The organism is Paenibacillus contaminans, assembly GCF_003285015.1.
Classification (GTDB): Bacteria; Bacillota; Bacilli; order Paenibacillales; family NBRC-103111; genus Paenibacillus_V; species Paenibacillus_V contaminans.
Map to the genome: position 1 here is coordinate 173,015 of NZ_QMFB01000011.1, position 57,671 is coordinate 230,685.

Annotated in this window: 35 protein-coding genes (2 of these 35 running past the window's edge); 7 read left to right on the forward strand and 28 right to left on the reverse strand. The window is 52.5% G+C overall.

Features of this window, described 5'->3' with window-relative positions; genetic code table 11:
* The 13 genes from DQG23_RS19585 to brxF all read right to left on the reverse strand — a co-directional run.
* A protein-coding gene (locus tag DQG23_RS19585) for an S-layer homology domain-containing protein (RefSeq protein ID WP_113032569.1) crosses the window boundary here: on the reverse strand, positions 1–1,102 show its beginning. Its footprint begins 4,451 nt before the window's first position; only the first 1,102 of its 5,553 coding nucleotides appear in the window; its start codon is at positions 1,100–1,102; its stop codon lies beyond the left edge, outside the window.
* A gap of 93 nt (positions 1,103–1,195) precedes the next feature.
* On the reverse strand, positions 1,196–2,686 hold the full coding sequence (locus tag DQG23_RS19590) for an ABC transporter substrate-binding protein (protein ID WP_113032570.1): 1,491 nt from the start codon (positions 2,684–2,686) through the stop codon (positions 1,196–1,198).
* 131 nt (positions 2,687–2,817) lie between these two features.
* Positions 2,818–3,717 (reverse strand): amidohydrolase family protein, encoded by a 900-nt coding sequence (locus DQG23_RS19595; RefSeq protein WP_113032571.1) that lies wholly within the window; start codon positions 3,715–3,717, stop codon positions 2,818–2,820.
* A 28-nt stretch (positions 3,718–3,745) separates the two neighbouring features.
* Positions 3,746–4,567 carry an AAC(3) family N-acetyltransferase gene (locus DQG23_RS19600; RefSeq protein WP_113032572.1) on the reverse strand — a complete coding sequence of 274 codons (822 nt, stop codon included), beginning with the start codon at positions 4,565–4,567 and terminating at the stop codon, positions 3,746–3,748.
* A 42-nt stretch (positions 4,568–4,609) separates the two neighbouring features.
* Positions 4,610–5,437 (reverse strand): carbohydrate ABC transporter permease, encoded by an 828-nt coding sequence (locus DQG23_RS19605; protein WP_113032573.1) that lies wholly within the window; start codon positions 5,435–5,437, stop codon positions 4,610–4,612.
* Between the two features lie 21 nt (positions 5,438–5,458).
* Positions 5,459–6,415, reverse strand: coding sequence for a carbohydrate ABC transporter permease (locus tag DQG23_RS19610; protein ID WP_113032574.1), 957 nt, complete (start codon positions 6,413–6,415; stop codon positions 5,459–5,461).
* A gap of 100 nt (positions 6,416–6,515) precedes the next feature.
* Positions 6,516–8,105: a response regulator gene (locus DQG23_RS19615; RefSeq protein WP_113032575.1), complete on the reverse strand. Its 1,590-nt coding sequence runs from the start codon at positions 8,103–8,105 to the stop codon at positions 6,516–6,518.
* On the reverse strand, positions 8,102–9,799 hold the full coding sequence (locus DQG23_RS19620; protein WP_113032576.1) for a sensor histidine kinase: 1,698 nt from the start codon (positions 9,797–9,799) through the stop codon (positions 8,102–8,104). Before DQG23_RS19620 ends, DQG23_RS19615 begins: the two co-directional genes overlap by 4 nt.
* Before the next feature lie 190 nt (positions 9,800–9,989).
* Positions 9,990–10,697, reverse strand: coding sequence for a hypothetical protein (locus DQG23_RS19625; protein WP_113032577.1), 708 nt, complete (start codon positions 10,695–10,697; stop codon positions 9,990–9,992).
* Positions 10,698–10,708: 11 nt separating this feature from the next.
* On the reverse strand, positions 10,709–12,658 hold the full coding sequence (gene pglZ / locus DQG23_RS19630; RefSeq protein WP_113032578.1) for a BREX-3 system phosphatase PglZ: 1,950 nt from the start codon (positions 12,656–12,658) through the stop codon (positions 10,709–10,711).
* Between the two features lie 17 nt (positions 12,659–12,675).
* The gene (locus DQG23_RS19635; protein ID WP_113032579.1) at positions 12,676–15,549 is read right to left on the reverse strand and encodes a DNA methyltransferase; all 2,874 of its coding nucleotides are present in this window, start codon (positions 15,547–15,549) and stop codon (positions 12,676–12,678) included.
* 7 nt (positions 15,550–15,556) lie between these two features.
* Positions 15,557–19,237: a DUF6079 family protein gene (locus DQG23_RS19640; RefSeq protein ID WP_113032646.1), complete on the reverse strand. Its 3,681-nt coding sequence runs from the start codon at positions 19,235–19,237 to the stop codon at positions 15,557–15,559.
* 19 nt (positions 19,238–19,256) lie between these two features.
* The gene (gene brxF / locus DQG23_RS19645) at positions 19,257–19,724 is read right to left on the reverse strand and encodes a BREX-3 system P-loop-containing protein BrxF (RefSeq protein WP_113032580.1); all 468 of its coding nucleotides are present in this window, start codon (positions 19,722–19,724) and stop codon (positions 19,257–19,259) included.
* A 257-nt stretch (positions 19,725–19,981) separates the two neighbouring features.
* Between brxF and DQG23_RS19650 the strand changes: the two genes are divergently transcribed.
* From DQG23_RS19650 to DQG23_RS19670, 5 genes are all read left to right on the forward strand, one after another.
* The gene (locus tag DQG23_RS19650; RefSeq protein WP_113032581.1) at positions 19,982–22,270 is read left to right on the forward strand and encodes a helix-turn-helix domain-containing protein; all 2,289 of its coding nucleotides are present in this window, start codon (positions 19,982–19,984) and stop codon (positions 22,268–22,270) included.
* A 352-nt stretch (positions 22,271–22,622) separates the two neighbouring features.
* The gene (locus tag DQG23_RS19655) at positions 22,623–24,230 is read left to right on the forward strand and encodes a type 2 periplasmic-binding domain-containing protein (protein ID WP_113032582.1); all 1,608 of its coding nucleotides are present in this window, start codon (positions 22,623–22,625) and stop codon (positions 24,228–24,230) included.
* A 113-nt stretch (positions 24,231–24,343) separates the two neighbouring features.
* On the forward strand, positions 24,344–25,252 hold the full coding sequence (locus tag DQG23_RS19660) for an ABC transporter permease (protein WP_113032583.1): 909 nt from the start codon (positions 24,344–24,346) through the stop codon (positions 25,250–25,252).
* Positions 25,253–25,283: 31 nt separating this feature from the next.
* Entirely contained in the window at positions 25,284–26,174 is an 891-nt protein-coding gene (locus DQG23_RS19665) for a carbohydrate ABC transporter permease (RefSeq protein WP_113032584.1), read from the forward strand.
* A gap of 71 nt (positions 26,175–26,245) precedes the next feature.
* Positions 26,246–31,849: an OmpL47-type beta-barrel domain-containing protein gene (locus DQG23_RS19670; RefSeq protein ID WP_158560598.1), complete on the forward strand. Its 5,604-nt coding sequence runs from the start codon at positions 26,246–26,248 to the stop codon at positions 31,847–31,849.
* A 603-nt stretch (positions 31,850–32,452) separates the two neighbouring features.
* On the opposite strand, the gene DQG23_RS19675 is transcribed toward DQG23_RS19670, so the two are convergent.
* The 6 genes from DQG23_RS19675 to DQG23_RS19700 form a co-directional block, all read right to left on the reverse strand.
* A complete protein-coding gene (locus DQG23_RS19675; RefSeq protein WP_113032586.1) occupies positions 32,453–32,788 on the reverse strand; it encodes a type II toxin-antitoxin system PemK/MazF family toxin in 336 nt (111 codons plus the stop codon).
* Positions 32,785–33,087: an AbrB/MazE/SpoVT family DNA-binding domain-containing protein gene (locus DQG23_RS19680; RefSeq protein WP_113032587.1), complete on the reverse strand. Its 303-nt coding sequence runs from the start codon at positions 33,085–33,087 to the stop codon at positions 32,785–32,787. Before DQG23_RS19680 ends, DQG23_RS19675 begins: the two co-directional genes overlap by 4 nt.
* Positions 33,088–33,273: 186 nt before the next feature.
* Positions 33,274–38,778 carry a cadherin-like beta sandwich domain-containing protein gene (locus DQG23_RS19685; RefSeq protein ID WP_113032588.1) on the reverse strand — a complete coding sequence of 1,835 codons (5,505 nt, stop codon included), beginning with the start codon at positions 38,776–38,778 and terminating at the stop codon, positions 33,274–33,276.
* Between the two features lie 515 nt (positions 38,779–39,293).
* Entirely contained in the window at positions 39,294–40,859 is a 1,566-nt protein-coding gene (locus DQG23_RS19690) for an extracellular solute-binding protein (RefSeq protein ID WP_113032589.1), read from the reverse strand.
* Positions 40,860–40,911: 52 nt separating this feature from the next.
* Complete coding sequence (locus DQG23_RS19695; RefSeq protein ID WP_113032590.1) at positions 40,912–41,778, reverse strand: carbohydrate ABC transporter permease; 867 nt, start codon at positions 41,776–41,778, stop codon at positions 40,912–40,914.
* Between the two features lie 18 nt (positions 41,779–41,796).
* Positions 41,797–42,774, reverse strand: a complete 978-nt coding sequence (locus DQG23_RS19700; protein WP_113032591.1) for an ABC transporter permease — start codon at positions 42,772–42,774, stop codon at positions 41,797–41,799.
* 222 nt (positions 42,775–42,996) lie between these two features.
* Between DQG23_RS19700 and DQG23_RS19705 the strand changes: the two genes are divergently transcribed.
* Entirely contained in the window at positions 42,997–45,276 is a 2,280-nt protein-coding gene (locus DQG23_RS19705) for a helix-turn-helix domain-containing protein (RefSeq protein ID WP_113032592.1), read from the forward strand.
* Between the two features lie 458 nt (positions 45,277–45,734).
* On the opposite strand, the gene DQG23_RS19710 is transcribed toward DQG23_RS19705, so the two are convergent.
* The 5 genes from DQG23_RS19710 to DQG23_RS19730 all read right to left on the reverse strand — a co-directional run bounded on the left by DQG23_RS19710 (position 45,735) and on the right by DQG23_RS19730 (position 52,776).
* Positions 45,735–47,408 carry a ribulokinase gene (locus DQG23_RS19710; RefSeq protein ID WP_113032593.1) on the reverse strand — a complete coding sequence of 558 codons (1,674 nt, stop codon included), beginning with the start codon at positions 47,406–47,408 and terminating at the stop codon, positions 45,735–45,737.
* 324 nt (positions 47,409–47,732) lie between these two features.
* A complete protein-coding gene (locus tag DQG23_RS19715; RefSeq protein ID WP_113032594.1) occupies positions 47,733–48,542 on the reverse strand; it encodes a glycerophosphodiester phosphodiesterase in 810 nt (269 codons plus the stop codon).
* A 677-nt stretch (positions 48,543–49,219) separates the two neighbouring features.
* Positions 49,220–50,314 carry an alcohol dehydrogenase catalytic domain-containing protein gene (locus DQG23_RS19720; protein WP_238177943.1) on the reverse strand — a complete coding sequence of 365 codons (1,095 nt, stop codon included), beginning with the start codon at positions 50,312–50,314 and terminating at the stop codon, positions 49,220–49,222.
* A 342-nt stretch (positions 50,315–50,656) separates the two neighbouring features.
* On the reverse strand, positions 50,657–51,418 hold the full coding sequence (locus DQG23_RS19725) for a DeoR/GlpR family DNA-binding transcription regulator (protein ID WP_113032595.1): 762 nt from the start codon (positions 51,416–51,418) through the stop codon (positions 50,657–50,659).
* 956 nt (positions 51,419–52,374) lie between these two features.
* Entirely contained in the window at positions 52,375–52,776 is a 402-nt protein-coding gene (locus tag DQG23_RS19730) for a MerR family transcriptional regulator (RefSeq protein WP_113032596.1), read from the reverse strand.
* 110 nt (positions 52,777–52,886) lie between these two features.
* On the opposite strand from DQG23_RS19730, the gene DQG23_RS19735 reads away from it, so the two are divergent.
* The gene (locus DQG23_RS19735) at positions 52,887–53,651 is read left to right on the forward strand and encodes an SDR family oxidoreductase (RefSeq protein WP_113032597.1); all 765 of its coding nucleotides are present in this window, start codon (positions 52,887–52,889) and stop codon (positions 53,649–53,651) included.
* 24 nt (positions 53,652–53,675) lie between these two features.
* Here the strand turns inward: DQG23_RS19735 and DQG23_RS19740 are convergent, their stop codons facing one another.
* The 4 genes from DQG23_RS19740 to DQG23_RS19755 form a co-directional block, all read right to left on the reverse strand.
* Positions 53,676–54,434 (reverse strand): MgtC/SapB family protein, encoded by a 759-nt coding sequence (locus DQG23_RS19740; protein ID WP_420330244.1) that lies wholly within the window; start codon positions 54,432–54,434, stop codon positions 53,676–53,678.
* A gap of 320 nt (positions 54,435–54,754) precedes the next feature.
* The gene (locus DQG23_RS19745) at positions 54,755–55,378 is read right to left on the reverse strand and encodes an SGNH/GDSL hydrolase family protein (protein ID WP_113032598.1); all 624 of its coding nucleotides are present in this window, start codon (positions 55,376–55,378) and stop codon (positions 54,755–54,757) included.
* A 318-nt stretch (positions 55,379–55,696) separates the two neighbouring features.
* Positions 55,697–56,998, reverse strand: coding sequence for a hypothetical protein (locus DQG23_RS19750; RefSeq protein WP_113032599.1), 1,302 nt, complete (start codon positions 56,996–56,998; stop codon positions 55,697–55,699).
* Positions 56,999–57,213: 215 nt separating this feature from the next.
* Positions 57,214–57,671, reverse strand: partial view of a hypothetical protein gene (locus DQG23_RS19755; RefSeq protein ID WP_113032600.1) — the end only. It continues 1,465 nt past the right edge of the window; 458 of the gene's 1,923 nt are visible here — the last part of the coding sequence; the start codon falls outside the window, past its right edge; its stop codon occupies positions 57,214–57,216.

Genomic DNA, 57,671 nt, shown 5'->3' on the forward strand with positions numbered 1-57,671 from the left:
AGAGCGTAACGAGCATTTTCAGGCCATTCGCATGCGCCGCATTCAATTCCGATTCCAGCGTATCCGCATCGGTTGTATTTGTCCCTTGAACCGTATTCACGCCGATGGCCTGCAAGTAGGGGTAATCTTCCGGGCCGGCATGATAGGCTACCACCGGGAAAAAAGGCTGCCCGTCAACAAGTATCCGTCCGTTATCCGGCAGCGTTGTCGGCCTTGCCCAGCGATAGATCGTCTGCTCGGCGCTTTCGATCAACTGGCTCTGACCATCCTTCAGCTCCGCTTCAATCCGGTACGGCTGCTGCAAAATCATGTTCGACGTGTCGAATGGAATCGACACGGTTTCGGCTGCCGGGACACCGCTATCCATAAACAAAACGGCATCGGATTGTTCATTTACAATGCGAATATCGACGGTTTTATTTGCTAACATGCCGTCCTCCGGCGCAATCTTCAAATCGACGTTGCCGTCCGCAATGTCAGAATAGTAATACCTATGTTCGGAATCCACGATGATCTGCGGTTTGCTCTTGCTTTTGATGACGGACACATCATCGAAGTAAACGGTTCCAGTTCCATACAGCCGCAAATACACATACATATATTTTGCTTCCGCCGGCGCCTCGATTTCGTATACGAGTTTACGAAAGATCGGTTCATTAAGGGAAGACTCCGCGTAGTACGGATAACCGTAAATCCAGTTTGCATCCGTTCTGTCGATTCCTTTAAAAAACTCGACTTTATAGCCCACATCTCCGCTAACCCCGATCGTCTTAAACCAGGACGTTATCTCATACGTGGCACCCTCCTCGACCGGGACGGGAAAGGCCACCCAGGGATTGTTCGCTATGTTCGTTTCAATGGCGACACCGTAATTGCCGCTTCGCGCTGCCGCTGCGGATGCACGAATGCCGTCGTTCCAAACATCTCCAATGACCAGCCAATGCGCAGGTATGTGATCCGTCGTATCCTCAAAGCCTGGGTTTTCAATCAGATTGATAGGCGATTCCGCTGCGGCGGGCTTTGCCTGGATGACAAATAGAAGCTGAAACAGTAAGCAGAAAGACAGAAGCAAGGCCAGTCGAGCTTTCCCTCGTACGATCATCCTCTTATCCTCCCATTCATGTAAACGGAGATTGATAAAGCAAGGAGAAGAGGCGCTGTTCAATCCTCTTCCCCGATTTGCGATAGAGCCCGTCTATTGCCCGGCCAACATTTCCTCTGCGCCTTTCTTGTATGCCTTCTGAAGGTCGCTTAGCGTAGTTTCGATATCCTGAGCGCCGCTCAAATATTTAATAACGGCATTTTCCCACATGTCGGAATAGGTTTTGCCCAAGTAAACGTCGTACCCTTGAATAACCGTCAACGGCAAATCTTCGATGAACACTTCATGTCCGCTCGAGGCTTCCGCTCCCACGATGTACGGCTCCGATTCGGTCTCTTTGGAAATGATCGTATTATGTTCCGGGGTGCTTAAGAACATCAGATAATCCATAATAACCGCAAGCTTCTCCGGCTCCTCCTGCTTCATGTATCCCGGAATGACCCATTGTCCGGGTCCCCAAGCGCCAAGAACTTTGGAGCCTTTCCCAGATGCCAGCGATGCCGACTCCTTCGTGATGACAGGAAAATTGAAGACTCCCCACTCGAAGGGAAGATTCATCGTCTTAAGCGCTGTTATCGACCAACTGCCTCCGTACTGCATCGCAGCTTTGCCCGAGCTGAACATTTCGCTCTGGTCGTATTTGCTCAAAAATCCTTTCGGCCAATATTGCGACCATTCCTTGTACAAGATCAACTGCTGGCGCAGCACCTCCAATTCCGGCAGTGTACCATTTTTGACCGCTTGGGCAATCTCAGGGGTGTCGACCCGGTTGTTATGGTCCGTGTCGTATTTCGCAAGATCGCTTCGCATAAATTGACTATTCATAAGCGAGTCCGTCCAAGAAAGATCACAGCAGCCTTTGTCCACATGCATAAACGCGAACGGCGTCTTTCCGCTCTCCTTGATTTTGGCCTGCACATTCATAAACTCTTGCCAAGTCTTAGGCACGTTCAAGCCTAATTCCTTGAATATCGTTTTATTGTAGTAGATAGCCACACCTACGCCATCCGACGGAATATCATACAGCTTGCCGTCCGGCGCCCGCACGGAATCGAGAACGCCAGGCACGAACGTATCGCCCCAAATCTTATTCCCATTGTACGGGTTCGGCTGCTTAAGCCAATCGTCTACCGCATAAAACCAGCCTTTCTGATAATGATCCCAGGTCGATTCGAATTGCGCCCAGAAAATATCCGGCGCATCCTTCGCCATCATCCGTGCTTGCAGCCAAGCGTTGCGATCCTGGGTCGTAGGGACCTTGACCAACTCAATCTTGACATTTGGGTGAAGCGCTTCATACTCCTTGTTCAGATCGTCGAGCGCACGCTTTTCCGTCGGATCCTTGGCGTCGGGCTTCTTGGGCAGATGCATTTGCGGATCGAAGCGGATTACCCACTTCTTCCCGTCTGCCGCCGGCTTCGCCGATTCCGGCGGCGCCGATGAAGCCGGCGATTGTCCGGCGCTTTCGTTTGCCGCCGGCGTACCTTTGCCGCTCGAGCAAGCCGCGAGCATGAGCGCGCAAATGGCAACCCATGCGAGCAACAAGGTAAATCGATTTCTGTTGTGACGCTGTCTTTGCTGCATTCATTAATCCCCCCATGTACATCATAGTGAGCAATGCCTTTGCTCAATTCGAATTCTAAACTCGATAAAGTGCATTATATAGAGCTGCAATTTACTACTCTTTGTTCTGGAATTGACTTTTGATCAACTCCCTATTTCAGCCCCAAAAATTTGATCGCATTTTCTCTGGCGATTTTCTGAAATACAGCTTCGCTGATTTTATTCGTATCGCGCCACTGGATGAGCGTGTCGACCAAATCAACCTTCATACCTTTAAAGCAAATATCCGTGCCGAAAAACAGCCGATCCTGAAATTCCGTCAAAAACTTCGGCCCGTACTCGGGATCGCGAACAATCGCATTATGCGCCGTAAAATCGGAAAGATCGCCATACAAATTCGGATATCTGCGGAACAACTTGGGGACGACCCCCTCTTCCTTGATCGGTCCGCTAGGCAGTCTCCCGACCTGGCCGCCCCTCGGACGGAAAAGGAATGACCGCTCGCCGGGCGTTTCCAAACGTCCGATTTCCGCCCAGAACACCGGCCCGTGTCCAAAAATGCTTAGATTCGGGTATCTTTGCAGCGTATGCTCCAATTGCGGCAGACCGGGATCGTCATACAAACCGAAAGATCCGGTTTTCTGATCGGAACCGTCGAAGACGACCGGGAGACCGACGCTTTCCGCTGCCCGGAACAAATTTTGCACAAGCGGATTCATCAGCTCAGCGTTCAGCATCACCTCTCCTAGGCCTTTGCAGCCCTTCTCCTTATAGTAAGCCAGCACGTTCTCCAGCGGAGCTTCGGCACAATTGGTCAAGGCTCGCGGGTCGACGTTGCAGTACGGGATAAAACGGTCGGGATACTGCTCGGCCATGTCCAGAATATCCTCATTCGCTTGTGGAAAATAAATTTCAGGACTGACGACCGGCAGCAAGACGCCCCGTTCAATCCCCAGCTCGTCATAGCGCTGAATCAATTCCTCGGGTGTGCAAAACTGAACGACAAAAGGCACGGGCTTCCGGTAAGCATGAGCATGAATATCGATAAACATGATCGTTCCTCCTTATGTAATCCCTGATCTAATGACCAAATACGTCTTGTTCGAGCCAGCTAAGGAAAGCCTCGTCGAACCATTTGGCAGGGTTTGCCTTAAACGCTTGCAGCACATGGTCGACATAGTCGTTCGCCTTAATGCCGGTAAATAACGAGTTTCCGCACCGGGCATACGAGATCAACCCGTTCGCCTCAAGGAGCTCCTGCGTCTTGGCCGCATTATGGAACGGCCATACGCCCGGAACGCCGTGTCTGGCAAGCTTCGACATCGCTTCGCACTTTCTGGCAGGCTCCCCGATCGCGTTGCAGTAGTGCTCGACCAGACTATATTCGGCAAAATGCTTGAACGTATTGTAATTCATGCTAACGCCGATAAAGACGATTCGCGCTTGCTGCAAATACATTTTCTGCCACGGTGATGAATAAGAGAAGCAATAATCCCCGAATACGCCCATGCGCGGACCGTATGCCGAATGCTCGGCAGTGAGCTCGTCCGCCCCTTTTCCCCAAGCCGCAACCGAATGTGTCGCCTGATCGCTTCTGACACTGTCCGGAAGAAGCCGGAACACTTCGGTAATTCGGCCTACGTCAGAGGGGGATGTCCGGATATCCCAGTTGCGGTAAGCATTCTGAAAATCCTGCTGCACAAGCGTTGGAAAAACGACTGTTCCGCTTGCTGTCACCGCTGTCTTAATGGCGTCGATGACACTAATCGGGCCTCCGATCACATGACCGAAGCTTTGTAAAGAAGAATGAATCAGAACGGTATCGCCTGCTGAGACACCCACTTGTTGAAAAGCCTGCACAATCTCTTCCAATGTAACTGCCTGCGTCGATTTGGAATTCATGGCTAACCTCCTCCTTGCTTATTTCTATCTCTTGATACGCAGCTACATTTTCACGGATCCGGAAGACAATCCTTCTACAAATTGCTTGCTCGTAAAGACGAACAAGATCAACAACGGAATTGAGGCGAGCACATAACCCGCAAACAGAGGGCCCCAGTCGGTCGTAAACTGCTGCTGAAACGCCATGAGCCCAATTGTCAGCGGCATTAGGCGGTCATCCGTAATGACCATCAACGGCCAAATGTAGTCGTTCCATGTGCCCAATATATTCAGTACGCCAAGCGTGGCGATGATCGCTTTCGACAACGGCAGCACAATCGAAAATAAGATTCGCTTCTCGCTCGCCCCGTCGATTCGTGCTGCCTCGAACATTTCCTCCGACAAAGAAGAAAAGAAGGAGCGAAGAACGAAGATGCAGAAAACCTGGCCGCCTGCAATGAACGGCCCCCATAAACCGAGCCAGCTATCCAGCATACGGAACTTGATGATAAGACTGAATAATGGCACGAGCGTTAACGTCGAAGGAATCATCAATAACGCAATGATAAGAAAATAGATTTGCTCCTTCATAAAGAAGTGTATTCTGGCCAATGGATACGCCGCCAGGCAGGAAACAACGAGCACCCCGATTACCGTTACCCCGCTAATCATAAAGCTGTTGCCGATATAACTGCGGATGGCGTGCCAGGCCGCAGCATAATTGCTCCAATGAAACGGAAACGTCACGCTCCAGCGGTGTAAATTAAACTGCGTCGCATCCTTGAACGATAAGCTGATCATGATAAAAAAAGGAAGAATCGTCAGGATGCCGAAAAATAAAATGGACCCGTGTCTAAGCAATAGCCCGCTGTAACTTGGTCTGCGTTTCATAACTGCACGCGTCCCTCCCTTCTATTTTCTCGGACTATATTCCATAGTTGAATTCAAATACCGGTTATTGATATAAGTTAGCGCAAAGATCAGAATGAATAAAACGACGCCGATCGCGCAGGCAAAGCCCATCCGATTGTTGACCATCGCCTCGTTATACATGAGCAGCCCGGGAACAGTCGTCGAATTGGCCGGTCCGCCACCAGTCAGTACAAGCGGCGTCTGAAAGGTCTGCAAGCCCCCGATAATCGTCAGAATCAAAATCAGCTTGATCTGCGCTAAGACGAGCGGGAGTTCAATTTTGTAAAACAGCCGAAAGCCTGTGGCGCCATCCACGGTAGCCGATTCGACGATTTCCTGCGAGATGCCCTGGAAGCCGGCGAGAAAGATAAGCAGCGATACGCCGCTCACCCAAGGAAAACCGATAAGCATTAGCGCAAATAACGCCGTATCCATGCTGCCCAGCCAGATCGGAAGCTTTTCGTCCGGTACCCCGAACAGAGAAAGCAGCGCATTCAACATGCCGACATCGGGATTGAGGATAAATTGCCAGAGTAAAACAATAACCATCCCCGGGATCACGAGCGGAAACACGAACAGCATCCGGTACGCATTTTGGAGCTTCTGACTCCGCACCTTATAAATCATCCGGGCTACAAGCAGAGGAATCGTGATGGAAGCCACGATCTGAAACAGCGTGAGCCACATCAGGTTCCAGAATGCCTTAGAAAATACCGGCGTTCCGAACATTTCCGTGAAATTGCTGAAACCGATAAATTTCGGAGCGTTAAAACCGTTCCAGCTCGTAAACGAGTAGAAGAACGCTCCAATTGCAGGATAATAATTAAAAACCAGCAGCATCACCAACGTCGGCAGCAGAAATAAGAATGCGATCAAGTTATTCCGGCTTCTCAGCCGGCTGTAACCTGCTCGCATCTCGACTTTTGGCGATATTTCCATTTTTCCCGTTTGACCCAATATGCGCTCCCCCTTGCTTTATGAATAAGATAAGCCTGCATTCGATCGGCTCAACTAGTATTCTAATCGCGAGAGAGGCATAAAACTGGGCTGGAGTTTACTACTCTTTGTTCTGGAATTGACTTCTCGTTTTGGCCGGTTGCTTGGCGTTCGCCTCGCGATAATCTTTTGGGCTCATCCCTGTCATTCGTTTGAACAACTGACTGAAATGGGAAGAATCTTTGAAGCCTACCTCATAGGCGATATTCGTGGTTTTCATGAACGAATTGGCCAGCAGTTGCTTTGCTTTCTCGATACGTATCCGCCACAGCATGTCCCGAAAATTAATGCCTGTCTCTTTCTTGATCAACCGGCACAAATAGGAGTGGTTAATATGCAGCGCCTTGGACAACGAAACAAGCGTGATCTCTTCCTGATAATGATCCTCCAAATACTGATCCACGCTTCGGATGACACTATGGGGCGACTCCTTGTTGAACGCCGCTATTTGGCCAGCCATCTTCGTAAGCTTGCCCTCCAGAAATTTCAGCAGGTCTGATAAGGTGTCATAAGACAAAATGTGTCTCTCCGTCTCTTGCCGCTCCTCCTTGGAGCCCGACAACTGGTACTCGTCCATAATGTCTTCAGCCCGCTCGATCAATTCGATTGCATACTGATGCACCCGATTTTTATCGAAGCCTGTGGCCAACATATCGCGGTACACTTGGCGCGTAAAGAGAACGATTTGCTCCAAACTTCCGCTGCGAAGAATCTCTGTCAGATGCGAAATATGCATGTCATCCTGCATGATCGACTCGTCGCGGATCAGGGACAAAGCATCTGCAGAAATAATCGAACCCTTGCCCAGCAGCATCCGATAGTCAAGACATTTCCGAATTTGTTCCAGCCCTTCATGCAAGTACATAACGGAAGGCAGCGTCCGGCTGATGCCGATCGAGATCGTGTGCTCGAAGGCGGATTGCATACGGGATACAATATCCCGAGAAATCTGCATGCTGTCAGTCTTCATATCCCACATTCGCTCGTCCGGCTGAAAGAGAATTAAATAAACGCCTCGACGGTTCAAGCAAATCCAATAAGGGTAGGGATAGCGCCCCATCAAGTGACTGACCGTTTCCCGCAGCATGAACAAGATATGGGGATCCCCCGCATCGCCGGTCAGTTCGATATTATCGATTTCAATCGATAGCATGATTGCCTGCTTGCCCGCAACCTCCGCCCAGCCAGGCTCGCTCTCGATATCCGCCGCCGCTTCCCCGCCGCCGATCAGAAGCGACCGCACCAGCTTCTCCTGCTTCAGACGATCATCCGCATTCGCATGGCTTGCGCCCTCCATGACCAGCTCGACAGCTTCCAGCAGCTCGACAGGATTAATCGGTTTCGTGATGAAGTCGATGGCCCCGAGTTTGATTGCCTGCTTCGCATACACAAAATCATGGTAAGCGGAAATAAAAATAATATGTGTGCGCGGATATAACACGCGAATTTCTTCGGCCAGCTGCATGCCGTCCATTAATGGCATACGGACGTCCGTAATCATCAGATCGGGCCGGCATTGACGGGCAACCTCAAGCGCTTCCACTCCGTTGCCCGCCTCTCCGACAATGCTGCAGCCAAGCTGCTCCCACTCTGAAAGCCCCGCCAAACGCTGGCGAATCAATTGTTCGTCATCCACAACCATGATTCTCATTCGATATCTCTCTCCTTATTTTCGAGACTGATAGGCAAACGGATGCGGACAATCATTCCGGTTTCGCCATCTTGCTTTTTGATGATCGAGAGACCGTATTCTTGACCGTAATAGATTTTGATTCGCGATTCCACATTGGCAAGACCGGTGCCCAGACGATCCGGAGCAGGCGCGGCATACATCCCCGGCCCGTCATCCTCTACCTCCAGCCAAAGATCGAAGTCTTGCTCGTAGGCTCGAATCCGGATCATGCCCGGCCTGTCGATACGATCGATGCCGTGAATAATGGCGTTTTCCACAATAGGTTGCAAAATCAGCTTGGGCACTTTGAGCCCGGATAAGGCTTCATCCATCTCCGTTTGCCAGGATAAACGATCCTTGTAACGATATTTGTGCAACTGCAAATAAGATACAGCCAATTTCATCTCGGTTCTCAAAGCGATAAAATCCTCGATCGGCGATATCGAAAAACGCAAAATCCTGGAAAGCGTACGAATCATCTCCGGCACTTCCTTAGAGCCGGCTTCACCCGCCAAAATACTGACCGATTCCATCGTATTGTACAGAAAGTGGGGATTCAGATGCATTTTAATCGCTTTCAAATCCGCTTCTTTTTTTAACAACTCGGTTTTGTATACCTTCTGGATCAAGTGCTGAATCTCCGTAATCAAACGGTTAAAGCTGTTGCACACTTGGGCGATCTCGTCGCGGGTGCGGACCGTATCCATCAGTTTGAAATTTTCCCTTTCCGCCAAACGCATCAGCTTCGCCAGCTTCACAAGCGGATTCGTAATATGACGCAAGATAAGAACAGTAAGGAGGAGTACGACCACCCAAGCAGCAATTGTAATGCCGGCTGCAAAATAGGCTAAATCTTCGATCTCCTTTTTCATTAATTTTTGGGGGATCATGCTGTAGTACACAAGACCGGAATATGACGAGGTCCGTTTATTTACGATCGTGTTCTTATCGTCGCTAGCCAGCTTCAAGCGGGAACCGATCAAGCGGCTGTCATGAGCGGACATAATTAAATTGCCGGAATTAGCAATATAAAAAGAGTTGTCGGAATACGAGTCGTACATTTGGATAACGCTTTGCGGTTTAATGGCCAGTGAAATCATGCCGATCTTCCGCCCTGTTGTTCGATTATTAATATCCATAGCTGAAATCAGACGCTGATGATCCGTGAAGAACGCCCAGCCCATCTGTCCTGGCGTCTCGTTCGCAATAAAGGTCAGTGCCGGGTAGCTCACTACTTCCATTGCATCTGCGGATGCATAAACCTCGCCGTTTGCAGCAAAAATATAGATCGCATCGATCATGTCGTTCGCAGCCGCCTCCCGATTTAACAGCGTTTCAATCCTCTCGATGGTCTGCTGTTTTTCTTCGGCGGTCAAAGCAACCGTTTCGGTTTCCGCCTCATTTTTGAGTAAGCGGTAGATATCCAGATCAAGGACAATTGTATCCGCTTTCTGCGCGAACAATTTTAACATGCCGTCGATTTTATCGGCCGTTTCAACAAGCGTCTGGCTTGTCGCTTCCCGCATCTTGGTCTCGATAATCTCTGTCGAACGGAAATAAAATAAGCTGATAATGACGGCTAGCGGAATGACAATCAGCATCGAATAAAGAATGATCATCTTATACAGCAATCGTGATGTAACCTGTGCCCATAAACGACGAATCAGCTTCATAGTGCCCTCCCCGCGCCGATTTGTTCACATTCCGGAAAAACCAAAAAGGCGGTATGTATTATACCGCCATCGTACTTGAATCTGTAAATTCTGGCAAAAGGATTTTAATGCGTTCTCCGAAGCCCGAGAAGGCAGACTTGCTAATACGCAAACCTGAACGCGCCCCGAAGCTGAGCGCGAACAACGCAGCTTATGTCAAACCCGCCATCACCATATCCAGTCCTTGCCGTGTGATCTGCAAACGGCCGCTCCGCGCTTCGCTTTCCGTTATGTCCAGCGCAAAGGGAAATAAGCAAGGCTCGTTCTCAAGCTGCTTGAGCTCGATTGCCGATCGTTCCGCAGCACGAAGCAGAACTTCGAGAAACCACAGCTTAAGCTCCGTCTGCCGAATCGGCTTTTTCTCGGCGCTGCCGTACGTTTTTTTCTGCTCCGCGATAACGTCAAACGACTTGAACGTTCCCAGAACGGCGCCTACGGAGACGCTCACTCTACGGCGCTCGCCGTACAGCGCAAACATTTTCCGCGCCAGCTGCACGCTGGAAAATTCGCCGTGAAGCTGAAGCAGACGTCCCGCCTGATCCGCCATATCTCTCCAGAAAGGATACGCAAGCATCATCATTCCCCAATGCAGCAGCAGTCTTTCTTCCTTGTCCGCAGTTTGGAACAGCTGAACGGCACGGTCGCGAAGCTCGACATGCTCCTCGTCGACCAACACCCATATTTTGAACAAAATCGTCCGCGCATTCGCTCTGGATTTGGCCCCTGCGATATCCGCCATTAAATATTGATCGACTTGATCATACAACTGCTGCCGGCTTTCCGCCCTTGCGAACTCGCGGACTACATAGTCCAATTGATGCTCCTGCAGCTTCTGGTCGAAGCCTACCGCTTTTTTCATTTCCCGCACCTTCATTCCGCTCTTTTGTTCACCCGTACGAAAGGAACGATAACTTCCTCAATGCTTGCCCCGCCATGGCTGACGACGGCTTCGCCTGCTTTCACATAAGCCTCGCCATAGTTCGCGATCAGCACGTGAAACGCATCCGGCAACCCGGCGTCCTTCCAGCTCCGCGACGGATACATCCCGGCAGCCCGGTCTCTCAGCTCCCGCGACCGGTAAATCCGGACGCGCTCCCCTCTCGTATCGGCCAGCACGCCTTCCCGGACGGCTCCGATACCTACGCTTTCTTTATTGCCGTGATCCGAGGTGATATATACGTCGAAACCGGCGTCCAGCAAGTCGCGAAGCAGCGCTTGCAAATACCCGCCTCTTAACCAAATGGCGATCTGGCTGTACATACCCAATTGGCCTTGAATGGCGTTATGCGTCAGCTTGTCGATCATGTCCACGACGAGGCCGGCCGCCTTGACGCTCGGTTTGGCGAGCGCCTTAATCTCCGCCCGGTCATATTCTCCTTGACCAAGCGATTTCTCATAGGCGACATGGATTGGAGCCGCGCCATACCGGGCCCAGCAAGCCTTCCACGCTTTCTCTTCGCCGGCTGTCGTATGGATCGTTTCGCCGTAAGCCCTCGGCATCTCGCCTGTAAATATCGCCTGTCTGGATACGGAAGTAAGCGTCGGAATCCAGGCAAAGACTCCATTCTCCATGAAATCGAAAAAGGGCTGCAAATACGAGCGGACCTGGCTCCATTGCACGAAGCTCATCCCGTCCATCACTATTATAGCTTTTTTGGGCGACCCTTGCAGATGCATGTACTCCGCAGCCTGATGAAGCATGACGGGTGCATGACGGTCCGACAAAGAAGCGAGCGCGCCGTAATGGGCGTCCAGCCATACCGCGAATTTCGCCTCGATCGACTGCTCCAGCGCTTTCAGCCGGGCATGCGGTTGATCGGCCGCCGTCATACTCACCGCGCGGTGGGGGCTGTACGCAATATGGCCGTCTTCAAAACCCAGCTCGAACAAGCTTGCTTTCGCTCTGCCGTAAAGCCGGACGATCTCGATCCAGCCGCGCCGGTCCGGTTTTTGCTCCAGCAGCTTGTCGATCCGCGAAATGTGTTCGTCTATCGATATGCGGCGGGCAAACGCTTCATCGCGAAGAACGCCGAATAACAGCGCATCGGGCAGCCCGGCCGCCTCGACCCGCACAGGCACAAGCGTCCCCATGCGGAATAAGCCGGCGAGCGCATTTTGCAGACTGGGGTTCCAGAAAGCATGGCTTTCCATCGCTCCATTCGCCAGGAAGCTGTGCCATTCCTCTTGCAGGAAACCGTAGCAAGTGACTGAAGAACGAAGCAGCCCTGCGATATCCGCACGAGGAACGAGCAGCGCTTTACGGCCTAACGCTTCGGACAAATGACGCTCGGCCGCTTCAGGCATACGGAAGGGCAGACGGTGCCGGGCCAAACACAGCAGCAGAAGCTCTGCGACCGTATCGACGGTGTCGTACGTCAATTTGTATATCCGTTTCAGCACAAAATCGATCGTCTCGGCGTCCGATCGTCTGACCGGAATATCCTCTAGCGACGACAGCGCGTCCATCGTACGCCAATCGAGTTCACGTACGACCGCTGCGGACAAGCTTGGGAACAAGGCGCTTTTGCTAAGCGAAACATGATGTCCTTGCACCCATACGTCGTAGGGAATATCCTCCACAGCCCCGGCTTGCAGACGGATCAGCACATGCCGCCCGCCGCCGCTCAGCCTATTGCGGCTTTCGTACCAATAGCGGAATACGGCCCGGTCCTGAAAGTCCGCGATTTCGATCCCGCGCTCCTGCAATTCGCAAACGATTCCTTCGTCCTGCAGCAGCAAATCCGGATCGTGCGCGATCGTAATAAGGGAATAAGGCGCTTGAATAGACTCAAGCACCTTTTGACGCCAATCTTTGGTCATTCCGCTTCACTTCCTTGCTACCGCCCGAGCCTGATTTGGGCGTTGTCGAAATACATCAGCAGCTTCTCGTCTTCTTGCAGCACATTCTCGGGCAGACGCTCGCCGATCATGGCGATCAGCTGATAGTCTTTGTCGCCCCACGCTTTTTTGAAGCCGGCCCGGATCGCCTCCGTGCGGAACTGCTTCAGCTTTTTGCGGCTTCCATCCAGCTCCTCGCGGTACGTTTCGAATTCGCGCAGCAGCGATTTCTCGCGCAGCTTCTCCAAGTCCGCCCGCTTGTTCGGATCCGGGACGTACCAGCGCTCCTTCGCCTTCGCCTTCAGCGCGTGATCGTGCTTCGGAAGATTGCGCAGGTCTTTATAATCGCTGCTCAGATAGGTGTGAATCTGGCTCGGAACCTCTTCCGTTCCGTCGTACTTCAGGAAGTTTTGCTCCAGCAAGGCATCCAGCTCAGGCAGCTGCTCATGCTTGGAAATATGCTGAATTTCCTTCATATAGTTAGGATGCAAGTCCTGGCGGGTTTGCGGCTTCTTCAGCAGCTGCTGGCGGAGCCACTCGATCGCGCTGTTCTCGTCATTGACGAAAATCGACATTTGCACCATGTCCTTCGCCCTCAGCCTGCGTTTGTCGTATTCCGCCATCTGCTTCTCCAGGAATATCATGCCGTCGCGCACGAGATACCGGTTTTCCAGCTGCTCCTGGAATTCGACCGAGGACAGCGGGATCAGCCAGCCCTTTTGCACGAAATAAGCGACCATCCGGTCGTACAAAATACGCGGCGTCCGTTCGACGACGATCTCCGTGTAGCCGTCCGCACCCAAATATACCGGCAGCCGTTCCAGATGCTCTTCGACGAACGTCCAAAGCAGATCCGAGCCGCTTACGATAGCCGTTTCGTCCAGGTTTCCCCGGTTCGGCTTGTACGCGGAAATGACCAAATCCTGCTTGACCGCAGTCGAGGTGATCATGGCGTGGAACCCGCCGCGTTTCTTGTCCAGCGCATAAACGCTCGCGATAATATAGCCGGCCTCCGTGATCGATTGCTGGATCGCATTCCAGACCTTCGCCTGCGTATTGGAAAATTCGACGGTAATCCATTTGCCCGGCTTCAAAATCCGGTAGCTTTCTTTGAGACAAAGGGTCATCAGCCGTTTGTACTCTTCGATGTCTTTGTTTTGCGATTTATTTTCGATGGCCTCGGAGGCGTTGTTCGTCTTAAGCCCGAGCCAGCTTTCCCTGACGAAATTCAATTCGGAGTACATAATATTGGCGCCGAAAGGCGGGTCGATAAAAATGTAATCCACGGACTCGTCGGGAATGGAAGTACGCGTGGCGCTTTGCGTCGAGATCGCATTGCCACCGTGCTGCCGCAGCGCCTTGACGATTTTGCCCGCTTGGAAAAACAGCTGATCGATAATATTGTTCTCCACGTGCAGCGGCGGAAAATACAAAGCGTTGGCCATCGGCCCGACCAAAGCCCGGCTTCCATGCTGCGGCATAAACCGGTTCATCCGGTTTACCTTGGGCAGGATGCTCCCGAAAACGAACTGCTTCTCAAAGGTACGAATGTCGGCCTCTTCCTGAAACGCGCCCAGAAGCAGCAAAGACCTGCGGGAATAAAAATGATGCACATGCGTGACTCCGTACCGCAGCGGCTCCGACATTTTGACGCCGGTGGGCAGCGCTTCGACCGGATAAGCATAGCCGGCTTTCTCCATCAGCTCGCGGGCGGTTTGGATAATGAACAAATCCAGCTTGTCCGGCGTTTTTTGAAATCTTTTCTTATTGACGGAATAATTGATCAGCACCGGCACCTGCTTCGGCTGCTTGATTTCGGCACCCAGCAGACTGTCGAATTCCGTCGTCCACGCGCGGGTCATCGCATTCTTATCCGGGTAATTCGAGCCGCATTGATGGCAGGTAAACGATTCCTTCAGCATTTTGTTCTCGTCATCCCAGCCGATTTCCCAATACGCATGCTCCGTCATGCACTCCGGACAAATATAAATGTCGCTCCACACGATATAATTGACGGTGCCGAACCTGCCGCTGTTTTTGCGGTAAAAATCTTTGAAGCCGTTGCTTCGCGCAGCCGCTTTCAGCTCCTCGGCCATCGCATCCGCGGCATCCGGGCTTTGGCCCTCGCTCAGCGTGGCGTACATCCACTGATGCTCGTCTTGGAACCGCTGCAGCTGGTCCTGCAAATTCGCTTCCAATTGCCTGGCGTCGGTCCGCTTATTGTAATTGTAAGAAATCATCGTTGCCGCAGGCGACAAATCCATGAGAAGCGTTTTTCTTTCGCCTATGCGCGAAAAAGGCTCCCATTCCTTATTATCGTTATACATATGGATGTCGCCCGCATCGTCTACCTTGTAGCCAAGCTCTTCCACGACCTCGCGGCTCCGGCAGAGCTGCGCGGCGACTCCCGTCATCCCCGTTCCGCAAAAACCGTCAAATATGATGTCGCCCGGCTCGGTATAGTTCAAAATATACCGCATGATCGCTTTGTAAGGCACCTTGGTGTGATAACTATGGGCGTTATAGATCGCGTCGTTTTTGCCTTCCGCCACATCGGAGGCGAACGGCTTATAGCTCCGGGGCGCAAGTCCGGCCGGCCGGTTTTTCTCCCATTCCTCCATCATTTCCATAAACCACGGGTTCGGACAACACGTATAAAACGGCGGGTCGGACAAAGCCAATATGCGCTCGTCGTCCCCGACCGGATAGCCTTCCAGCTTCTTGAGCTCGGGCAGCTTCTTTCTTAATTCCTCGGTAAAATGCGCGCGCCGCGCTTCGTCGCTCGCAAAGGTCAAGCCAAGACAGGTCACGGGACCCGTCGCAGCATCGTCGTTCATCTCGAATAGCAAGTCTTGCAAACCGTGTTCGTTCATCGTTGCGTTACTCCTTCTTGAGCATGATGCGAATGCGATTGGTTGCTTGGGCACCCACCTGTTCCCTGAGCAGCTGTTCGAAGCGGAGGCGCAGTTCCTCGACCGTAAGCGGATTTCCGTCCCCCGCCATTTGCAGCAGCCGGTTCAACGGCAATTCGACCTTATGAATGCCTTCCAAAACATCCTTGATCGTCTCCACCAAACGGTTGTCAGCCGGAATGGAGAACCGTCCTTCTTCCAGGAACGGCTTCAAGATTTGCACCTGCTCTTCCGTGAGCAGCCCCATATTTTCCTTTAGCTCGCTGTCGTTCAGATTGGTCAGCAGCGTACTAGTCCAGTTGTCCAACAGGCGCTCCAGCTCGTTCTCGAGCTGTTCGACGGTTATTTGCTGCGCATATTTCTCGTCCTTCGGACGATACCGGCAGTGCGGGCAAACCGGCGTATGCTCGAGATCGCTTTTTTGCAGCTGCCAGCATATTTTCAGCGCTTCCGATTTGATCCTCCACGTTTGCAGCTGCTGCGCAGGCAGGATCGGGATTGCAGACAGCTTCTGCAGCGTATCGATTCGTCCGTCTCTTTTGAGCTGGTTCAGCTTGTTCTCATCCGTTGCCCCCAAACGTGAAGCGGCATGCTGCGCGTAATAAAAATCGATGTACCGCTTCTTCAATTGGCTGATCGCCTGAAGCTCCGATTGGCAATCTCCATCGGCTTTGAGAGCCTGGTATACGTTCTCGAGCGCTCTCTCCGCTTGGATATGCCAGTCGTCCGCGTTCGATATATGATTCATCGCGCTTACCATATAGTTCGCTTTGTGGGTCACTTGAGCCGCACGCTCGCGCCACTGCGAGAGCCGGTCCATCAAAGCGGCGTTTTGCCGCTGCTCCTCGATGTCGTCGATGCTTTTTCGGAAATTTTTCAGCTTGGCCGGCGTATCGAACATTTGCAGACTTTGCAAAAAGGAATTGAAGCTTTGCAGCTTGCCTTGATATTCGCTCAGATCGTCATCCGATAATAGCGGAAGCTCCCATGTCGGGATTTTATCCTTGAGCTCGTGCTGCAGCTTCACCGCTTGGGTCAGCAACTGCTGAACCTTCGTCTGCAGCGTTTGGACGCCGTTCGTTTGAGCATCCGGCTGAAGCAAGCCGTGACTGATCTGAAACAGGTCGAACAAAACGCGCAGCTCGGCCAGCGGCAGGTCGCTCGGTTTCTTAATGTGGCTAAATTCCGCGATCCCTTCGGCTTTCAGTCCGATTAAGGGAAGGAACTTCATCGAGTCGTACGTTTCTCCATTAATCGTGATCACGATATCGCCCATAAATACAAGCGCCGCGAGAATAATGCTCAAGAGCTCCGGCTCCAGCTGGAACGCCTTCGTTTTCTTGATCTCCCAATCCCCATGGGACTGCTGAATATCCAGTAGCTCGGCAGCGTTCAATACTTGCCCGTGGCCCTTGTCGTTCAATAATCCCATTATCCATTGGGCATAGCCGGACCTTTGAACGCCCGTTTTCTCCCCGTCCAAGAGCACAAGGCCGTCCAAAATAATTTTGGCCGTCTTCGTCCGCGGATTCGAGATTTGCGTCAACGTTTCCGGGATGTATGTCTTCAGCATCGCTTCTCTCGTTATGCTGATGCTGCTAAGACGGAACGTCGGATATTCCGCATATTTTTCGTCGAACCAAGTCGTCAGGCAATCGTCCGCGGCAGCGTCGATGATTTCTCTCACCGAAGACATCGCAGGCGCCGAATAGCTCCAATCCGCGAGCTTTTTCGTGACCCCTCTATAGGTCATTTTGTACGCGGAAGGCATATGGACGACCAGCCAGTTCATGATTTTTTTCAGAAACTCGGCCGCTTTGTCCTCGAACAACTTCTTCGTAGCGCTTGAGGCTGTCGTCGCCATCTCTCTGGCACCGGCGTACGAACGCAGCGGCTGATGGAACGCTTCGTCCTTCGTATCCAGCTTGAAAAACACTTCGTCCGGCTTCGCTTCATCCTTAAATTTCGGCGGATCGTACGGCTGCAGCATATAAATGTAAAAATCGCGCTCGGGCTGCGCCGTGGAGCGCTCATTGGGCGCGCCGAAGAACAAATAGCCCGGCCGCGTTATTTTGCGGGCATGCCAGTTCAGCTCGTGCTGCCATATGCGGAAGCCGGAAACGCAGCTGGCGGAGCCGTCATCCGTGAGCCGTTCGAGCACTTCGAAATAATAGCGGTCCAGCTGGTTGCCGACCAGCATTTCCGCCTTCTCGGCAATGAGCGATTCGACGTCCGTCACTTTCTCCAAATCGAGATAATATTGGCCGTTGTCGCGGTTGAACGAGATGAATTGGTAGCTGACCGCCTTCATGATTTCATTAAGCGCCGCCTCGATTCGGGCATTCAGATTATCCGGATCCAAATCGACAAGCTCGTCGTACAAAAACAGCTGATCGCGCAGCTCGGCGGAAGAAACGCCAAGCTTTACTTTAATATCGTCCGTCGTCAGCCGGAACACGGACAGCGCGCGCACGATCCGTCTGGCGAGCGGCTTGTAGGAGGCTTTGCCTTTGACGAAGCCGTTCTCGATGCGGTCCATCAGGACATCCGACTTCTCCATGACCTCCCGAACATCCCGGTCCGTCCGCAGCGTCCGGTCACCCTGGATATACAGCCAATAGTTGTCGTATGAAACGACGCCCGGGCTGTTTTCCGGCACATCGGCGTCCAAAAGCTTCTCGATTTCCTCGCTGATCGTCGTGAGCGCCACGCGCTTTTCTACCACTCTTACATTCTCGAATGCGGACAAGTAAGAGGGGTGAATCGGGAACAATTCCGCAAACTTATCCATTCTCTCGCCAAGCTTGTCATATAACGGAGCGAACTTCTGCAAATGCTCGCGGATGAGCGCTTTTTGCCTGTCCGTCTTTCTGAGCAGCCGCTGGGAGACGACAAATTCGATATCCTCCCTAACGATAATGGCCTGCACGGTGCGTTCCTTGACCCGCCGCAGCTCCGCCGCCACAAATTGGAATTTCGGGTTATCGAACAGCATCTCCTGGACGCCCGTCATAAAACGGAATCGCGTATTCTGGCAAACCTCTCCCATCGCGCGCAAAAAGCCGAGATCGAGAATAAGCTCCTGCTCCTTGCGCGTGCGCAAGTAATCGAGCAGCTCGTCGATCACCAGCAAAAACCCGTGATCCGGATACATCTCGTGGAAGGCGGCCATCATTCTTTTCATTTCGTCTTTATTGCTTATAAGCGTCGATATGGCAGGCATCTCGTAATCCACGCCGATTTCCTGCATATATCTGGTCATTTCTTGGAACAATACCTCGCTAAGTGGCACCTGAATCCCGTCGAATTCCACGCGAAGCACCTTAAATTTGCCTTCAATTTCTTTGGCATTCCCGGCTGTCCGTTCATTACGAATGTGAGCGCTCGTTCCCGGAAATTCCGCAATCGCCGCGAGAACGCTCATCAAGTGCGATTTACCCGTACCGTAATTCCCGATGACCATGATGCCTTTATGATCGATCGGCCGTTCGAATTGAAGCTGCTCGATGACATCGTCGATCACATCCGCCATCCGCTCCGAAATGACATACGTATCGACAAGCTTTTGCGCCAACTGGTCTTCTACGGCGTCCTTCAGAACGACAACGGATTTGATCGGCTCGAATTGAATCAGCTCTCTGTACTTCATGCAGAAAATTCCCCCGTGCTTAATATGGTAAAATGCAGCTGCCGTATTCGCCATTCGAATCATACTCCGGATGCTCCGGATCGGCATAATAAAGAACGCCTTGCTCCGCTCCGCCCGGCCATGCGACAAGTAAAACGATGTTCCCGCTGAGCGCTTCCAGCAGCTTAATCGGATTTTGCTTAAGTTCAAGGTCGAATAAGTATTCGATATGATATAGGCATACGACATCAGCCTTATATTCGTTGATATGCCCGTTTATGGCTTGTTTTACGTGCTTCGCCACTTCATAGGGGCGCTTGTCCGGCGCGACGTGCCTGAGCTTGTCCGACAAAAGCAGGCTGACGTTGATCGCCGCGATGCCCTCTCTCTCCATCTCGCCGGCGATCGCCGAAGCGCTCGCGGTTTCCGGTAGGAGAAACAACAGTTTATATCGCCTGCTGCGGACTCCGGCCATTTCCGCACGCAAACGTTCCAGCTTGCCGCTCATGCGTTTCACCGCTTTCGGGTTCTCTCCCGGCAATAAGCTTTGCCTATTCCACTATCATACCATATTTGCATGCTTTAGCTTTATTGGAAGATGGTTCTTTTGGCATGTGAGGCGGTTGCGGATTTTATATTTTTCTCGGAATAAAGAAAACAAGAAATGTGATAAGATAGGCTAAATAAGGAAACATTGCGGCTCTTATTAATTGATAACGCTTACCGCTAACGCTAAGCAGCTTGTTTACTACGGAGGGAATACAAATGACAATTTGGAGGAGAACCGTAAAAACGTTGATCAACCTGCCTTATAGACGCAAGCTTTATGTGTATTCCGTCGTTTTAAGCCTCGTTCCGGTGCTTGCGCTAGGGCTCGTTTCCTCGTACGTGTCTACTAACAGCATTCAGGAAGAGGTGGAACGGAACCAACGGATTATTTTGCAGCAGTTGGAGACGCAGGTAGATACTTTTCTCATGAGTCTTGACCAAGCCTCCTTGCAGCTTTCCAATAACGGGGTTATTCAAAAATCTCTGGATACAGGAGTCGCGAAAGATCGTGTGGAGTCTACCCTGTCCATGATGGATGTAATCGAGAAAGCGATCGGCTACTCGGAAATCAAATTCGAAGTATCGCTTTATTTCAATAAATACGGCGTCGTTTACTCCTCCAAGCAAGGAATCATGCGCGAATTGGATGCTCCGTACAGCGACATCGTGCGTTCGGAAACGATCAAGCCTTTTGCGGCAACGGTCATTCCGGCCAATACGTATGCCAACATGCCGGAGATGATGCTCATACGCACGGTTCCGCTTCAATCGTCGAACCCGGACGGCTTCGTGATGCTTCATTTGGACATGAACAAATTGAAGATTTATCTCGATCGTTTGGACCTGGGCGGCAACCGGAAGCTCTGGATCGTTGACGAAAAAGGCATTGTCGTAACCAGCAAAGAGGAACAAGAGATCGGAACGAATCTGGCCGCCGACTCCGGATTGTTCGAATATGTAAACAACCCTCAGCTGAGCGGAACCGTTGCGTTCGGGAAGGAGACATTCAGAGCCTCCTCGTTCAAATCCTCCTTCAACGGATGGACGTACATGGCTTTAACCCCAACAAGGGAACTATCCTATAAAGCCGACGATATCCGAAAAATGATGTGGATCCTAATGGGAGCGCTGGCCGCCGCGTGGGCCTTGCTGGCCGTCTACAGTACGAGACGCCTTTACTTTCCTATTCAAAGGCTCGTTCGCAAGCTGACTTCCGCGGACGGCGACAAGTCGGAGGACGGGCTGCAGCTCATCGACAACTACATGAGCGGCGTGATCGCAACCAACGAGCACTTGAAGACCGAGCTTGGCCTCCATCAACGGGAAAACCTTTACCGGAGGCTGCTGCACGGCGAAGTGAGCCATAAAGAATTTCGGGATTTTGCCGAGCAATACGACATAACCTTGAAAGGCAGCTGGTTTATCGTTTGTGTGATCGATGTGGATCATTACGCCGCTTTCCAGCAGACATACAAAGACAAGGACCGCTTTCTGATCATGTATGCCTTAAGGAATTTGGTCGAGGAGCAGAGTCAAGCGCTTCCATCCTATGTGACGGTATCCCCGAAGCCGGGACAAGTCGTTATCGTCATCGGTTCGGACGAGGTAGGCCTGCAAACGGCGGAGACCGTCCGGCAAACCAGCAGAAATATCCGAGAAAACGTCAAAACCTATTTTTCCTTCACGGTGTCGACCGTAGTCAGCAACGCCCGCCAAGCGTATTCAAGCATAAACGAGTCGTATCTGGAAGCGCTGGAGCTGCTTGAATACCGCTGGATGCTCGGTCCGAACCGGGATATTGCGTCCGACGAGCTGGAGCCTTCCTTAAAACGTTCCTACCGGCTATTGTTCGAACGGAAGGACGCGGTGATGGAAAGCGTCAAACAAGGGGATTACGACAAAGCGCGCGTCAACTTGAAGCAAATGGTCGATGCGGTTCCGCGGTCCCTGCAGCATGCGGAAGCGGTCCTCGGTTTTTTCTCTTACTTAATCGGAGAGATCGAGCTGTATCTCGGTGAAAACGGCTACTCGCTGAACGACAGGTTCGAATATGACGTTCTGGAGCATTTGTACCAGTCCGCCTCCTTGAACGAGGTCCATGCCTGGCTCTCGGAGCATATTATCCCAGCTGTGGAGCACTTGATCGGAAGCCGAAACATGTCGAGGCAGAAACAGATCGTCCCTCAGATGATGGCGTATATTCAAGAGCATTACGAGACCGATCTATCGCTGCAGCAGCTGTCCGACCGTTTCGGCGTCTCCATTCCGGTACTAAGCAAAATGTTTAAAGAAGAAACCGGCCTCAACTATCTCGACTATCTCATTCGGTTCCGCATGGAAAAGGCTTGCGAGTGGCTCATGCAAACGGACATGCCGATTAAAGAAATTACGGACCGGCTCCGTTATACGACTGTCCAAAATTTCAGCCGTATTTTTAAGCAGGTCATAGGCGTCCCTCCGGGCAATTACCGCAAAATGCACAGAGGAGAACAAGCACAGCCCTGAACGCAGCCGTTCAGGGTTTTTATCTTTATTTCCCGAAAGACGCCTTCCGTTCGCCGCTTATCCTATGAATATCCCTTTAACGGCGCGGTTTCCCGGGTTATTAAAAAAAGATAATTGTGTTTCAAAATACGGGATGGGAAGATAACTCACGAAGAAACGCCGCTCAAGGGCGTGTCTGAATACTCCGAGGGAAAAAGCATAGGGCGAAAAGGCGGTGAAAGATGACCCCGAGCAGGTTTTCAGACACGACCTAGGGAAGGAGAGACGGATGGAGGCATGCTGCGGCGGTCGAGCTTCAGAATCAAGCTTTATCATGAGCGATTGACAGATTGAACTCAAGTGGGGGTGCCAAATGAATCAAGCAAAAGCTGCAAAAATTGGAATCGCTTTCTTGCTCGGCTCTTCTTTAACGTTAAGCGCATGTACCGGCTCGGGCACGAAACAAACGGAGCAAACCGGGCAAACAGGTGAGTCGGCCAAACCGAGCGCAACTGCCGGCAGTACCGAAGCACCGAAAGAGAAGCTGACCCTGACATGGTACGTGCCGGCCCCGGCGAATACGAACCTGCCGGAGCTTAGCAAAGATTTCGTCAAGCAAACGATCGACAAGAAGTTCAACGTGGATTTGAAGCTGGAATACGTCAGCCACGAGTACATCAACAAAATCAATACGCTGCTCGCCTCCAATCCCCCGGATATGTGGCGGGACGCAAACGGAGACGGCGGGCTGAAGTATGCTACGGACGGGCTGCTTGCCGACATGACGCCCTTCCTGTCTACAGCCACGATGCCGAACTATTTTAAATACTGGGTTAGCGAAACCGAATTGAAAAACTATCAGTTCCAAAACCGGTTTGTCCGTGCGCCGATTCCGTTCTCCAAAAAAGTGTACAGAAGTTATTACATCCGTAAAGATTGGCTGGACACGCTTGGTCTCGGCATCCCGACCAACTACGAGGAGTACGTGAACGTATTGCGTCAATTCCGCAATAACGATCCGGACCGGAACGGCAAAAAGGACACGTACGGCTATACGACAGCCGTTGGCGGCGACGGCATCGGCCTGGATTGGCCCGAATATATCAAGAACGGTCTCACCTTCGCTTCCTTTATTGAAAACAACCGATTCGTCGATATGCAAACCGATGTAAAGGTGGAACAGGTGCTAAACGACGTTGCGAAGGTCATCGAGGAGGATTTGATCGATCCGGACTGGTTTTTAAATAAAGGAAGCCAGGGAATCGAGAAGGCCATTCAAGGCAAAATCGGCGTCTTGTTCGATACCTTCCGCAATTTTGCGCTCGACAGCAATGTCCAGGGGATTCAAGCCCGTACCAAGCAGCTCAACCCGAAAGCGGAATGGGTGCCGTTCACGATGTTTCCCGGTCAACCGCTTGCTACGCAGCCGCTGCCGGGCGTGCCGTTCCTGTTCTCCAAGAAGGTTGCGGACAGCAATCCCGAGAAGGTGAAGCGGAGCCTTGAAATTTTGAATTGGATGAGCGGGGAGGAAGGTTTCCTGCTGACGCATTTCGGACAGGAAAACAAACATTATACCCGCGACGGCAAGACGATCAAGCTGAATATCGAAGCGATTACGAACGATATTACGAAGCAAGGCGATTTCCTGAAAATATGGAGCTTCTTTACTCCGGAAACACCGGATGTATTCGGCTTAACGGTATCGGACCCGAATGAAACGGAGCATGACAGACAAGTACTCAAGTTTTTGGATACTTTGCCGGTCCGGGAAAATCTCGGCTCCTCCATTCTTCCGCCTCAAGGCTTTGACTTGGGAGCATACCGCAAGCGGCAGCGCGAGCTTCAGGCCAAAGCGGTGCTTGAGGAAAAATCGGGCCAAAACTGGCCGAAATACCGGGAAGAACTGATGACCAAATATAAGGGCGCGGAATTGTACCAGGAATACGAAAGCCAGTTGAAGGCTAAAGGTATGATCAAATAATAAGGGTGAACGGCTCCCCGCAAAGTAAAGCGCTCTGCTTTATTTTGCGGGGAACACCCCAACATGCCGCTGCAAGTTCCATTCATCATGCGGAAGGAGCGATTCATTCCTACATGCACTCTTCATTGGCAAAAAGCGTCATTCGCAGCAGATGGTTCTACGTGATGATGGCGCCCGGCCTTCTTTATTATTTCATTTTTCATTATGTTCCCATGGGCGGCATTCTGATCGCTTTTCAGGACTACAATTTGCTTAAAGGAATATGGGGCAGCCCCTGGGTCGGGCTGGACAATTTCCGCACGATATTCGCTTCCCCGGATTTCCCGATTATTATGAAAAACACGCTCGTCATCAGCTTATACCGCGTCATGTTTAATATGCTGCCCGACGTTCTGCTGGCCTTGATGCTTAACGAAGTACGGGTGAAATGGTTTAAACGGACGGTGCAAACGATTACGTACGGCCCTTATTTCCTTTCCTGGGTTATCGTATACGGCTTGACCTTCTCTTTCCTGGCCCCCGATGCGGGACTAATCAGCACATGGTTTCGCGATATGGGCTGGGGATCGGTGCAAATTTTGACGGACAAAGAATGGTTTCGCCCGCTTTTGATCCTGACGGATATTTGGAAAAACACGGGTTTCGGCGCGATTATTTATTTGGCCGCCCTGGCCACGATCAATCCCGATTTGTACGAAGCGGCGGTGGTGGACGGCGCCGGGCGCTGGCGGCAGCTTTGGCATATTACGCTTCCCGGCATCCGCGACGTTTTCTTTCTGATGCTCATCCTGCGGATCGGCCACATCATGGACGCCGGCTTCGATCAGGTCTATATTTTCCTGAACGCGCGTGTGTATGAAACCGGAGATATTCTCGATACATGGGTATTCCGCCGAGGTCTCGAAAATCTGGAATTCAGCGTGGCCACGGCAACCGGATTTTTCAAATCGTTCGTCGGCCTTATTCTGGTGCTTGGCGCCAATAAATTAGCCAAAAGGTTCGGCAGCTCAGGCATTTGGTAGACGACAAACAACAGGGCAAGGAGGCCGCGACGTGTCGTACGTTCTAAAAAAATCAAAGGCGGATTCGGCGGTCGATACGGTGCTTTATGCCGTTCTGGCAGCGTTCGCTCTAGCGACTTTGTTTCCGCTGTATTACGTATTCGTCGTTTCCGTCACGCCTTTCGCGGAGCTGATGCGCAACGGCGGGTTCGTTATCCTGCCCAATCAAGTCACATTCGACGCTTACAAAGAGATTTTCTCTAGCTCGCGTATCCCGAGAGCGCTTCAGGTAACCGTGACGATTACGCTTCTCGGTACGTTTCTGAATTTAGTGGTAACGACGCTGCTCGCTTATCCGCTTTCCAAAAAATTCGTGCCGGGACGCAGTTTTTTTCTATTGGCTATCGTCTTTACGATGCTTTTTAGCGGCGGGCTTATCCCGAGTTATCTGGTCGTCCGCGCCATCGGCCTTTACGACACCATCTGGGCGCTCGTGGTGCCGGGAATGGTTTCAGCCTTTAACTTGTTAATCATGAAAACGTATTTTGAAAGTCTTCCGGCGGAGCTGGAGGATGCGGCCAAGGTGGACGGCTGCGGAGATGTCAGTACGCTGGCGCGGATCGTCCTTCCGCTGTCCATGCCGATCATGGCCACGCTTGGGCTGTTTTACGGCGTGACCCATTGGAATGAGTATTTTAAAGGCATCATGTACATCTCCGACCGCAGCCTTTATCCGATGCAGGTTCTGCTTCGGAATATGATCCAGACTCCCAACGTCAGTCAGGAGCTGATGATCACGAATACGCTGCAAGCCGCCCAGCTGCCGCCGGAAACGATCAAGATGGCTACTGTCGTCGTCGCCATTGTGCCGATTCTGCTCGTGTACCCGTTCCTGCAAAAATATTTTATTAAAGGGATGCTGATCGGCGCGGTTAAGGGCTAGATCCAGAGAGAGTAATGAGCGGACGGGAGCCGCCGAAACCATACGATCTTGATAATGGGACAGGTGAGATCGTGGAAAAACGCGTACGACACATCCTTCAGAAGCATGTAGCGTTGGTTATGGCTCTATTGCTCGGTTTATCCGTTTTTTCGGTTTATCCGGACGGCAGAGCGCACGCGGATGCCCCTTCGGATTTATGGCCGGATTTGCCGAATGCGAACTTTGAAACTGTATCCGGGGGGCTGCCGAGCTCATGGTCCTTGCTTGGCGGATTGGGAGAATCGTCCTCCGAACAGGTGCATAGCGGTTCATTTAGCGTCAAATTGATCGATACGAGTCCGACGGATGCGCCCCGGCTGCGAAGCGAGAAAATGCCAGTCCCTCCGGGGACCAACTTTGAAGCTGCCGTATTTTCTTATAATACGCAAGGCGTATCGGAGCTGTATGTGGAGTATTGGACAGCCGGCAATCAACTGATCAAGGTGTCCAACGCAGCCAATGTCAAATTGAACGAATGGAGCCGAATCAAGATTAGCGGAACGATTCCGAACGATACGAGTTATGTAACGCTGCGTTTTCATCTGGGCAGCGGAAATATCGGGATCACTTATTTTGACGACGCTTCGTTCGTGCCTACCTACACTCAGGTGTTTCCAAAGCTGCATAACGGAGATATGGAGCGGTCGGTCGGCGGATTTCCGCAATATTGGAACATCATATCCGGCGCAGCGGAATCGTCCGAGGAACAAGCCCGTTCCGGCGTTTCCAGCATGAAGATTATCGACGCCAGCAGCACGCTGGGGGCAGGCGCTCGCAGCAATAAAATAGCGGTCGTGCCCGGCCAAAAGGTCGAAGCGAGCGTCTACTCCTATAACGCGCAAGGAATGTCGGAGCTTTATCTGGAATTTTGGGATGCCGGCGGCAAGCTGGGGAAAATCGTCATCGGCTCGAACCTCACGCTGAATAAGTGGGCCCCCATGCAGGCGAGCAGCATCGTTCCTGAGGATGCGGCGTATGCAACCGTGCGTTTTCATCTGAATTCCGGCAATGTCGGCACGGCCTATTTCGATGACGCCGCCTTCCGGATTATTCCGGACACGCCGAGTTTGAATTTGCTCAACGGAACCTTCGAAATGGTTTCCGGCGGACTGCCGAAAAACTGGAGCAAAATCGGCGGAACGGTCGAAACTTCTGATAATCCCGTGTATGCGGGCGCCCGTAGCATGAGAATAGCAAAAACAGGCTCCGCGCAAGAGGCCGGCGCCCGCAGCCGTATCCTTTCCGTTACGGCCGCCACGTATTATGAAACGAAAGTCCGCAGCTACGCGGTCGACGGCACAGCCGAGCTGAGGCTTGAATTTTGGGATGCCGATATGATTTCGCTTGGCAGCGCAGCTGTGCAAGGAACCGCATCCGAGGCTTGGGAGGAATTGATGGTGAGCGGACAATCCCCGGCTCAAGCCGTTTACGCCAGCGTGAAACTTGGTATAAGCGGGAATACGCCCGGCTCTGCCGCATTCGATGAAGCGGAATTTAGACGGGTGGACCCCGTAACGAACAACAAGACGAGATCGACCTACTATACACCCGACAAAACGGCAGCAGCAAGATACAATGTCGAAACGTACGGGTGGGCGAAAAATCAGCGAAATATCGCGGTTTCGAATGCGGACAAATACGTGGCCAAAGGGCTGGATTTCCTCTGGAATGCCGTTCCGGGCAACACCTTGCCGCGCAGCTACGGCGTGAATCAGGTGCTGGGAAGCCCGATTACAGGCAGGGAAATCGACAAGTTCGGGAACTATCCATACAAAGCGGACACGCTTCAACGACCGTGGAAAATCGTCGACCCGAGCAGCGGCTACATTTTTCCGACGAATGATTTCGGAGCCTATTACAGCAGCGGCCTGGATGAACACGGCATTTTTCAGCCTGAGCTTGCCGACCGCAGCCTGCTCGTCAACACGCTGTATCCGGAGAAAGGCCCGACTTGGGGCGTCGACGACGGCTTCGGCTGGGTGGATGACAACGGCAACCGCTACACGTTCATCGCCTACTATGTGCATTGGTTTTCCTGGCTGGGTACAGGACTTGTGGACGATGCTTTGGCATCGCTCCGGGATGCTTACCTTTACACGGGAGATGTGAAATACGCCCGAGCGGGTACGGTGCTGCTCGACCGCGTCGCCGACCTTTACCCTGAGCTGGACATCGCGGCTTTCGACCGGACGATCTTCCTGAACTCCGACGGGGGAAGAAAGCTTGGGAAAGCGGTGGGCAGCATCTGGGAAACAACGCTCGTGAAGACGCTCGCCAGCGCATACGATGCGTTCTACCCGGCTATGGACGATCCGGCAACCGTTGCCTTTTTGGATGCAAAAGCCGTGCAATATAAACTGACTAACCGCAAAAACTCCGGAGCGGCGATCCGCGGCAATGTGGAGAACGGCATTATCCGGCAAATTTACCCGGCCGTCAAGAAAGCTCAAATATGGGGCAACGACGGCACGCATCAAAGCGCGCTTGCGATGGCTGCGGTCGTGTATGACACGATGCCTGATACGAAGGAATGGCTTGATTTTGTGTTCCAAACGGGCGGCCTCGAATTAAATCCGTACCGGGTTACGGGGGGAAATATTTTGAATACGCTCGTTTCCACCGTCGATCGTGACGGAAACGGTAATGAGTCGGCCCCTTTGTACAACGAGCTGTGGCTCCAGGGGCATCGCCTTACGGCGGACGTTCTCGACGGCTACGACTTGTATCCGGGCGTTGATTTGTATGAGAATCCCAAGTTCCGCAAAATGTTTTCCGGCGTGTACCCGCTCATTCTAAGCGAAAAGTATACGGCCAATGTAGGCGACTCCGGCAGCACCGGCAATCCGGGGATGATCGTCAAGCTGCCCGATATGATCAAGGCATTCGATAAGTTCGGCGATCCGATTTTTGCGCAGATGGCTTATTTTCTGAACGGCAATTTGGCCGACGGTCTTCATGAAGATGTGTTTACCGCCCAGCCGGAAGCGATTGCTCAACAAATTCGCAGCGTTATTCAGGAATACGGCCCTCTGAATCTCAAAAGCGAAAGTTTAACCGGGTACGGGTTCACGGCTCTCCGTGACGGCGTCAACGCGAATAACAGCTATGGCAACAAATACAGCTTCCCTTGGATGGAAGTCGTCGACAAGAACGTCAATTTCACGCTGTTCCCGGCATCCGGAACCCTTCAGCTGGAGGCGCTCGAGCCCGGCGCGGTTATTACGTTTCAATTCGAGGTGCCGAAGACGGACGAATATGATGTGGAGCTTTTGCCGTTCAGGGCCCCGACCTATGGCATTTATCGGATTTTGCTCGACGGGCAGCCTGTCAAGGAATTGGATTTCTTCGGCTCCAACAACGACCAGTATGAATTGCTGGGCCGATTGCCGCTAACGGCGGGGACACATCAAATTACCTTTGAGGGCATTGGCAAAAATACGGCCTCCGGCAACTATAAAATGGGCGTCCGCATGCTCCGGCTGCTCGACGAGCAAGCCCGGGCGATTCGCGACAATAGTACGGATGAAAGCACGCTTCGCGATTTCTGGATGTACTACGGGATCAATACCGGGCATGGGCACCGGGATACGCTGCATTTGGGCGTTCATGCGTTCGGCCTCGACTTGTCGCCGGATCTCGGTTATCCCGAATTCGCCGACGGGCTCGATATGCATCGGGCTCAATGGGTCATCAATACGATCAGCCATAACACCGTCGTCGTTGATCAGCGAAAGCAAGGAGGCCAGACGGTCGGAGAACTGAAGCATTTTGACGATACCGAGATGGTGAAGCTGATTGATGTGGAAGCGCCCGACGTATACCCGCAAACGGAGCTCTATAAGCGGACGACCGCCATGATCAAGGTGGATGAGTCGAATTCGTATGCGGTCGATTTCTTTCGGGTCAAAGGCGGAAGCGATCATCATTTCAGTTTTCACGGAGCGGAAGGGACGGTTACGGCGGAAGGGTTGCAGCTTGTCGAGCAGCCGACCGGCACCTACGCAGGAGCGAATGTCGAATACGGCCAGCGCGTGGATGATGTAGCAGGCTCCGCTTATATGGGAAGCGGCTTTCATTACCTGAAAAACGTGTCGCGCGACCAGAATCCCGGCAACCAATACAGCCTCGACTGGAAAGTAACCGATACTTGGAAGGTGAAGCCGGAGCCGGAGGACATCCATCTTCGATTGACGATGCTTGGAGATGTCGACGATGTAGCGCTTGCCGACGGGGTTCCCCCGCAAAACAAGCCGGGTAATCCGCAATCGCTGCGTTACATGGTAGCTCACCGCGCCGGTACGAACCTGAGCAGCTTGTTTACCTCCGTTATCGAGCCTTACAAAGACAACCGTTACATCGCATCGATCGAGGCGGTTCCGGTCAAAGCCGGGACAGTTACCGTTTCGGACGAGGAAGCGAAGGCGGTCAAGGTTACGCTAACGAATGGCCGGGTCGATTATATCGTGCAGGCGAAGGATTCCGATGTCCTTTACACCATTGACGATAAGCTCCGGTTCCAGGGTTTTATGGGCGTTTACTCGGAGCAAAACGGAGCGAAAGTTTACAGCTATGTGCACGACGGATCGTTTATCGAGCCTGTGCAAGGAACGGCAAGCGGAGCTGCCAAAGCCGCAACCGGTACGCTCGCCGATTTCACCAAAACCTTATCCGTTCAGAACGAGATTGTGGTTCAGATGGACGTGGGTGAGGTTCCGGAAACCGAGCTGATCGGCAAAACGCTCATCGTCGATAATGGCGGAAACCGCAACGCGGCATACCGGATTCGAAACGCAGCCGATATCGGCGCCGGACGTTATAAGCTGGATATCGGCGACGTTACGTTAATTCGGGCGTTTGCCGATCCGAATGATTTTAGCCAAGGGTTCGTTTACGATGTTGCCGAAGGCATGCCGTTTCGAATTCCGCTGACCAGGATCGGATACGGGCTGGAAACGTCAGCGACCGTGACGGGTACGGGGCACAACGGATGGTATAACGGTCCGGTTACGGTCGGGTTGTCCGTATATGGAGACCCGCGCTACTTGCAAGCAACCGAGTTCAGTTTGGACGAAGGGGCGTCCTGGACCCCCTATTCCGCCCCTGTCGAGCTGACGGACAACGGCGAGCATACGCTGCTGTTCCGGTCTTCGGATATAGCGGGCAATGTTGAGGAGACCAAGCGGTTGACGCTGCCGATCGATGCCGAACCTCCAACCGTCGCGATCGCCGGGGCGGGCACGTACACGATCGACCAGACCGTGACTATTACTTGCACAGCTTCCGATTCCGTATCAGGCGTCACATACGGCACCTGCGCGTCCCCGCTGGTCGACACCCCGGCTTATTTGCTGGGGCCGGGCACCTATACCGTGGCTGCGCAAGCGGAAGATGTTGCAGGCAACATGAGCAGCGCCGAGGCCGAATATACAGTCGAAATCACCTTGGAAAGCCTATTCAAGCTATTGCGCCAATGGATCACAGGGCCGGGCTCCGAAGGCATTCTTAACTCATTCTGGCATAAACTGCTTAACGGAAACATGAATGCCTTAAAGCATGAGGTGCTCGCACAAAAAGGCAAGAAACTGCCGGAGGATCAAGCAGACTGGTTGATCGCCTGGATCGAGGCACAAACATAATCGCAGGTAATTGTCTTTGGAGGAACCCGATTTGCAAAAACAAGCCGTCAATACGTATGACGGCTTGTTTTTTTGCATCCGGGTTGTCTGCCTATTTAAGCGATTGTCATCGATAAGAAAAAGCTTACAATTGATTGTCAAAGATAGAGCGGAAACCGGAAACGCAAAAAACCTTTGGACATTACGAGGATACTAGCCGCATTTCAACTCTTATCCTATAGATTTTAAAGATGTAAGCATTAGATCGTGCAACGGGTAGTGATCCTCATAATAAGGCAAAGTTTACAATCAGTGAGGCAAACCTCACTATTTCTAACCGAAAACCCGTGTTCTGGTAGCATAATGAGGCAAACACAACTAATAGTGAGGCAAACGAAATTGATAGTTTCGTTTGCCTCATTAACAGGCAGGAACGAGCATTTTACCGGTGGAATAGTGAGGATAGCCTCATGAACAATAAGGTTTTCTCCACTAATCGCACGGTTCGTGCATACCATTACGAGTTCCGTGTTTTCTTTCATAACCAGGTTATCAATCCCTAGTTTTAGACTTGATGGCGTACTAGCCGCAAAATGCTAAGCTTTCAACACCAAAGGCTAATATTTATGCCAAAATAGAGCGCGTATTTCGGAGAACTTGTTTCATAGGGCCGGAGTCAGCCGGAATACTCCCGACAACGTTAATTTTATGTTTCTTTACATCCAAGCTCTTCATCTGGTCGGTGAGGACAACTCCGGTAAACGGGAGACCCTCCGTAAGCAGCACCTCGAAAGCGTAATTCTTCACTTGGCTGTTGATCGGACATACAACCGCAAAGCCAGTCAAATCATTAAAGTCCGCATCCGATAATACAATTGCGGGTCGACTGCCGGCTTGTTCCCGTCCTGCTCGCGGGTCAAAATCCAACCAAACGAGATCGCCGCGCGATAAGGTGGTCAAATTTTCTCGTCTCCTTCAATCCCAAGATCAATTTCTTCATGGCGCGGGGAGTCTGGATTGATTTTTGAAAGAAGCGTCTTAAGATGGTTGCGCAGCTCCTCGTTCGAATCCTGGGGTTTCGATTTAGGACGAAGTAAGATATCGTTTTCCGGCGTTACCAAAATCTCCATCTCGGCTCCCTCTTCCAGGTTAAGGCGCTTCAACAACTGATTCGGAATGCGGATCGCAGTGCTATTTCCCCATTTGCTCAACGTTGCAGTAGTCATGAGGATCAATTCCTTTCCTTGTTTATGCTCCAATAATACCCTCCTCCTCAAATGCCGACGATCACGAATCGCACGATTTTCAATAAAATCTAAACGATTTGCAACAAAAAATGAACCTCCAACCCCCATTATTCAAACGGGGGTGGAGGTTTGTCACGCATGCGGCTTTCGGCCGCGATGCACAGCGCCTCGATACTTCAAACTCGCATGTCGATAAAATTAACGGGATGCTGCCTGGATGTCCCCATAAGCCCAATGTGCGCTTGAAACGTCAAGCCATACAGCCGATTGGGCATCCTTTATGGGCTCCCGCTTCAGCACGCGGTTCAACAATACGACTGCTTCCGCCCTTGTAATAGGGGCATCAGGCCGGAACGAGCCGTCTTCGTAGCCCTGCAGCCAGCCTTTGGTCGCTTCTGCGGCAATGGCTTCCTCGGCCCAATGGCCTGCTGCGTCATGGAAGCTTCCCTTGTCGGCTCCCTGCTGAACACCTGCCCATCTGCCGAGGATAACGGCCATCTCCGCTCGGGTAACCGCTCCCTCAGGCAAAAAGCCGCCGCCTGGATATCCCTCCAGAATGCCGTCATCCGCAAGACGGGCGATCGAGTCAGCCGCCCAGTGGCCTTCGACATCCTTAAAGCTTTCGGCTGCGACTGCCGGAGTTGAAGCCAAAGCCTGGTCCGTCACCGCTTCCGGCGCCTGGATCCCCGGAACCTTTGCTTTATCCGCTTCCTTCCCTGCTGCCGCTGCTGTTACCACTGCGGCTCCCAAAACTTCGGCCGCCGAAGCCGCCCCCTTCATCGCCGCAGCCGCCTTGTCCGATGCCGGACGGAAAGCCGCCAACCTGTCCAGCATCGTGGCAAGCTCGGCCCGCGAAACGGATTTTTCGGGACGGAAGGTGCCATCCTCAAAGCCGGTTATATAAGCTCCGGCTTTCATTTCCGGAAGACGAACCACGGTAAAGGTACTGAATTTAGTTACCTCGATTTCGATTCCCTCCGGCTTGCCCTTGCCGTCGGAATATATCTCGCCTGTCTTCAGCACGGTTTCGCCGTCGCTATGCTCGATATATACGGCGAACTTCGGTTTTGCCGAGCCAGCAGCATCCGCCTCCCATGCCTCTTGCGGCAGCGGAAAACGCAGCACGACGCGCTTATCTTTCATATTCGTCTCGATGCGCCATGGCGTCGAGATCCAGTCGGTTAGGCCGCCTGTTGCCGCCAGCACGGACTCGGACGAAGACAGACGCTGAAGCACTTGCTCGCGGCTGCTTCCTTGCGGAATCGGTGCGATTTTGAAGGTTATCGCATCCGGATCGTCTCCTAGTTGCTGGAGTGACTCCAGCGGAATCCGAAGGTGTACTCCAGCCCCGGTCATCTCGAGCTCCTTCTTCCCTTCCGCCAGTTGCTTCAGCGACTGGGCAGGGATCGAAACGATCCATTCATCTGCCGGATCGGTACCTGCACTGGCCAGCGAAACGATCAGCCGTTCGCCTCCGGATGTTTTAGCCAGCTCCAGCGCTTTACTTACTGACGCCGGATCGACCGATATGCTGTCCGTCACGGTTCCGTCTTCGGATTTGGCTCGCTGAGGCTTCGGAACGATCAGCACGCCATCGTCCCCTGCGGAGACCGATGCTCCATTGCCTGTTCCGTTATCCACAGCCGGCTCGGACGTCGACGAAGGTGTCGATGTCGGCGACGGCGTTGGTGTTGCTGGTGTCGGTGTCACTGACGGCGACGGCGTTGGTGTCGGCGTAGGCGATGGCGAGCCGTTTCCGGAGTCGCTGTCTTCCTGCCTGGTCACATTAATCACATAAACCTGTTCCGTTTGATCGAGCGATGCAACCTTGATCTCAAGCCGGTTCAATCCGGTTTGGAGGGCGACCGTCTGCGTTTCTCCCCCGGATACCGGCATACCATTGATAGAAACCGTCGCTTGCGGATCGAGCGGTACCGCTTTTACAGCAGCTTCGCTCATCTCGTACCCCGCCTCGGCGCTGTAGCTGAGCACCTTCGGCTGAAAGCCCGGCTGCAGCTCGATGCCTTCGATTTGCAGCTCCTGCAGATCAGCGGAATAAACCGGCGGCTTTGCTTCCCTGCTTATGCGGAGCGAGTATGTTTTGCTATTTCCGTTCGGCGCCTCGACGCGTACCGTAACGTCATTTTCACCTTGCTCCAGCGGCAGCTCTTGCGAAAGTCCGTCCGGCATAAGCGGCGCGCCGTTAACCGACACTCGGGCTCCGGGATCGGCGGAAGCCGCTTCTACCTTAACGGAAGCGATGCTATTCGTTACCGCAGCCGTATATTCGGTCAAATCCGGAGAAAAGGACTGATCCAGCTTTGCGCCGATCAGCGAAAGACTATTCAGGTCCGCATTGCCGGACAATTCTTTTGCGATAGTGATCTCATATAACGCCTTATTTCCGTTCTGGGCCGTTACCTCCACGAGGATAGGCGGGTTCGTACCGAGCGCCAGCGGAATTTCCGGAGATGGTCCTCCGTTCCCGACAGGCTGTCCGTTAACCGTAACCTGCGCGTGTGCTTCTGCGGCTGCCGGCGTTACGATAACGCCATAGACGCTGTCCGATACCGTCGACGTGTAACTGAAGCGTTCGGGATCGAACTCGGGAGTCAAGCCCCCATGGCTGAGCGTCAGCTTGGAAAGCGACGCGTCGGAAGACGGATTGACAAGCAAATACGGCGGATTCGTCTCATTTTCACGCGAATGGAATTGCACCAATGCACCGGACGATTTCGGAATGTCATTGATAATAAACCGCACCGTCACTTTACGGTCGCCGTTCGGTACCATCTGGCTTTGCACGAAGGAGGTAACGTCGATGCTGTACCAGCCGCTGTCCCTTACTACGACGGATCCCATCTGAACGGGATTGGCAAGCGGACGGTTGTTGAACGTCAGCGTGCTTTCTTTCCAATCGTCCGCCGGATAGCCGATCAGGTCGATCTTTATATCCTTCTCGACGGCATGGGCGGAATACACGTTCAGAGTGACCTTGTCTACCGGCGCCGTATAAGCCCCCAGATCAAACTTGAGATAAGCCAGCCTGTCTCCTCCACCGTCCGCATTTGTTATATCGATAACATCGAGAAAAGGAGAGGTACCGTAGTTTTTAGACGGATCGTTCTGGAAAACGTACGCATCCTCCGATGCGATAAAAACGTTGTCTACCGGAACCGCCCGGATCACTTTCAAGGTATAACTGTCCGTTGTCGCATCCGGCGCTACCGTTTGAATAACGATCGCATTTTCTCCCGGAGAGAGCGGAATCGCTTGCGAGGCGGCGCTGCTTTGTATGGGAACGCCGTTTACCTTCACAGCCGCGGATCCGTTCTCGGCGGACGCGTTCACCTTGACGGACGTGACATCTTCGGCAACGATCGCCGTGTAATGGGCTTGCTCCGGCATAAAAGGCACGGACAAGCTCCCCTCGCTCAAACCCAGCTCCTTCAAGCGTACCCGCGGATTTACATTCGAGATATGCGGGCTATCGTAGGCTTGCGCCCAATAGTACCCGTCCGCAACGATCCGCCGCGGTTCGAAGCCGACCTGGTAACCGGCGGGAATCGCCTCGGACGTCAGCGTAATTTGGCCGCCGGCCGCCGTTCCCTTCACATATTTACCTCCGGCGAAGGTGAATCTGCCTTCCACTTCCGCAGAAACAGGACGTTTGGTCGTCATATCCGCCACTTGCAAAGTAACGGAGGCGCCGGTGCCTGAACGCTCCACCTTCATAGAGCTTACGACCATCGGTTTGAGAGCGCTTGCCGCAGTCGTCGCTTTGGCCTGCCCGGAAGCCGGGCCGATGTTGCCTCTTACGTCCACCGCTGCGATTTTATAATAATAGGTTGTAGAGGGCAAAAGTCCGGTATCCTTGAAGTTCAAACTTCTAGCGGTACCGATGGCATTGCCGGCCCCCGCTGTAAAATCAGGCTGCGTGCTGCGATAAATAATGTAGCTGCCGACTTCGGTATTGTCATAAGACCTGCCGTACGTAAGCGTGATCGTTTGGAAATCGGCTGCTTTCGCGACCGGATTTCGGCTGGGAGCCGTCGGCGGCTCGCTATCGGCCGGCGGCTGCCATAAAACGCCGTCCGGTCCCCAATTGGAAGGAAGCGCCCGGATCGAGTCATAGTGATGCATGGCGATTCCGCCGAAGGAAGCGTCTTGGCCGAAAGCGGTGTACACCTTGTCCAGATCCGCTTCCATGACATCCCTGCCTTCCTCGCGGAAGGTGATCGTTTCGGGGTCGCCGCTGTTCGCAATATCGAGCGTTTCAACGCCGATCACTACGGAATTCGGTTTGCCGATTTTGTTCGCATACTCGATTTCGCCCTGGGCGCCCGCAATAATGCCTGCGCTGCCGTCCGCCGTATCCCGGTAATTCATGATCGAGATATAGTCTGTGATGTCCTGGACGTGCTCGGAAAGCCATTTGGTTTGCCCGTTATACGTAATGTTTTTCGCCTGATCCGACGTATCGTACCATTTCGGGATCGCCGGTCCGTATGGCAGATTCATGCCGGTGGCATTGCGGCGTTCGACCATTTTTTCGGTCATCTCCAGGTATTGAATCTGCAGAGATGGATAAATATCTTTAAAATCCGGCGATATGTAAGGCTCGATATCTACATTGACGCCGTCGAAGCGCTCCTCGGATGCGGATGAAATGTTGTAGTTCAACACCTGCTCGAAGTGGCGGATCGCCGTGTCGTGAAACTCCCGGTAAGCGCCCATGTACGGAGGAGACGTGCCGCCGGCGATACAAGCGTATACCTGATACCCGCGCTCATGCGCCCAAGCGATGAAATCCCTTAGCAGACCGGGATTATCCTCCATAACATCCATGCCGTCGAATGACCCCACCGCAAAATACAGAACCTTTACCGGATCGGAGCCGAAGGTTTCCGTATCTTTGGCCATGGCGTCCAGCACTTCCCTCGAGCCCGGATTCAGCAAAATATTATAGGTTGCCGCTTCCCACAGCCACATAGCCCGGTCTTGGCTCGGCACGACGAGCGTTTCGTTCGTCCCTTGCCCTACCTTGGCGTAAGTGGTCAAGCTCGCGCCTTTTACCCCGTATTCGTTATACGCCCGTGCTTCGATGCTGCTCGTTTTGTCCCCGATCCCGGCCGTATCCCACGCCCATACGTAGTCGTCGCCGTCACGCGCGGCAGCTTGCCATGCCCCGCCGTTAACGCGCACTTCCACTTTATTGACGGCCGCATCGGATTGAACCGCAACCCGCACAGGCACTACGCCGCTAAGCGAAACGCCTTCCGCCGGACTGACGATTCGGACAACGGGTGCCGATGCCGACTTATTATTTACCGTAATCTGCACGTTCTGGCTCCATACTCCGTAACGCGTCGTAATGTCCAGCCCTCTCGCCCTAACCTGCACGGGGCCGTTAAACGGCGAAGTGTCCAGATCGTAATACCAGGTGCCTTCATTGTCGCCGTCCGGATCGCTGGTTATGGCGTCGACCTGCCTGGAACCGTTAATAAACAGCTTGATGTCGTACAGGCTGGAATAAACGCCCGACAATCTCAGCTTGCCGCTGCCGACCGTCGTGCCGTCCGCCGGCGAATCGATCGTAATGGCCGACGCCGCATAGGCGTGCGGAGCAGGGATCACTAGCCCCGATAAAACTAATGAAAGGATTAGAAGCAAGACCGTTTGTTTCCGAAATGATCTCAACACGGAATGATCACCACCATATTTTTTAAATTATAATGCCTGTAAGGCAACATCATAGGATGACAATTTGTTTTGAAAGCGCATTCTTTTCGTTGTAAAAAAACTCCGATTTTACTATGGGATGTAAGACATTTGATCGTGTAGCGGATAGTCGTCGCCATCAATCGGAAAATTTCAGGGCTGTACATGTTACCTCCATGCCGCCGATGACTTGCGTACTGGAGAAATAGTGAAGAAAAGTTTACTGTTCATAAGGCAAACCTCACTATCTCTCGCCAAAAAACCGTATTCTGGAGAGCTAGTGAGGCAAAGGCAACTATTAGTAAGGCAAACGAAATTGATAATGTCGTTTGCCTCACTAACGGGCGAATACGAGCATTTTACCGGTGGAATAGTGAGGCTAGCCTCATTAACAATAAGGTTTTCTCCACTACGCGCACGGTCCAGGTCTTTGGATCTTTGGGATGCTAGAAACTGCTTGGATTGAGACGTCACTAGCGCTTCCTACACGCGCTCGCTTACTTCACCTTCAGCTCGACGCTTTCCATCCGTTTATGCGCTTCTTTGTATGTGTCCACAAGCTTTTGCGCGCCGAGGTTTTTCATCTCTTCGACGTACTTGCCCCAGTCGTTCAAATCTCTTGTGCCCGCCACGAACTTGGCGAAGTTTTCCTCACGGTGCTTATTGAGCGCTTGCCCGGTTACCGAAATCACTTCGTTCTCTTTCTCGGTGAACGCAGGTCTAGGCTGCATGCCCGCAGGATCGTACTTGGCCGCTTCTTGATAAGCCTTGGTCAGATCCTTCGTAAACAAGGACAAATGCGCGCTGTAATCGATCCACGTATACGCTCCGCTCGACTGCAGACCGGTCTTCTTACGCATTTCCGTCAAATCGGAATATTCCGGCTTGAACTTTTTGACTCCGTTCTCGACCGTGTAGCTTTCGCCTTCTTTGCCCCAGCTTGCGATCGTCTTCCCTTCCTCCGTGTAGAAAAAGTCCAAATATTTCATGATGTCCTTAATATTTTTGGACGTGGATGCGACGGTCAGGCCGCCTTCGAGATAGTGGAAGTACGGATTTTGCTGCTTGCCGCCCGGCAATCCCGCCGGAGGCGCCATAAACTGCATGTTGTACTCCGGATTTTCCTTCTGCATGGCGCTGTTGAAAAAGTCGACGCGGCTGATGTAATCGATCGTAATGAACGCTTTGCCCGTAGACATCGTATCCTGCCATTGCTTCGTTTGGATGGACAGGAAGTCCGGCGGAATCAAGCCTTCTTTATAAAACTTGTTCCACGTTTGCACCATCGCCTTGAAATTATCCTCGATCGGGCCGTAGCTCCAATCTTTTTTGTCGAAATTATAATAAGCGCCTTCGCCCGTTTCGAAGTTTGATGTCAGGTTCGCGTACATTTCCCCGGGAATTTGCCCGAAGCGGAAGGAGAACGGATAGCTGTCAGGATATATCTCCTTCAGCTTTTTCATGACGGTGTACAGCTCGTCGTAGGTTTTCGGCGGTGTTAGCCCGTTCTTCTTGAAAATGTCCTCCCGGTACAGCCAAACCATCCGGTTCGTTTCGCCGAAGCCTTGGTTCGGGAACATGTACATTTTGCCGTCGGAGGAAAGGGCTGCTTTGGCTTCATCCGGGTATTTGGCGATCCAAGCCTTCAAATTCGGCATTTGATCGATATGCTCCAAAATGTTGACGAGCGCGCCCTGCTGGCCGAACTTATTGGAATCCCTGCGGTTCGCCATGTACATCAGATCCGGCAGGTTATTGGAGGCCATAACCAGATTGAGCGTATCGGCCAGCTTGCCCGAAGGCGTCTGCACGTTGAGCGTAACGCCCGTCTTCTCTTCGATCCACTTCCAAACCGGCCATTCCTTCGAATACGGCCATGTTGCGTTATTGTCCAGAAGCGCCGTAAACGTTTTTTTATCAAGCGGCTGATTTGCCGCAGCCGACGAGCCCGGCGTCGGACTCGACGGACTCGCCGATTCCTTCGGCTCCTGCTTTCCGCCGCATCCCGCCACGAGAGATAGAGCAACCGCACTGACCGCAACCGTCGATAGAATCTTTTTCATCGGAACAACTCCCTTTTGAATGATAGTGATGATGACTCTACTTCCTACCCCTTTATCCCTTAACCGCTCCGATCATCGCACCCTTGACGAAATACTTTTGTATGAAAGGGTACACCAACAAAATAGGCAATGTCGAGACCATAATCGTCGCAAATTTCAGCGAGTCTTCGACAATCAGATTATCACCTCCGATCGAGGTGACGTCTCCTGAAGCCACATTGCCGGCCAGCACCAGATTGCGGAGCAGCACCTGCAGCGGGAACATCTCCGGATCTCGCAAATATAACAAGGGGAACATGAAGTTGTTCCACATGGCTACCGCATAGAATAAAGCGATCGTCGCGAATACCGCCTTCGAGAGCGGAATGACGATTCGGAAGAAAATGCCGATGTCGTTCAGACCGTCCACCTTGCCGGAATCCTCCAGCTCCTTAGGCACGCCCGAGAAGAACGTCCGCATCAGAATCAGGTTCCACGTACTGACCGCGCCCGGCAGCACCATCCCCCAGATCGTATCGATCAGCCCCAAGTTGCGCACGACGAGGAAAGTCGGAATCATCCCGCCGCTGAAAAACATCGTAAACACGATTATCATCGTAAAACCCTTCTGGAATCCCATGTCCTTTCGAGACAAGGCATAAGCGCCCATGGAGGTGACCGCCATCGCAACAGCCGTGCCGACCGTGACATAAACGATCGTATTCCAATAAGCTTTCCATATTTTCGGATCGTTGAACACCAGCTCGTACATGCGGAGGTTCAAGCCCTTCGGCCAGATGCTGACTTCGCCCTTCATGACATAAATATCTTCGCTTAAGGATACCGCCAGCATATAGACAAAAGGATACAGCGTAACGACCACGACTCCCAGCAGAAGAATCACGTTGACGATCGAAAACAAGCTGAGTTTATTTTTCATTCGAAGCTCCCTCCTTCCTTACCATAGACTCGTTTCTCCTACCTTGCGGCTGATCCAGTTAGCGGAGTAGATGAAGATCAGACTGATGATTCCCATAAACAAATCGATGGCCGACGCATAGCTGAAATTGCCTTGGACCAAACCGATCCGGTACACGTAAGTGCTTATGATATCCGCCGTTTCGTAGATCGCGGGGTTATACATTAAGAAGACCTTTTCGAAGCCGATCTCGAGCACCTTGCCGATATTCAAAATGAAGACGATGACAATTGCCGGCATAATGCCCGGAATCGTCACATGCCACAGCTTGCGCCAGCGGGTCGCGCCATCTATGTCGGCCGCCTCGTAAAGCGTCGGATCCACGGCCGTCAAAGCCGCCAAGTAAATGATCGTTTCCCAGCCGATATGCTGCCATATTTCCGACAACACGTAGATCGCGCGGAACATGCCCGGCTCCATCATGAAATTAACAGGCGCAAAGCCCAGCAGCTCAATCAGGTGATTCACAAGCCCGCCGGTAGGAGAGAGGAACATAATGACCATGCTCGCCACGATAACGTTGGAAATGAAGTGCGGCAGGTAGCTGACCGTTTGCACGAACTTTTTGAACACGGCGTTCCGAACTTCGTTAAGCATAAGCGCCAACATGATCGGAGCCGGAAAGCCGAACACCAATTTATACAAGCCCAGCAAAAAAGTATTTCGTATGAGGATAAAAAAATCGGGATTCTCGAAAAACATCCGGTAATATTTGAACCCTACCCAGTTGCTCGCCCAGATGCCTTTGAACACGTTGTAGTCTTTAAAAGTGATCACAAGCCCGAACATCGGAGCGTACCGGAATACCGCGTAATAAATCAGACAAGGCAGAAGCAGCAGCCACAAATATTTGCTTCTGTTCCACAGCTTGAATGCCGCCCTCCTGCGGGCGGCCGTCGGCTTGCGAGGAAAGGATAGTCCCAGCTCCTCTGCCGGATTCGTTTTCGTATGATCCATATTCATGTCCCCTAACCTGTGATAGGATCATCATAAACGCACCCCGCCGGAGAAATAAATCTGCATAATCCCGAAGAAACTCGCATTCAAACGGTTAGTATAAGGATTGTGTACATATCCGATAAAATGCATATTGTAGGTTTTAGCCCGCTGCACGTAAAATGATTAAAAACGCCTGCTAAAAACGTTGCGCTAAATATATAGAGATACGGGGTTGACGACATGCTGGAGGAAATTGCATCCCGAACGATCAGGCCGAGGTCCCTGTTCGCCAAGCTTCTTACCGGATTCCTGGCAGTGATCTTCCTGCTCGTTGCCTTCAATTTCATATCTTCCTTCTATTTAAAAAATAAAATTCACGACGAAATCGTCAAATCCAACAGTCTCAGCATCAACCATACGGTCGAGGCATACGAGAACCATTTTCAGCTGACCAAAAACATGATCGCCAGCCTGAACCAAAACGAGCGTTGGACGGGAAATCTCAACATTCTTAGGCATGTTAAGGAAAATAACGGATACAACAGCGTCGAGGATGTCAAAGCGGAGCTACGTACCTTATATTCGAACCCGTTCATGTTTTTCGAGAATCTGATCATTCATTTCCGGAACGACGCCTACGTGCTGGAGAAGGACGGGACAAGCAGCTCGAGCGACATGTTCTCGAAATATTATTACAGCCCTTCGTACTCGGCCGACTTTTGGAACAAACAGTTCGACGAGCGGACAAGCTTCCGCGTGCTGCCGGCCGCAAAGTTCACCGAGAAATCGATGGGGATCGAGAAGCAGAAAGGCATTCTTTTTCCGATCATCGTCAAAACGATGCCCTATAACGACCTCTATTTCATCGTCATGCTCGACGCCCAAAAGCTGTTTCAGGCGCATCATATTTCGACCGACCAGAACTTTTATATTTTGGACCCTGCGGGAAGTCCGATCTATGCTTCCGCCGAAGACGCAAAGCTCGAGCCCTTGTCCGCCTCCGAAATGAGCAAAGAAGTGGTCAAGCAAGGGAACTTCTATTATTTTCTGAAAAAAGGAACGGAAACTGGTTTCACCTACGTCAGCGTAGTGCCGGCCGAAACCATCACCCTGCAGCTGGTGAAGCTGAATTTGATCCTTATGTCGCTGCTTGCGGCCACTGTGGTGATCTGTATCGTCGCATCCGTCTTTTTCAGCCTGAATCTGAATAAGCCGGTTCGCAAAATCATCGAATCCATCAAGGATTGGGATCAAGGCGGCGCGCCTGTCCGCTCCAATCAAATCAGCGATTTCGATCTGATCAGCCGGAAGGTCAGCTCGATGCTCAAGACGAACCAGGATATCAAGACGGATTTGAACAAAAAAACGTCCCTTCTTCGCAAATATGCGCTGACCGACAAGCTGAAAAATATTCACAGCAACCTGGCCGAAATACGGGATCTGGCCGACGCGAACATGCCCTTCGTGCTGATCATGATGGAGGTCACGTTCAAGGAACGGTTCCGCGAGCTGCAGATCGACGCCGACAAAGGCATTTATTACATCCGCGAGTATGTGGACAGCATTCTGCTGCAGACCTTCAAGGAATCGGTCACGTTTCAGATGGAGCAAAACCAAGTCATGTCGCTTATTTTCGTGCCGGACGAAAACGCCGATATAAGCGCAAGCGTCGCGGAGCTCAAATCGCTGCTAGAGGTGGACCATCATCTGTATTTGGTCACGATAGCCGTTAGTTCGGTATACGGGGCGGGCGCGGAGTTCCACTCCGGTTATGAGGAAATCTCGTCGCTCCTGCGTCAGCGCAAGCTGCGCGACGAATCGCAGCTCATTTTCGGTGAAGACCGGAATGAAGCGGAGCCGATTCCTTTTACGGTTTCGATGGAGGAGGAATTTCATACAAGGCTGATGTCCGGCACGGTGGAGGCCATGCAGGAATGGATCAAGCGCAACCTCGGGCACATGCAGAAAAAGGGCTCGCCTGTGGAGCAATACCGGCAGTTTGCCAGAGATGTAGCCGCCCAGCTGGAAAAATCGTTGCTGCGCCTGAATGTGCCGGCCTCCGCAAGAAACGGCTTGACGAAGCCTTCCCTGGAGCCGCTTCGGGGCTTTTACAGTACGGAGCAATATGAGGAATGGTTCTACTTGCTGCTCGCGCCGGCCATCCATCTGATCCAGCAAAAATCGGACGATCAAGACCCGATCACCCGTTTCGTCATGGATTATTTGGACCGGCACCTGCACGAGGATATCAATCTCGACATTATGGCGGATAAACTAAATATAACGTCCGGCTACTTGTCGACCTATTTCAAGGAAAAGACCGGGATGAACTTCAGCGATTACCTGAACGATCTGCGCGTCCAGCGGGCCAAAGCTCTGCTGTTGAATGTGGAGCTGAAAATTCAAGAGGTGGCCGCCCTCGTCGGCTATCAGAATGTGAACTCGTTCATCCGCATGTTCAAGCGCTATTCGGGCGTCACGCCCGGGGAGTACCGGAAGAAGGCGGATTCTTACGGGTGAGCGGGGGAAGGGGTTGCACCAATCTAGAGAGGAAGCAGCCGACTATGGCTGGCGGCACCGATTGGGGCATGAAATCGTCGATTAAGTTGAACCAATCTAGACAGGAAACAGCCGACTAAGTTGAACCAATGACATGGGAGTTCACCTTGCATTCCGAAAGGGATTGCCTTGCCGCTTCAAACATCTTGTTTTGCGTTTCTCTCATTGGATGGGCCTTCGGAAGGGTGAAACGCAAAGCCAAAACTCGCTGCAAGGCAATTCCCTTTCTCCATTCCATTCTGTCTCCCTTGATGTTTTTATGGTTCAACTTATTTTAGAAGGCGATGCAGCTTTGGTTTGAGCGCAGCGCTTCCGATCGACCGCCGTCATACACGAAGCCCCGCGGCGTGGAACTGCGCGCGGGGCGAAATTTGAGCTCACATTACAAACCGCAGCAAGCGAAGTTTCGAAATCGCGGCTCATCCGTTCTGCTCAAGCTTGATCCGTTTAAGCTCCTGCATCACCCGGAAGCCTCCCCGGCCGAACAGATCGTGCAGCCGGCAGTACTCCCGGTACAGCTCGTCGTACACGGCCTTATGCTCGGGATTAGGCCGGAACGTTTCCTCACGCACTTTGGCCATGCGGACGGCTGCCTCCGCGATATCGGCGCAGCCCCCTCGCTCCGAACCTGCGGCGACGGCGCCGAACATCGCTGCGCCAAGCGCCGTCGTTTGCGACGAAGCGGCGACCTTGATCTCGCGCCCCGTAACGTCGGCGAAAATTTGCATGAGCAGGCGGTTGCGCCGGGGCAAGCCGCCGCAGGCAAAAAGCTCATGCATGGCAACTCCCGAAGCCTCGAAGGCTTCGATAATTTTGCGCGTGCCGAAGGCGGTCGCCTCCAATAAAGCGCGGTAGATGTCCTCCGGCTTCGTTTGAAGCGTCATGCCGACGACCAGCCCGCTCAAATCCGTCTCCGCGAGAACGGAGCGGTTCCCGTTCCACCAATCGAGCGCGAGCAGGCCATGCCCGCCGGGCTTCTGCCGCGCGGCTTCGCGCTCCAGCCAAACATGAACGCTAATCCCTTCGCCGTCGGAGCTCTCCTGCACATATGCGGGAACGGCGTGACCGACAAACCAGCCGAACAGATCGCCTACAGCCGGCTGTCCCGCCTCGTAGCCGTAAAGTCCGGGGATAATCCCGTCCTCGACGACGCCTCTGACGCCTTCAACCGCCGCTTCCTTGTCGCTAAGCATCATGTGGCAGAGCGAAGTGCCCATGGCCATGACCATTTGGCCCGGCTTAACGGCTCCCGATCCGGGAACGCCGGCATGCGCATCGATGACGGCAACCGCCACCGCCGTCCCCGGCAGCAAGCCCGTCAACGCTGCCGCTTCCTCCGTCAACCCGCCCGCTTTCGTCCCGATCGGACGCACCTCGCCCGACAGCTTCGTTTCGGCCAACCTTTCGAGTCTGGGGTCAAGCGTTTTCAAGAAAGAAGGGGACGGATATCCATCCGTCTTGTGCCAGAACGCTTTATACCCCGCGCTGCAGCCGCTTCGCACCGGATTGCCCGTCAGCCGGTACACGATCCAATCGCCGGCCTCCATAAATCGATGCGCCGTCTCATAAATGTGCGGCGCCTCGTTTAATGTCTGCCATATCTTAGCCAGCATCCATTCGGAAGAGCCCTTTCCGCCGTAACGACCCAGGAAGGTCTCGCCTCTGGCCGCTGCCAGTTCGTCGATACGCGCCGATTCCTCTTCTGCGGCATGATGCTTCCACAGCTTGACGTACGCATGCGGCTCATCCCGGTAAGCATCCTGCATGCAGAGGGGCGTCCCCCGCTCATCAACCGGGAGCATGGTGCAGGACGTAAAGTCGACGCCGATACCGACCACTTGCCCCGGGCCGACTCCGGAGGCGCGCAAAACCTGGGGTACGGAATGTCTCAGCACCTCCAAGTAATCGCCGGGATGCTGGATCGTCCAATCCGGCTCCAGCCGTTTTCCGCTCCCTGGCAGCCGCTCCATCATGACTCCGTGTGCATACCGGGTTTCATGATCGGCGATTTCATCTCCGTTGTCCGCATCCACAAGCACGACTCTGCCCGACTCCGTACCGAAATCGATCCCGATCACATATCGTTTTTCCATGCCGTTCCTCCTTTTTTTCGAGCTGCGCAGCTCCCCTACCGCACTACACGGGGCTTCAGCCTCAATGTGTTGACGCCGCATGACAGCGGTCAATCCCCTGCAGCGCTGCGCTGCACCTACGTCAGCTTGCCGATCGCCCTTTGATCGTAGTAACCCGCATGCTGTCATCGGAAGATAGCTCTATCTGTATGTTCAACGATACTCCTGATGAGCGTTTGCCAGCAAAGTGAAGAGCTCCCATTCGTACAGCAAAAACAGGAGCGCCGGCTCCCGTTTTTGCTGTGCCCAATTCAAAACCCCTCCGCCACAAACCTTTATTCACGGCTATCCATGCCCGCGCCAAGCGTTCACGCATTGCAGGAACCGGGCGGGCTCGTCGGTCGCGTACCAGCGAATGCCCAGCGACAACAGCCGGCTTATCGACCGCTCGTTAAACCGGAACGGCAGCACCTCCAGATCGACGTCGACCTTGGCCGTTTCCGCCAAAGCATATTGGAGAAACTCGATGTCAATTTCGTACGGCCATTGTTCGCCGCTATCCCCATTCAAATGAATCTGCACCTGATCGACACCTCGAAAGCCGGATTCGAGCGCGGATTGAAACGTATTTTTGATCCTCTCCGGATCTCCGCCAACCCAAAGCATGCTCTTGACACCTTCGGCAATCCGCTTCATTTCGATGCAATTATTCTGAATATTATGCGTAAAAATAACTTGCCGGTTGACGCCGTATTGATCGATCAAAGCACCGAGCTGCCGCAAATCGACGTCCTTGAGATCAAGGTAAGCCATATGCTCCGGCCGGCCTTGCATCTCTAGGAACATGTCCTCCAGTGCGGGCACTCTCTCGCCTCTGAACTTCTCGTCGAACTTCGCGCCCGCATCCCACTTGGACACTTCCTCGAAGGTCAATTCCGAGACCGGAATATCCTTGATTTCGTCGGGAGCCAGCGTCGTACGCGCCAAAGTGGCATCGTGCAAACAGACGATGACCCCGTCCTTCGTCGAACGGACATCCGCCTCGGGGATGCCTCCTAGCCCCCATGCATAGCGGTTCGCTCCCATCGTATTGTCGGGCGCTTCGTACTCCCCGCCTCCCCGGTGCGCCTGCCAGCTGATGATTGCATTGTTCATGAACGCCACTCCAATCTGCGACCATTTTCTTCAAAAATAAAGCGAAGCCTTCGCCGCTCCGCAGTTCCACCGCCGGCCTTTTGCCTAGAAAGGCGGCCATCTTATCCATGCCGCTAGATCGAAATCGAATCCTAGAAGCTTTCAACTCTTAAACGATAGGCTTAATAAGGGATGAAGGACAGTTGATTATGTATTGGATAATCGTCGCCATCAATTCGGATGTATGCTCCATGCCGCCGATGACTTGTGTCCTGAAGAAATAATAAGGAAAAGTTTACTGTTCATAAGGCAAACCTCACTAACTCTCGCCGATACCCCATGTTCTGGAGGCATAATGAGGAAAAGGTTATTAATAATGAGGCAATCCTTATTATTTCTCAACCGCAACCCGTGTTCCGGCGTGTTCATGAGGCAAACGTAACTATTAGTGAGGCAAACGAAATTGATAGTTTCGTTTGCCTCACTAACGGGCGAGAACGAGCATTTTACCGGTTGAATAGTGAGGACAGCCTCATGAACAATAAGGTTTTCTCCACTACGCACACGGTCCAGGCATAACGGTGGTACTTCATTAAGCTACCAAACATCTATCTCTATCGTGTACAATTTTTGTCTCTATGTGTACAATATAAGGGCAAATTGTTTTTCTCTATGATACTGGGCGGTTTCAACGGGGGCTACCATTGAAACGACAGTATCTTTTTTTTCCACTCGCGGTGCGAGGCCGCTTCGTTCATCGCTTCTATAAAATGCTCTACCGCCGATACGTTCTCGTATCGCTCCGGCAGCAGCTGCCGCAAAGTGGCCTGGCATTCCTGGCTTCGCATCGCTTGCAATACTTGGATAAAATCGTCCGAGGTGCTTCGGCTGCTGCCGATCAGCGTAATACCTTTCTCCAGCACATCCCGCGTATTGATCGGGACGCGTTCCTCGGTAACGCCCATCAGGATCAGAATGCCTCCCGGATTAAGCAGCTCGATCGCTTGATTTACCGCGCTTTCGCTAAAACGTCCGCCTGTGCATTCCACGGCGATGTCCACACCCGGGGAGTTCCCGAAATCGTAATTCTGCACCAGCGCCCTGTCGGCAAAACCGAATTCGTTCAGCTTCTCCGGCATTGCGCCGAAAACCTGCAAACGGTCGCCGCCCAAGCCGTACACATGATGCAGCATCGCAGCGGTCAAGAAGCCGACCGGGCCATCGCCGAAGACGGCTGCACGCGCTCTGGACAACCGCTCGCCAACCTTGCTCAGCGCCTGGTACGACACGGAGCATAGCTCGGACAAAACCGCGATTTCATCAGGAATGTCGTCCGGTACTGGGACGGCGCATGCCGCAGGGACGACAAGCCGATTTTGCGCGATGCCGTCGGTTCCGCTGGCGAGGAAACGTCCCCTCGTACAGTAATTGTCCCCAAGTCCTTCCCGGCACACGGGGCAACATGATTCCGCCGTCTTCCCCTCCAGCAAATAGCCGGGGAGATTCGGCACGATCACGACCCGCTGTCCCGGCGTCAACCTGCTGTCTCCGCTTTGAACAACAAAACCGATGCCCTCATGAATGAGCGCCATCGGCAGCTTCCGAGCCATCGCCTCAGGTCTTCGCTGGCCGGTAAAATACCGCAAATCCGCATGGCAGATACTGCCCAATGACGGCTCTACGACGACATGGCCTGCGGGAACCGGATGCTCCAGCATCGTCTCCTCCACTACGCCGGCCCGGACCAGCCGATATGCACGGGAATGCACGGCATTATTTTTTTCCTTCAACAAAATATCACCTCCTTTCCCGGCCTACCCGGACTACCGGCGGTATCGGGAACACAGGTTAACGATCGCTGCAAATTTGCCAATTTAACGTCGGCCACTATCGGAACGAACCATGGATTTGTTATTGCCATGTACAGGCGTAACTCCTCCTATTTTTAGGCCCATGAAGCCGCTTCAATTCGTTAGAACCACAGCAAGTCCTCAATTACGCGCGTAAGCGCCTTAGGATTCGTCCACTTTTGTCAGCCTTGCCACATCAGCTTCGCTAGCTCACGGAAAGCTGGTGACGAAAACTGTCGGCGATCGGTCGGCTTAACGCCCACCCCGGCGCGATCCCAGCACCGGTTACACCGTCAAAACCTGTACGCCGGCATCGCGGAACGCTTTTATTTGAGCGTCGGACGCCTCGCGGCCGGTAATGAACTGATGCAGCGACTCGACTGGAGCTACCGTGTGCAGCGACATTTTGCCGATTTTCGTATCGTCCGCAACTACAATAATCTCCTGGGCGGCCTTGATCATGCCCTGCTTGGTCGGCACAAGTTGTGCTTCGGGGTGCGTCAGCCCGTATTTGGAATGGATCGCCGGCGTCCCGATAAACGCTTTCTGAACGTGGAGCGTGCCGAGCACCTGATCCGTGAACATCCCGTTCAACATGAAGCTGGAGCGGTACAGCAGCCCTCCGGTTACGATAACGTTGACGCCCGGCGCATCCCGCAGCTCAGCGGCGATGTTGATATCGTTCGTGACGACCGTAAGGTTGGACCGGCTCACCAGATGCCGCGCGATGTTCATCGTGGTCGTTCCCGAATCGAGAATGACGTGGTCCCCGTCCTCGATCAAAGCGGCAGCGGCCTTTCCGATCCGCTCTTTCTGGTCGACCTGCTCGTGAGCCCGTTCCGAGAACGACGCTTCTACATTCGCGCCTTGATCGACGACCACTCCCCCATGCGTCCTTCGCAGCAGCCCCTCCAGCTCGATCTCCGCAAGATCCCGCCGAATAGTCGCCTCATGAACCTCAAATTCCTTCGCGAGATCGGCGACCGTGGCGACGCGCTTCTGTTTTACGAATTCGACGATGCGCATTTTCCGTTCGACAGCCAGCATGTTACTGCCTCTCCTTTTATGTAACGTGCGTTATTTTGTTTATATATGCTCATTATTGCTCATTTTATGTTTTTAGATTAGCCGAGCAACTGACGCATGTCAACACTTTTTCCACTCGACTTCGAATCATGAGCAATCTTCATTTCCTAATTAAAAGTATTGTTCCAAGCAGAGACTAACCCTTTAGAATGTATTTCGCCAAAGTCAGCCGCCGAAATGAACATATCCCACGGTAAAATCGCAAAAAAAACGAGTCGAAACGAGCATATTATTACTTTTCCACGCAACCCTTGCAGAAACTATTCGTATGACCTTATCATCTTCCGCGATAAACCCTCTAAATAATTAACACTCTGAAGCAATGCCGCAGATGCAGCGGCAACCGGATCTCGGCGTCATCCGCACGGCTTTCAGGGATAAAAAAAACATGCCTTTACCCGTACCGGATACATTTTTCACTGCATCAAATTCATGGTACGGGCTAAAAGGGCTGCACCCGAACTCACGGATTGACTGCAGGCTTTTACGATAAGGCGGGTAGCGCACCTTAGATCATGAGCGGTCAACTAAACGCGAAACAAAAGCTTACTATTTAACCGGAACGGGACTGTCTCAGAAGGTTAGATTCGAATGGGCAATTCCATATAGAATTAAAAACACTTCCAAGTCACTGTTAAAGTGGATGGAAGCGTTTTTTGATTGTTAATTTTAAGCAACTATATATATGGGACATGAAATAAAAATGACTTTCGGGCTCAAAGCAGATCAGGAGGCTCTCGTCCCAACCCTTCGAATTGTCCAGTCTTTGATATGAAAAATCAGACTGTTTGTTTACCCAAGCATCCTGATTTCGATATACATTATGCTTGTGCATCTACGAAATGATTGCAGCCTATTGGCAATATCTACACCGACGACTACATGCAAAGAGGTAATAAGTTGATTTTGCCTGTGCCTTAAGGTAAACGCGAAGTTAACGCATGCTCTTCCATTTTTTTGACCATTTCCGGGTCTTCGTAGGTTGCTATTTTCGAATCGATGAGCTCAAGATTTTTCTTTAAGTTCTCGATTTGCTTTAACACTTGTTCGCGGTGAGAAATAAGCATGCCTTTTCTCTCGTCTAACCTTTGGATGCCTTCCTTACACCAATCGCTGTATTGTTTGATTTCTTTGATTGGCATTCCTGTATTTTTTAGGCAGCAGATTAAAGCTACCCAATTGAGGTCCAACTCGTTAAAAAGCCGGTTGCCGTTTTTGTCTCTGGAGATAAAGGGCAGAAGGCCCTCTTTGTCATAATAACGCAATGTATGAGCGGGCAGACTGAATAGGTCAGCCACTTGATTAATCGTGTAAATCATTATTTTCACAACCCCTTGACTTAAAGTTCACTTTAACTATTATGCTTACTTTAGATCACAAGTTGCCGACAATCAAGTGGTCTATCCTAACTTAAAGGGGCTGTACAGCTATGGAAAAAACGCAAAAAATCGCGCTGGTGACGGGAGGCAGCCGCGGGCTCGGACGGAGTTCCGCGATCGCGCTCTCCCGAAAAGGATTTGATGTCATCGTTACGTATCATTCCCGCAGGGAAGAAGCGGAATCGGTCGTCAAAGAAATTGAGGCTAACGGTCAAAAGGCTGCTGCACTGCAGCTAGATGCAGGTGATGTCGCCGCCTTCGAACAATTCGCATCCCGCCTTTCCGATATACTGAAAGAAAAATGGAATACGGAGCACTTCGACGTTCTGATCAACAATGCCGGATTCGGGGTGCACGCTTCGCTTGCGGATACCACGGAAGAACAATTCGATAGTTTGGTGAACGTGCATCTTAAGGGTGTGTTTTTCTTAACACAGAAGTTAATTTCCAGTATCTCCGATCATGGAAGAATTATTAATGTTTCGACTGGATTAACCCGGTTCGCCCTTGAAGGCTATGGAGCTTACGCTGCCATAAAAGGCGCCGTCGAAATATTGACGAGGTACATGGCAAAGGAATGGGGAAGCCGAGGCATCCGGGTTAATGCGATCGCCCCGGGAGCGATTGCTACGGACTTCCGGGGAGGGGCAGTGAGGGACAATAAGAGGTTAAACGACTTTATTGGTTCTCAAACGGCGTTAGGCAGAGTTGGAGAAGCCGATGATATTGGCGGCCTTGTCGCGTCATTGTGCACTGACGAAATGGGCTGGGTGAACGCGCAGCGAATCGAGGCTTCCGGCGGCATGTTTCTCTGATCCAGTCTAACAAGCCTCCCCCCCTCAAACAGTCGCTTGCGCGTTTTGTAAATCCCCCGCCGTTCCGGTAAGGCTGTAGTTGGTCTCCATGCTGACAACCGCTCCGATCGACGATAGGCTCTGCATCGCCTTTAGCATATTGCCGGGACTCGGGGACTTGATCCCGACCGTTATTTCGGAAACGGCTTCAGCGTTGTCCGTCAGCTGCTTTTTATCGGCGGAATTGATTTTGACGCTGCTAATCTGAACGCCGTTTGCCCCCAGTACACCAACGACTTGCGCAAGCGTTTCGGAGTTCTCTTTGACGCCCAGCACGATTTCGCAGCTTCTGCGGCTGCGCATTAGCCGGTTCTCCCACCTGTTCAACAGGAATAAGCTAACGAGCACAAGCACCGTCGCCAGCAGTGCGCAATAAAGGAACCCTGCACCAACGCATAAACCGATGGCCGCTACGACCCATATGGAAGCGGCCGTCGTTAAACCCGTAACGCTCGAGCCGTTCCGCAGGATGGCTCCGGCGCCAAGAAAGCCGATGCCGCTTATGACCTGCGCCGCCAGTCTGGCCGGATCCGTGCGAACGCTCGGCTCGCTGACGAATTGGCTGAAGCCGTAAATGGACAACAACATAATGGCCGCCGAACCGATACAGACCAAAATATGCGTGCGAAAGCCTGCCGCGCGGTTGCTCCATTCCCTTTCCAGTCCGATTGCTCCCCCGAGCGCCGCCGCCAACAGCAGCCGAACGGTTAAATCGAAATAACCGATATGCCATATGGCATTCATGGACATCATCCCCTTTTCCTTCATCAGATAACACCGACTCCGCAACCGGAACCCCAAGAAGTCGCAGCCGAATCCCCGTCTCCACGCGAAAAAAGCCCAAACAGTAAACACCCCTTCAACTGAAGGCAGTGATTACGGTTAAGGGCTTCTCCGAGTGCTCTAACCTGTACCGTGTATGTATTCGTTATGATGACTATACTCGCTCATAAAAGCGCTGTCAACAACTTTACTTAACGACTAACCGAAACCGCTTTTCGATCGGTCCTCTGCTATTAGCCGCCTGCCCGCGGGCTTAAGTCGTACCGGCAGCCGCCGCGAAGCTAGGAAATGCCCATAAAGCGGAACAAGCCGTCCGCCATAAAACGGTGCCCGTATTCGTTAGGGTGGATGCCGTCGTTCATAAGCGTCCATTGGCTGTTCGGATTGGCCGTGATTTCATCCGTCCAGGCCTGATACAAATCGCACACCGGCACTTGCCGGGATTCCGCCGTTTCCAGCAACGTCTTTACGTAAGCGGGATAGTCTTTGCGCCGATTGACATTGTCCGTCAGCTCGTACGAGATCGTGTTCTGGGTAATCAGCACAATTTCGCTGCCGATACTCCTGGTTCGGTCAATGATCGCTTCCAAATTGCTTTGGAATTCCGGAAGCATCTCCGCCCCCCGCGCCGAATCGTTCATCCCGATCATCAGCGTGACCAAATCCGGCTTGAACCTCAGCGCATCCCGCTCCAGCCGCTCGACAATTCCCCAAGTCGTATCGCCGCTCACTCCGGCGTTCAGCAGCAGATGGTTTCTGCCAAACTTATTTATCAGTTTTTCGCTAAGTAATCCTACGTAATTAAGGTGTTCGTGCAGATGATAGTTTTGCTCCGTAATCGAATCGCCCAAACAAACGATGAACGCTTTCTCGCCTCTTTTGATTTTCTCCAATGTTCCCAGCATCAGGTTTCCGCCTCCCCTTTAATCAAGCAGCAGTCCATCTAAAAGTATACCATTATTTAGCATAATGGTTACCGATTTTCTTTGAGCTTCCGCTAGATCGTTACCTCGCCGATGTTGTGAATTTTGCTGCTAGGAATAATGGGGTGACCAAAGGCATCGCCTACGAACGAACATGAATCAAAAAAATCAGCCAACTAGGAGGTTTTTAGCCGCCTCTTTCATAAACCATCAAATATTGCTCCAGCCTGCCAAGCCGAATAGTCCCGCTCATTACCTTCTCCCCCCTCCCCCGCGTGAGGCCAAGTCCTGAAGCCCGCGTTAAGCTTTGCCTTGCAGCAACGCAAGGCTTGCTTGCACAAACCGCTCGCCCGCATCAAGCTCCAAATAGCTGAACACGGGCATTTTGCGAATTTCGTAACCGCCGCGCGCAAATGCCTCGCGAGTCGGCACATATCCGGCCAGACCGTTGGTTAAAGTGGCCAGGAACGTATAGTCGTAAGGAGACGCTTGTTTGATTTCCAGACCAAGCTCCACGAATAGCTCCGCCGGGTTGGTTAAAAGGGCGATTCGGCTGCCGATCGTAAGGCAGTATATCGTAAATTCATGCGAACCCGGCTCCTCATGTCCATGCATTGCCCTGGCTTCCTTGTAATAAGCAAAAAACGGTTCTGTTGCAGCCGTTCCGAACGTAGCATCCTCCTTGGTATCCCGGTCCGTGTACAGGCGCTCCGCTATGTTTACGGCCGTATAGGTCATGGATAGTCCAAGTTCTTCGGGATAATAAAGCACAGGATCGAGTTCCATAATCGTTCCGGCCAGCCCAAGTCCGATTTTCTTGTAATTTTCCGGGTTGCCCCATTCATAGGTTCGAAAGTCGATAAAATTGATGTCGCCGCAAGCTCCGGGAAGAAATAGGACGACGATCGACTCCCCGTATACCGACTGCAGCACCTTTGTCATATGGCCGGAGATATCGGCGCTAATATTCGGACGGCCAACCGCATTGTTGTGCATGGCATAATTGACCAGGAAAGCGACAGCCCGGCCGTTCTCGTCCACCAGTTTGATGACGAGCATCTCCGGATCTACAATGCCTTCCGAGACACATCCGTCGAGATCATCCTTTACCCAATTCATGCGTATCGATCCGTCGGGAGCCGTCAATCGCCGGTTAAACACGTGGTTCGGATTGCTCGAGCGACCCACGCCTAAACGAACGGGTTGTTTGGCTCGACGCGCAGCGTCGACAGCTTCAACCATTTTGAGCTTCACCGACTCGACATAATCCCAGTGAACAGGAAGCTTCCCCAGCAAGGTGGTTCCCATTGAAGTGCTTGAATGCGTGTGGGAAGGCGTAATGATCACATGATGTTTTGAAATCCCACAGGTCTGCTCAATCCGTTCGGCAATTTCCTTCACTGTCGGTCCGGGGATGCTGGTCACGTCCGCAGCAATCAGCACAACCTCGACGCAACCGTCGTCAAGAACGACAACGTTTGCAAACAGATCGTCCAGGATATGCTCGGCAAAATCAAGGCTGTAGGAGCCGTCCAGCCGACACCCCAGCGGCGGAGTAATGATAACCCTGGCTGTTCCGGCATACAAGGCAGAAACCATCATCGATCACCTTTCTTTATCTTGAAGCGTTTATCCCGACTCGTTCTACAGCATCATCCCCGCAGTTAATACCCAAAGCAGCGGCTGTTGTATAGGTGAAATCTTCGCTTGCCAGGAACAAAACCATGCGGAAAGTCGTAATTCGGCCTTGCGCTGAGTAGGACGAGCATCCGAATGGAAACCGTTCCAATATCTTTATAGTTGTTCCGTACTTGTCTTTACAAAAATGGCAAACGCTCAACATCCAGCCCGGTCGTTCGAATCCGATCGACAAGGGGTACGGCTCCGTTTACAGCTTGATACTTGATCCCTTCGCTCGCCGGACTGTATTCGCATTCGAGCGTAAGCCCATCCCGCTTGTAGCCGGTATGCCGGACATACGTGCCTCTTGTATGCATGTTGGCATACATGCGGTCGGTCACAGCAGCAAGGGCAACCTGCCGCCGGAACGCCTCGAAGCTTTCTGCCTCACGACAGTCCCTGACTTCGGCCACAAAGCCGTTCCCGGTGAGCAGCAATTCGCGTTTGGCAAAATGCCGCTCCTCCCCTTCATAATTATAAAAGGAGATCATCACGAACCGGTTCACCGTCTCGATGCGTACAGCCGCTTTGCGCCCGTGATCGGTCAGCATCAGGGGAAGGAATGCCATATACACCTCTCCATCCTTAATAAAGA

Excerpts from the sequence above, each read along its gene's own strand:
- DQG23_RS19745 (WP_113032598.1), bottom strand. The coding sequence starts at position 55,378 with ATGCTGGGAACATTGGAGAAAATCAAAAGAGGCGAGAAAGCGTTCATC.
- DQG23_RS19590 (WP_113032570.1), bottom strand. The coding sequence starts at position 2,686 with ATGCAGCAAAGACAGCGTCACAACAGAAATCGATTTACCTTGTTGCTC.
- DQG23_RS19615 (WP_113032575.1), bottom strand. The coding sequence starts at position 8,105 with ATGAGAATCATGGTTGTGGATGACGAACAATTGATTCGCCAGCGTTTG.
- DQG23_RS19710 (WP_113032593.1), bottom strand. The coding sequence starts at position 47,408 with ATGGAAAAACGATATGTGATCGGGATCGATTTCGGTACGGAGTCGGGC.
- DQG23_RS19700 (WP_113032591.1), bottom strand. The coding sequence starts at position 42,774 with ATGGATCATACGAAAACGAATCCGGCAGAGGAGCTGGGACTATCCTTT.
- DQG23_RS19650 (WP_113032581.1), top strand. The coding sequence starts at position 19,982 with ATGACAATTTGGAGGAGAACCGTAAAAACGTTGATCAACCTGCCTTAT.
- DQG23_RS19620 (WP_113032576.1), bottom strand. The coding sequence starts at position 9,799 with ATGAAGCTGATTCGTCGTTTATGGGCACAGGTTACATCACGATTGCTG.
- DQG23_RS19695 (WP_113032590.1), bottom strand. The coding sequence starts at position 41,778 with ATGAAAAATAAACTCAGCTTGTTTTCGATCGTCAACGTGATTCTTCTG.
- DQG23_RS19690 (WP_113032589.1), bottom strand. The coding sequence starts at position 40,859 with ATGAAAAAGATTCTATCGACGGTTGCGGTCAGTGCGGTTGCTCTATCT.
- DQG23_RS19725 (WP_113032595.1), bottom strand. The coding sequence starts at position 51,418 with ATGCTGGCTGTCGAACGGAAAATGCGCATCGTCGAATTCGTAAAACAG.
- DQG23_RS19655 (WP_113032582.1), top strand. The coding sequence starts at position 22,623 with ATGAATCAAGCAAAAGCTGCAAAAATTGGAATCGCTTTCTTGCTCGGC.
- DQG23_RS19595 (WP_113032571.1), bottom strand. The coding sequence starts at position 3,717 with ATGTTTATCGATATTCATGCTCATGCTTACCGGAAGCCCGTGCCTTTT.
- DQG23_RS19600 (WP_113032572.1), bottom strand. The coding sequence starts at position 4,567 with ATGAATTCCAAATCGACGCAGGCAGTTACATTGGAAGAGATTGTGCAG.
- DQG23_RS19625 (WP_113032577.1), bottom strand. The coding sequence starts at position 10,697 with ATGAAAAAAGCGGTAGGCTTCGACCAGAAGCTGCAGGAGCATCAATTG.
- brxF (WP_113032580.1), bottom strand. The coding sequence starts at position 19,724 with ATGAGCGGCAAGCTGGAACGTTTGCGTGCGGAAATGGCCGGAGTCCGC.
- DQG23_RS19660 (WP_113032583.1), top strand. The coding sequence starts at position 24,344 with ATGCACTCTTCATTGGCAAAAAGCGTCATTCGCAGCAGATGGTTCTAC.
- pglZ (WP_113032578.1), bottom strand. The coding sequence starts at position 12,658 with ATGACCAAAGATTGGCGTCAAAAGGTGCTTGAGTCTATTCAAGCGCCT.
- DQG23_RS19750 (WP_113032599.1), bottom strand. The coding sequence starts at position 56,998 with ATGATGGTTTCTGCCTTGTATGCCGGAACAGCCAGGGTTATCATTACT.
- DQG23_RS19740 (WP_420330244.1), bottom strand. The coding sequence starts at position 54,434 with ATGAATGCCATATGGCATATCGGTTATTTCGATTTAACCGTTCGGCTG.
- DQG23_RS19715 (WP_113032594.1), bottom strand. The coding sequence starts at position 48,542 with ATGAACAATGCAATCATCAGCTGGCAGGCGCACCGGGGAGGCGGGGAG.
- DQG23_RS19640 (WP_113032646.1), bottom strand. The coding sequence starts at position 19,237 with ATGAAGTACAGAGAGCTGATTCAATTCGAGCCGATCAAATCCGTTGTC.
- DQG23_RS19705 (WP_113032592.1), top strand. The coding sequence starts at position 42,997 with ATGCTGGAGGAAATTGCATCCCGAACGATCAGGCCGAGGTCCCTGTTC.
- DQG23_RS19635 (WP_113032579.1), bottom strand. The coding sequence starts at position 15,549 with ATGAACGAACACGGTTTGCAAGACTTGCTATTCGAGATGAACGACGAT.
- DQG23_RS19605 (WP_113032573.1), bottom strand. The coding sequence starts at position 5,437 with ATGAAACGCAGACCAAGTTACAGCGGGCTATTGCTTAGACACGGGTCC.
- DQG23_RS19735 (WP_113032597.1), top strand. The coding sequence starts at position 52,887 with ATGGAAAAAACGCAAAAAATCGCGCTGGTGACGGGAGGCAGCCGCGGG.
- DQG23_RS19730 (WP_113032596.1), bottom strand. The coding sequence starts at position 52,776 with ATGATTTACACGATTAATCAAGTGGCTGACCTATTCAGTCTGCCCGCT.